Below are 56,839 nucleotides of genomic sequence, written 5' to 3' on the forward strand. Positions count from 1 at the left end.
ATCATCCCAACAAGCGATTTTGATGAGAAAAAATCTTTGGCATTTTTTACTAAAAAAGGTATTGTGAAGCGTACAAATTTAAGTGAATTTAAAAACATTCGCTCAGTGGGTGTGCGTGCCATTACATTGGATGATGATGATGAGTTGGTGACTGCAAAAATAGCAACAGTTCAAGCCCAGTACCTCTTTGTGGTTACTCAAAAAGGGATGTGTGTGCGGTTTAATCTTGAAGATGCTAGAGAGATTGGGCGCGCAGCAAGAGGGGTAACCGCTATTCGTTTTAAAGAAAATGAAGATTGTGTTGTGGGCGCTACTGTGATTTTTAACGACCAAGAAGAACTTTTAACTATTAGTGAAAAGGGCATCGGAAAACGTACAACAGCCGAAGAATACCGCTTGCAAAAGCGCGGTGGAAAAGGCGTGATTGGCATGAAGCTCAATGCAAGAACGGGTGATCTCGTAGGTGTGGTTATTGTGGATGAAAGCAAAGACTTGATGGTGCTTACCTCAAGTGGAAAAATGATTCGTGTGGATATGCAAAGCATCCGAAAAGCAGGTCGAAACACCAGCGGTGTCAAAGTTGTGAATGTAGGCGAGGATGTGGTTGCTGGCATTTCCCGTTGTCCAAAAAAAGAAGACGATGAAACAGAAGTGTTGCCAGATGAGGTAAACTTTGATAAGAATGGTGACCCTGAGGGGATTTCTGACTTGTAGTGGAACACAATTTGCTTTACAGGAGGAAACTCATGCAAAGGTGTAAAATGAATAAGTTGGCCCTATCGCTTGTGGCGAGTCTTTCACTGTTGATGCTTTTCTCTGGCTGTGTGCCTCAGCAGCAACCGCAAGTTGTGACTGAGACAGAAAGACAAGTGGTGATTCAAAAAGTGGACAAAGAGGATATTCGGGAAGTGATGCGTGAAGAGAAATTGCTCTTTATTAACAATGCGCCCGATAAAGTATTTGCTGTGATGGGTGAGGGGATTGCTCCCCAGAACACCATTTCTCCAGCCCAAGCCATGGCGCTAGCCAAACGTGCTGCTTTGGCGGATGCGTACCGGCAAATGGGTGCTAAGCTCTACGGCGTACGCATTTCAGCCAAAGATACCGTGCAAGATGCGGCGCTTAAGGACTCTCGTATTGTGGCGCAAGTAGATGGGCTCATCAAGGACGCGAGTATTACTGATATGGCGTTTCAAGACGGCTTGTATCGGGTAACTATGGAGCTGAAAATGAGCGAAGAGCGTTGGAAAGAAATTTTCTCTTACTAATTTTGTTAAATTGCTCCTTGCTTTATGGTGGGGAGCAGTTTGTTTTTTCTGCCAAAGCAATAAGCCGCAATCACACCCTTTTTTATGATGAAATACGCCTTTCTCCTCTCATGCAAGAGCGAGAAAAAACGTCACATCGGCTTTGTATTCTTCCTCGTTTAGAGCCTTTACATGTAAGCACACAGGCTTTTTTAAAAAGTCAAGAAGAACGCTTGCTCGAGTGCCTTTTAGCCCAAGGGGTGTTGGTGCATGACTGGCAAGAGCACACGACCAATTTGGGGGCTTCGCAAACACAGCTTAGGGTTTTGCCTGTACGATTTACAGTAGAGTTTAAAGATGATTTTGTTACACTCTATCTTCTTGCCCCCTAGGGAGGCAAAGAGAGATTTGCACTGAGGGCTTTATGAAAATCGTCGTAGTCGAAGATGATATTAACATGCGTAAATCCCTAGAGATTGCTCTTGGGGAATTCCAAGAATTTCACGTCAAAACCTATAAAAGCGCCACGGAAGCCTTAAAGAAAATGGACACAGAAGTGGACTTGGTTATTACTGACATTAATATGCCAGGCATGGACGGCATCGAATTTGTAAAAGCCTTGGATGGAAAATACGATGTGATTGTCATTACCGGAAACGCCACCTTAAACCGTGCTATTGAATCGGTGCGTTTGGGGGTGAAGGATTTTCTGACGAAACCCTTTGAGATAGATACGCTAGTAGAAGCCATTGTCCGCAATGCAAAATTACGCCAACGGGTGAGGGCTAATCCTGTAGTATCCGCTAAAAGCCCTGAGGGATTTTTAGCAACTTCGCCAGCCCTAAGTAAAGCACTTTCCCTTGCCCAAAAAGCAGCCAAAACCGATGCGAGTGTGTTGCTTTTGGGTGAAAGTGGCGTGGGAAAGGAGCTATTTGCGAGGCACATTCATGCCCACTCTTTGCGTTGCAATGGTCCTTTTGTTGCGCTCAACATGGCAGCCATCCCTGAAAACTTACTAGAGAGCGAATTGTTTGGCTTTGAAAAAGGGGCATTTACTGATGCTGGCACTGCCAAAAAAGGGCAATTTGAATTAGCTCAAGGTGGAACACTGTTTTTGGATGAGATTGGTGAAATGCCCTCCGCACTTCAAGCCAAACTGTTGCGTGTGATTCAGCAACGGGAGATTATGCGCCTTGGCGGTGGAAAGCCTCAGGCGATTGACGTGCGCATTATCTCAGCAACCAATGCTGATATATTGGAAAAAATCGCTTCGGGCTCTTTTCGTGAGGATGTGTATTATCGCCTTAATACCATTCCTTTGCATATTCCACCACTAAGGGCGCGTCTTGAAGAGATAGTGCCCATTGCGGATGCCACATTGGTGCGGGTGAGCGAAGCATATAATTTGGGTGAAAAATCCCTTTCCGCCCAAGCCCAAGCTGCACTTTTAGAGTATCCATGGCCTGGGAATGTGCGTGAACTTATTTCAGTCATTGAGCGTGCGGCGATTTTGAGCGACACAACACAAATTGGGTGTGATGATCTTTTTTTGGAAAGTAGACAAAGTGGTAAAAACATTGATACGATGGAAAAAGAGCTCATCAAGGAGGTATTGGCAAGTGTACAATACGATAAAATAAAGGCGAGTGAACTCTTGGGGATGGGGCAACATGCCCTCGAAACAAAATGTCAAAAATACAACCTGTAAAGGTAACCTATGAAAACATATAATGTAGCAGTTGTTGGCGCCACAGGCGCTGTTGGTGAAGAGCTTTTTCGCGTGATGGAAGAGATGGATTTTCCTATCAAAAACCTTATTCCACTTGCCAGTGCTAGAAGCGCAGGCGAAGAGGTCGAATTTAAAGGTAAGGCCTATAAAGTCATTGAGCTCACTGAAGAGGTTTTTGAAAAATACGAAGTAGAAATCGCCTTTTTTAGTGCTGGTGGCAATATTTCTGCGCACTTTGCAACCCATGCGGCAGAAGCAGGTGCGGTGGTGATTGACAACACAAGCCATTTTCGTATGGATCCTAGCGTGCCTTTGGTGGTTCCAGAGTGTAATCCAGATGCAATTGGACAGTGGAAAGAAAAAGGCATTATTGCCAATCCTAACTGCTCTACTATTCAAATGGTCCAAGTCTTAAAACCCCTAGATGATGTGTTTAATATCACACGTGTTGACGTGAGCACCTACCAAGCAGTAAGTGGTGCGGGAAAAGCCGGCATGGAAGAGCTTGTGCACCAACTTAAAGATTTCTTTGCGTTTAAGCTTGACGAAACCCAAATTGAAACCTTTGCGCATCAAATTGCTTTTAATGTCATTCCGCACATTGATGTGTTTATGGAGAATGATTACACTAAAGAAGAGATGAAAATGGTCAATGAAACCCAAAAAATATTGGGCAAAACCATGGAAATTAGCGCCACTTGTGTGCGTGTGCCGGTTATTCGTAGCCATTCGGAGTCCATCACTATTCATTTTGCCAATGACGTGAACGTGGAAAAAGCTATTCAGGTACTCAAAGAGGCTAAAAACGTGGTGGTACAAGATGAGCCTGAGAAAAACATTTATCCTATGCCAATTACAGCAAGCGACACGGACTTGACCTATGTGGGCCGTATTCGCAAAGACATCAACCGAAGCAATGTGCTACACCTGTGGTGTGTGGCCGATCAAATCCGTGTGGGTGCTGCAACCAACGCCGTGCGTATTGCACAACGTTGGATTGAGCAAGAAGGCTAGACATGATTTTTATTGATGCGTGTTTTGGAAAAAAAACTCCCTATACTCCCGTGTGGATGATGCGCCAAGCAGGGCGCTATTTGCCTGAATATATGCGTGTACGTGCTGAAGCGGGGGATTTTCTAAGCCTGTGCAAAGACCCCAAGCGCGCTTGCGAAGTGACCTTGCAGCCTGTTGATATTTTAGGTGTTGATGCGGCGATTTTATTCAGTGATATTTTGGTTGTGCCCATGGAGATGGGGATGGCCTTGCGTTTTGAAAAAGGTGAGGGTCCCGTGTTTGATGCACCTTTAGAAACCAAGGCGCAACTAGAGGCTTTACATGTAGAAGAAGCGGCAGAGAGATTAGAGTACGTGTACGAGGCTATTGGGCTCATTCGTGCCCAGCTTGCACCCGAAAAAGCACTCATTGGATTTTGTGGTGCACCGTGGACGCTGGCTACATATATGATTGAGGGAAAAGGAACAAAAACTTACGCATTGTGCAAAAAGTTATTGTATTCTGACCCTGAATTTATGCATGCCATTTTACGCAAAGTCACCGAAGTGCTTAAGCTGTATATGTCGCGCCAGATTGAAGCGGGTGTTGATGCGGTGCAAGTCTTTGACTCTTGGGCCGCAGCTTTAGAGGAGCCTGCTTTTTTTGAATTTAGCTGGAGCTATATGAAAGAGTTGGCTGCTTATTTAAAAGCAAAATACCCGCACATTCCGGTGATTTTATTTCCCAAAGGTATCAGTGGTTACCTTGATAAAATCGACGGAGAATTTGATGTGTTTGGGGTTGATTGGTCAACACCTATTGAGCTTGCAAAAGAAAAATTGGGCCACAAGTATGTCTTGCAAGGCAACATGGAACCCACACGCTTGTACAGCAAAGAGGCTATTGATGGGGGCATTGAGCACATCGCTTCGGTGATGCAAAACGAACGCCATATCTTTAACCTAGGCCATGGAATTTTGCCCGATATTCCTGTAGAGCATGCCAAGTATTTTATTAAGCGTGTACAAGAGCGCACCAAAGGCTAAGGGTGGATAACCTCACCTTTGGCCCTGTTGTCTCTCGCAGGTTTGGTGTCTCTTTGGGGGTTGATTTAAGCCCCCATGCCAAACAATGCAACTTTGATTGCCTGTACTGCGAACTCTCTCCTGCTAAGCCTGTAGACCGTGCGATTGACGTGCCTCAGGCAAATGCGTACCTCGAAGCCATTGTCTGTGCACTAGAAAAGTACCCCCAGGCTGATTATATTACCCTCACTGCCAATGGAGAGCCAACCCTTTACCCCTATTTGGAAGAGTTGGTTGTGGGGATTAAATCCTTACATGTAAAGCAAAAATTACTCATTTTAAGCAACAGTGCAACCCTTTGTAATGCAAATATCGCGCGCATTTTGAGCACCATTGATGTTGTTAAGCTCTCTTTGGACGCAGCAGATGAAAAAACATTTAAACGTCTTGACCGTCCCTTTAAAGGCTTACATGTAAAGGATATTATTGCTAGCATAGAGGCTTTTTCTCGAATGTATTGTGGAACATTGGTGTTGGAAGTTTTAGTGGTTAAGGGCGTTAATGATACCGAAGCGGCGTTTGATTGCCTCAACGCAGCTATTGGGCGCATTCAACCTGCGCGTGTTGATGTAGGGACCATCGCTAGGCCACCAGCTTATCAGGTGGAGGGAGTTGATGTGGTCACACTGCATGCCTTGGCTGCTCGTATTACAGGGGTTCCTGTGAGTGTAGCTCAAAATGCTTCTTATGCGCAAAAGCATGATTTTGACGAAGTAGGGCTTATGGCACTTTTGGACAAACGCCCACAAAGCATGGACGATGTCAAGTACAGCTTTTCCTCTCGAAGCCAAATCCTGCTAAAAGGCTTGGTCTCAAGAGGAAAAGTACGCATGCAAACGGTTGCGGGAATGGATTTTTACCGTGTTTGAGCGAATTTAAAAGAGAAAGTTATAAACACATTTTGACAAAAACCTAAAAGCTAAAGTAAGCCAATTTCTTTGTAGTATTTTTCAGCGCCAGGGTGTAAAGGGGCTACGATTCCTTCTAGTAAACTTTCTTTAGTAATGGTTTTATAGGCAGGATGAAGTTTTTTGAATTCTTCGAAATTTTCAACAACAGCCTTGGTAAGCGTGTAGACTGCTTTTTCGCTTATTTTATCACTTGTAACCAACACTGCTTTTACGCCAATACTTGGAGTGTCATTGGTAATTCCTCTGTAAAATGAGCCAGAAATAAGCCCCTTGGCATAATAAGGATATTTTTCAGTAAGGGCGTCAATAGGAGCACCCTCAATAGGCACAAGAAAAGCGTCCACGGATACTACCGCATCTTTTATGTTAGCCGCGGGATGACCAAAAACACCAAAATAACCGTCTATTTTGCGATCCTTTAGCATATTGGGCCCTTCTGTGGATTTAAGCTCACTCGAAAGTGCCAAATCGCCCGTTGCAATACCCAGTGCTTTCATGACAATTTCAGCAGTAACTCGCGTACCAGAGCCAGGAATATCGATGTTAATGCGTTTGCCTTTCAAGTCAGACACGCTTTTGATGCCAGATTCTTGACTTACCACAAGTGCAAGCAATTCGGCGTAAATGCCCATAACGGAACGTAAGCCTGCGTATGGGTTGCCTACAAATTTGTCTTCGCCATTAATGGCATGGTGAACAACATCGCTTTGCGCCATACCAAAATCAAGTTCGCCTGCACGAATGGTGTTGACATTGTAAACAGACCCACCAGTAGACTCAACAGAACAGCGAATGCCACTCTCTTTTTTTACTTGGTTTACCAAACGACACACCGCACCCCCTGTTGGGTAATAGGTCCCAGTAACCCCACCTGTGCCAATAGTGATAAATTCAGTTGCATTGGCAGAGCTAAAAAGGGCACCACTAAGCACAATAGAAGCAATTTTTTTGTTCACAGAAGCTCCTTGGGCATGATATTGGTGTTGATGATAGCTTGTGGCTTCTGTGCCCTTACTTAAGATAACCATGAATAAAGCGTCGCACCCAAATTCTTATCAAATAGTCTTGACAAATAAGAACTTTTTGCCTATAATTTCGGTCTCTTTTCAAGGTGTTCCGGATTAGCTCAGCGGTAGAGTAGGTGACTGTTAATCACTTGGCCACTGGTTCGAATCCAGTATCCGGAGCCATTTCTTCTTAATTTCCCATTCCAGTTTTTTTTGTGCGTATCCGTTAAAGCATTCCATGCTACACTGAAGCATCCTTACAAAGGAGGTCTTTATGTGCATTCTTCATCATAGTAACCATGCAAATCCCGTACATGTTTGGTCGAGGCGTGAAAAAATTCCCAAAAAGCATATTCCGTTAAACGAAGCACTCATGAAGCCAGATCCTAACTTTGTGGATGAGCGAAAAGCGGAAAAATCTCCCAAAAAGCATTGGCTTGAGCGGTTTTTTGGCGAATAGACTTTCCTTGTAGTGCGAATGAAAACTTTACGCCTGATTTTGACGCTCGCGCCCCTTTATTCTCAGAGCTTCCTAAACAATCTCTAGGTAAGATGTAATTATCATTTTCCAAGGGAAATTTCCATGTCCGTTATTCTTTGCGCTTCAAAATATCATATTTTATCACACTGGACACAAAATATTGATGAGACAGTAACGGTAGCAAAAAGCCAAAAAGAGTTGCTGGAATTAAGCGCAAAAGAGCACGCTCAAGCGCCAGTCATTTTGCTCGAAGACCGACTCTATGGAGCAGAAATGGGGAAGATTGTGAGTGCAATTCGAGAAGCCAACCCTGCTGCTGGAATCATGGTTCTTTCACCAAACCCTACCTTTCACGGAGGTCAAGAAGCTTTGGCTTCGGGAGTAAATGGCTTTGGCAATGTGTACCTTGCTAAAGGATGGTTGCAAGACGCCCTTGAGGCATTAGCGCAAGGAGAAAATTGGATTTTCCCTCTACAAGAAAAGATTCAAGGTCTTGGCAAGGTAGTGGGTGAAGTGGCTACGTTGGAGGGGAAGCTTTTTGGTGATGGTGGTCGCGTGCTTGATGTGGGTGGGCCTGTTTATGCCCAAGAAACCCTTATGCTAACACAAAGTACCACCCGTGCCACTTTTCAATTTACACAAGGTGTCTCGCTCTCACTCAAAGGCGCAGAGTGCCTTTTTGTGGATGAAAGTGTTTTTTCTTTAACCCCTCACTCACCTTTGCGTAGAACCCGTGAAATTCCTCAAATAAAACCCATTTTTTCTACTTTATTTGAGCGTCCTTTTTATGTAAATGTTGGCAAAGAGAGTTTGGTTGATCCGCGCAGTAGTGAGCTGGCAATGTCTGACACACCATCCCAATATGTTGCGATGTATCCTGTTTATGTCGAAGAAGTTGCGCCTTCAGTAGAAGAGAGTGGTCTTACTTTTGGAGCGTGCGACATTAGGGCAAAGGAGGCATCGGTGATCTCTTTGGTGGGCCGCATTGAAGAGTATGAGATACTTTACCCAAAGAGCCTGCAAGAGACTGTTTTTGTCAACGACTTGGTTCCAGACAGAGATGGAGCTAGAGTGGTTTATCGGCCTATTACAGGTCTAGCTTTTGCAAATGCGACCATTGAGTTGTTTCATACTCCTGCTTCTGATGCGGGGTTGAAAACAAAGCAATTTGGCGCATTTTTAGACTGGATAGAGCCTGCCCAAGGAGCACTAAAGGGGGCAAGTATTATGCTTTGGGGTTATGAACAAGGGGTGGATTATTTGCTTTTTGAACGGGCATGCATCCCTTCGGAAGTGCGCTTTAGTTATGAAATGGATGAGGCGCATATAGGTATTCATTTTTTTGGGGATGCTTCTGTGGAAGCGTATCGGGCTTTGCTTGGTAGCGTGCGCCATGAGGCGAGTAGTATTTCGCGCGGCTCTTTACATGTAAAGGTGGAAGCTTATGGTGTGAAAACTTCATGGGTGCTTTTTGAGGGAGCCATTGATACATAAAGTAACAATATTTTTGAAACTCATTTTTAAATAAATCTTAAAAAATATTCGATTACCCTTTTAAAATTATCTAGATTATTGGATTTTATTCCTGTTTATAGGGCTTTGGTGTGCAATATGGAAAATTCTTCTTTAGACACCTTTTTTTATTTGCACCCTTTGAAACCTTTATTGTCTATTTTTTAGCAGAGCTAATGTCAAATATTTAAGTTTCATTAAAGCCGAATGCGAAATAATGCAACAGAAACAAAAGAACTACTTTTTGTACTACTCATGTAAAAGGATAACAGATTGGCAAAAATGAAACAAGGAGATTCGGTCATCAAGCGTGTTATCCAAAAAAATATGACCAAGCGTGAAATCTCTCAGTTAACCATTAAAATTGATGCCAAGCTCGACCAAGCTCTAGCAACTTTGTCCACCGCACTAGGGGTCTCTAAAAACCGCCTAATTGAAGAGATTTTGACAGAAAGCGGGATTATAAAAGAGGTTGAGGAGAACTATCATGTTTGACATGCCATCAAAAGAAGCTGTTGTAAAAGCTGTGCTTGAGGGTATTGGTGCGGCTAAAGAAAACTACCTCTTTTGGACAAATAACCGATTGTTTCTCTCTTACGGCCCGCGAAAAATCATTACACTGCATATCGCTCAGGCTATTGGTAAAATGGAAAATGCACCCGAGGTTTTTATTGATGCAACGGTGGCAGATATTCTACGGTGCTCCTTGCCAGATCGTACAGGGTATGTTGGATACATGCAGGAAAATAATCTTTCACAAGGAGTATTTAGTATCACACTAGATGCACGCTTTCCTCACCAAGGAGACAATGACTCCATTTCGAAAGTCATCATTTCTGTCAAAAATGGTGTACGTAACGTTAAGTACGAATACCTCAAAGAGATTGAGCGTATTTGCAAAATGCTACGTCCTTCTGGAAGTGCTAGGAGTACACTGGAGTATGGAATTTTTGCTTTTTACGCAGATCTCTCCACGGATGCACGCAAAAAACTACCTGTGCGCATTGATAAAATCATAGAAAGCTTTGATGAGGTTGTGGGTCGCTTTGAAGTGTTGCAAGGGACTTTTGTCAGCTCAGGCGTGCAAACTGTCGAGGGGATGGGTGAGTGGTGTGCGGGATGTTATGTGATTGAACCTCGGTGTTAGCAAACGAGGGCGCCATGGCGTCTTGGTTTGGTGACACGAATACTTATTTTAAGGAGAAACCATGAAGACCATTCTTCCTAAACTCGCCGCATCGGTTGCAGTGAGTTGTGCTCTTGTTTCGGCTGTTTCGGCTGCAGATGTGATTAAAATTGGGGTGCAAGCGCCCATCACGGGTCAGTATGCCAACGAGGGCCAAAGTATTGATTATGGGGTAAAGCTCATTGCTGAACAATTTAATGCCAAAGGCGGCGTGTTGGGTAAAAAGATTGAAGTTATCACTTGTGATGATGAAGCAGCGCCCCAAAAAGCAGCCATTTGTGCCAGACGCCTTGTGAATGAAGGTGTAATGGCGGTCATTGGTTCGTACACCTCAGGAGCAACTGAAGCGGCACAGGCGACTTATTACCGCAATGGTGTGTTGCAAACCAGTGATGGCACCAGTGACTCGTTGACAGAGAAAAAATACTGGACATTCTTTAGAAACTCTTTCCAAAATAGCGCCCAAGCAGAATTTACCGCTGAGTATTTTGTCAATCAGAAAAAATACCAACGCATTGCGCTACTTTCAGACTACTCAAGCTACTCTACAGGTCTTGTGGATGCCGTTGAGGCAGAGCTAAAAGCAAAAGGTGGCAACATTGTATTTAAAGACCGCGTGCGTTCAGGGGCGCAAAACTTTACGGCCGTATTGACGCGCATTAAAGCACTAAACCCTGATGTTATTTATTTTGGTGGGTATTACACAGATGGTGGGCTCATTCGTGCACAACAGCAACAACTTCGCATTGAAGCAGATTTTGTAGGGGGTGATTCCAACGACAACCCTGATTACATGAAACTTGCAGGAAGCAGTGCTGCGGGAACCATTCTTATCAACTTCCCCACGCCTGAGTTTTTGCCTTACGATACCGCTAAACAATTTTTGGCAGATTATCGTGCAAAATATAACCAAGACCCCGCTTCTATTTGGGCGCTTATGAATATTGACGGATTGCTTACTATTTTGCATGCGATGGAAGAGCTTAAAACAGAAGATACTAAAAAGATTTCGGACTATTTGCACACATTGCGTGACTTTCCAGGCATCACAGGTCCTGTTTCTTTCCGTGAAGATGGTGAGCGCATTAACACCAAATTCAACGTGTATGAAATTCAATCTGACAACAGCTACAAAATCATTTTTTAAAAAGTAGGGGCAATGGACGTATTTCTTCAACAATTAGTCAACGGGTTGACCATTGGAAGTTTATACGCATTGGTTGCACTAGGTTACACGATGGTCTATGGGGTAATGAAGCTTATCAACTTCGCCCACGGCGACCTCGTGGCCTTTTCGGCCTTTGCGGGACTGACCATTTACACACAACTTTTTGACGATGGGACAACGTCACTGGTGGCCGTGGTAAGCGTATTTGCCTTTACCGCAGCAGTGATAGCAGTGGTGGGTGTTCTTCTTGAGCGCCTTGCGTATAGGCCTTTACGAACGGCACCCCGCCTGAGCGCTGTTGTATCTGCTTTGGGGGCAGGCTTGGTAATCCAAAACGCCATCATGCTGATTTGGGGCCCAAATATGAAAATTTTCCCCTCTGATCTTTTGCCTTCCACGGTGTATGAAGTGGGTGGCGTGGTATTTACGTTTACACAAGTGATGATTTTAGGGTTTTCTTCGGTGTTGATGGTGGCACTATTTATGTTTATCAACCGTACAAAAATGGGTACGGCCATCCGCGCTGTTGCTATTGACCAAGATGCGGCCAGATTGATGGGCATTAACGTCAACCGTGTCATTATGCTGATTTTTATCATTGGTTCGGCCTTGGGCGCGGTAGCGGGTCTTTTTTTGGGTATTTATTACCGAGGCATTAGTTTTGACATGGGCTGGCAATACGGGCTCAATGCTTTTGTGGCCGCGATTATTGGTGGTATTGGTAATATTCCTGGTGCGATGGCCGGGGGATTGTTGCTTGGGCTTTTTAATGCCATGATTAGCGGCTATTTTTCTAGCCAATGGGCAGAAGCCTTTACCTTTATTTTACTTATCGTTATTTTGATTTTCCGACCAACGGGTATCTTTGGCGAAAAAGTGGCGGAGAAAGTCTAATGAAAAATATTACGTTAACGACAAAAATCGCCATTGGCTTTATGTTGGTTATGGGGTTGTATCCGCTTTTTGCCGATTCGGCGTGGCTTGCCATTGGAACAACTTTTTTGGTTTACGCGTGTGTCGCTTTTTCCCAAGATATCATCTTGGGGCGCGCGGGCGCTTTTAATATGGGCCATGCTCTCTTTTTTGGTCTAGGTGCTTACGCGACAGCTATTTTAAATGTGCATTTTGGGTGGCCTATTTTAGCCACGTGGATTCCTGCGGTGTTGCTACCCGTAGCTGTTTCGGTGCTCTTTATTGGCCCTATTATTCATTTGCGTGGAGACTATCTGCTGGTGGCTACTATTGGGCTTAATATTATCTTTTTGCAACTCTTGGAAAATGATATTTTTGGCCTCACAGGCGGCCCAAATGGCATTTTTGGGATTGATGTGATTGAGGTGTTTGGGGTGGCACTGTTTTCTCAGACGTACATGTACTACCTTGCCTTTATCTTGCTTGCCATCACACTCTTTATCATGCGTTCGTTGGATGGTAGCAAGTTTGGCCGTGCGATGTTTTACATCAACAAAGACGAAGTGGCAGCCCAAAGCATGGGCATTAGCATTCGCTTTCATAAGCTGTATGCTTTTGCCTTGGGTGCAGGAATCGCAGGGGCGGCGGGCAGTATGTTTGCCGTGCAATATTCGGCAGTGAGCCCTGAAGCCTTTAGCGTGATTCAGTCTATTATGTTTTTTACCATTGTGCTTGTAGGTGGTTCGGCATCTTTGCCAGGGGTTTTGATTGGAACCTTTGTGATGTTTGTCTTGCCAGAAATCTTCCGTGAGTTTGAAGAGGCACGGTATTTGGTGTTTGGTATCGCGATGATTTTGACCATGATTTTGCGGCCTCGAGGCATTTGGCCTGTGAAGTTTGGCAATATTCCTGAATTTTTGAAAAAGGGGGTCAAGTGAGCGATTACCTTTTAGAAATCAAAGATGTTTCAAAGTTTTTTGCGGGTCTTGTGGCGATTGACAATCTTTCTATGAAAGTTAAAAAAGGGCAGATTTACGGCATCATCGGACCAAATGGTGCTGGAAAAACCACCTTGTTTAACTGCATTACAGGAATTTATACACCCGAAAAAGGGCAGATTTTATGGAAAGGCAAAGAGATTAAAGGCACCCCGCCCCACAAGATTGCCAGTCTTGGTATTTTGCGCACCTTCCAGACAATTCGCTTGTTTAAAGAGATGAGCGTGGCGGAAAACATCATGTCAGGGCGCCACATCAAGTCCAAACAACGTTGGTACAATGGCCTTATTCATACCCCTGCTTATTATAAAGACGAGCGCGCCAACTGGGAAAGGGTGGGGGAGCTGATGGAGTTTTTTAAACTCAGTGAGTACGCCACCTTGCCCGCAGGCGATTTATCTTACGGCGTGCAACGCAAGATTGAGATGGCCAGAGCCTTGGCTGCAGACCCAGAGCTACTCATTTTGGATGAGCCCGCCGCAGGGCTTAACGAAAATGAAACCTTTGAGCTTACCCAAACCATCCGTAAAATTCGCGAAAGTGGGGTGACGGTGATGATGATTGAGCATGACATGGAGATGGTTATGAGCCTCACCGAATACATCACAGTCATTAACTTCGGCGCAAAGATTAGCGAAGGAGAGCCCAAGTACGTGCAAGATGACCCGGTGGTGGTGGAAGCGTATATTGGTAGTATTGATGATGAGGAAGACGCATGAGTGAAAAACTATTAGACGTGACTAACCTCCATGTGAGCTACGGCGCCATCAAGGCCATCAAGGGGATTTCTTTACATGTAAACCGCGGGGAAGTGGTGACAATCCTCGGGGCAAATGGTGCGGGAAAAACGACCACATTACGCACCCTTAGTGGTTTACTAAAGCCTGTTGAGGGAAGTATTGTATTTGATGGAAATGACATCACCAAAACCCCTCCCCATGAAATTGTCTCCTTGGGCATGAGCCACTCTCCCGAGGGAAGGCGTGTCTTTGGTACCCTGAGCGTGGAAGAAAACCTCATGATGGGGGCGTTTAGTCTCAAAAAATACGATCAAGCAACACTGGATTGGATTTACGAAATCCTCCCTAGACTCAAAGAGCGCACCCAACAGTTGGCAGGAACCCTCAGTGGGGGTGAGCAGCAAATGCTTGCCATCGGGCGCGCCATCATGAGTAAGCCAAAGTTGTTGATTTTGGATGAGCCCAGCTTGGGGCTAGCGCCGGTGCTTGTAAAGGTTATTTTTAAGGCGATTCGCGAGATTGCCAAAAGCGGTGTGACAGTGTTGCTCGTAGAGCAAAACGCAAGGGCGGCACTCAAGCTTGCTGATCGGGGCTACGTGCTTGAACTTGGAAAGATTTCCCATGAAGACACGAGTGAAGCCTTGTTGGGTTCTCAAGCGATTCAAGAAGCGTATTTGGGTAAAAAGCACTAATATCTAAAACCAATAGGCTTTACATGTAAACCCGTTTTTGAAAAAGAACGGGTTTTTTTAGACCTAATTTTCATAAATCAAAAAAAGAAGTACTAAAAGTACTACCAAAAAGGAGAATCCATGAACGCAGCTACTTCCTTAACCCAGCGCGCTATTGCCCTAGCCGAACAATGGCAAAACCGCGCCAGTGAACTTGTCAACGCCCACGACAATAAGTTTCATGTGCAAATGAACACCATGTTAGCCCACCCCGCAGACAAAGTGTTGCTCATCGAGCTGATGGACCAGGCCTTTCGTAGCAAAAATACAAAGCGGGTCGCTAACCAAATAGAATTTTTGTTTGACAAGTACGGCATGGCGCAGTTTTTTACCACGAGTGAGCGGTTTTTGATGTTTATGTTTCGCACCATTGGCGTGCATCTGCCGGACATCTCCATCCCTTTGTTTGTCAAAACCATCCGCAGTGACACAAAAACCGTGGTGTTGCAAGGAGAAGATAGGCCGTTAAATGCGCATTTGGAAAAACGCAAAAAAGAAGGCACGCGGGTCAATGTCAACCTCATCGGCGAGGTGGTATTGGGCGAAGAAGAGGCCAAGGAGCGCATGGAAAAATACCTCCTCGCCCTTGAAAATCCCAATATTGATTATATGTCTATTAAGGTTTCGACTATTTTTTCCCAAATTAATCCTCTGGCTTTTGAGGAGAGTGTGGAGGAGTTAGCCAAGCGCTTGCAAGTGATTTATGCCCAAGCCATGAAGCACAGCATTACCACCCGCGAGGGAAAGCGGCAAAACAAGTTTATCAACCTTGATATGGAAGAGTACCGCGACCTTGCCATGACGTGCGAGGCATTCATGAAAGCGTTGGACAGTGAGGAATTTTTAGGGTTTTATGGCGGGATTGTCATGCAAGCGTATTTGCCCGATTCTCACTTGTGGCAACAAAAGCTGACCCAGTGGGCCAAAGCCCGCGTTGCTAAAGGTGGTAGCCCCATTAAGATTCGTCTGGTAAAGGGGGCAAACATGGAAATGGAAGAGACCGAATCTTCCTTGCGTCACTGGGCGGTGGCTCCGTATGCGCGCAAAGTCGATACGGACAGTAACTACAAGCGCATGGCCCGCTACGCGCTCACACCCGAACATGCCCCATGCGTCCACCTTGGGGCGGCTTCACACAACTTGTTTGAGCTTGCCTATGCGTACGAGCTGGCCAAAGAAAATGGCATGGAGCAGTACTTTACTTTTGAGATATTAGAAGGCATGAGCGAATCTGCCCGTCTAGCCATCCAAGAGATGAGCGGCGAAGTGATTTTGTACGGCCCCACGGCCAAAGCGGAGCAATTTACCAATGCTATCGCCTATTTGGTGCGACGCCTGGATGAAAACACGGGGGTAGAAAACTTTATCCGCTACAGCTTTGGCTTGAAAGTGGGAAGCCCTGCGTGGGAAGAGCAAAAGCAGAAGTTTTTAGACGCCATTGAGAACGAGTCCAACGCCCCTCTTGGGCCAAAACGCTTGCAAAATCGTTTAGAAGAGAACTGGGAGAACTACCAAGGAGGCTCTTTTTCCACCAAAGCCTACCATGGTGAACCCGACACCGATTTTATCTTGCCCGCCAACAAAGCATGGGCGAAGCAAATTCGCGACCAGTGGAAGAAAAACGCAGGCGATGTGCCTACGGTTCGCCCTGTAGTAGTGGATGGCAAAGAGCTGATTGGAGAGCGGAAAAAAGTAGAAGTCAAAGACAAATCCCAGCTTCCTCTTGACGTAGTATGCGGCGTTTATGTGCAAGCCACGGCAGAAGATTTGCACCTTGCAGTTGAGGTAGCGCACCAAGACCCCGATGGGTGGCGCGCTCTTACGCCAGACCAGCGTCATGAAACCCTTTCTCGCGTAGCCAACGTGGTGCGTGCGCGTCGTGGAGACCTCATTGGGGTAGCAGCAGCGGAACTAGGAAAGGTGTTCACTGAAACCGATGTGGAAGTAAGCGAAGCCATTGATTTTTTAGAATACTACACCCACGCAGTGCGTTCTTTTGAGCGTCCAACCCTTACGTGTAAAGGAAAAGGCGTAGGGGTGGTTGTGCCACCGTGGAATTTTCCCATTGCTATTCCTCTTGGGGGTATCGCTGCTTCGTTGGCCGCGGGCAACACAGTCATTATCAAACCCGCGTCCATTGCAGTACTAAGTGCTCATGCCTTGTGTCAGTGTTTTTGGGACGCAGGTATTAGTAAAAACGTCTTGCAAATGGTGCCGTGCGCGGGAAGCGTGGCGGGTGAGCATTTGATTAGCAACGAAAAAGTGGATTTTGTCATCTTAACAGGCGGCGAAGAGACGGCGTATGCCATGCTTGAGACGCGGCCAGATTTGTACCTAAGCGCTGAAACAGGCGGAAAAGACGCGACCATCGTAACCGCGCTGGCTGATCGTGATCAGGCTATCAAAAACGTGGTGCATTCGGCGTTTAGCAACAGCGGACAAAAATGCTCTGCCACTTCCTTGTTGGTTTTAGAAGAAGAGGTGTATCAGGATCCTCACTTTAGAAAAGGGTTGATTGACGCGGCCAAGAGTTTGAGCGTGGGGTCTGTGTGGGATTTTAAAAATCGCCTTAGCACTGTCGCAAATCCTGTTGGTGGAGCGTTGAAAAAAGCTATTGAGACCTTAGAAGAGGGCGAAGAGTGGGCGCTTGAGCCTTCGTTTGTGGAAGGTAACCCTTACTTTCTTTCGCCTTGCATTAAATGGGGCGTGCGACCGGGTGCTTTTACGCACATGAATGAACTCTTTGGCCCAGTACTAAGCGTGATGCGTGCCAAGGATTTAAAAGAAGCCATTGAGATTGTCAACATGACAGGATACGGCCTCACTTCCGGAATTGAGTCATTAGATGCCCGCGAAGTGGCCTATTGGCGTGAGCATATTGGAGCAGGAAACTTGTACATTAACCGTGGCACTACAGGAGCTATTGTGCAACGTCAGCCTTTTGGCGGCATGGGAAAATCTGCCGTAGGTGCGGGGCGAAAAGCGGGGATTCACAATTACGTCACGCAGTTTATGGAATTTGACGAGGTTGCTTTCCCTGTGGTGTCTAACCACCATGCGCACCCGTTGGTGGATGTGGTGAAACAATGGAAAAGCGACGCCCAAAAAGGCATTCATGGGCAATTTTTAGACCAGTTTGAAAAACTAGAAGCGGCGATTTGCAGTTATGTTGAGCAGCACGAAGTGGAGTTTTCCAAAGAGCACGATTATGCAAAAGTGCGTGGTGAGGATAACCTTTTCCGTTATCTCCCTCTTTCAAACGTAGCACTTCGGGTAACCAAAGAAGACACCTTATTTGAAATCCTAAGCCGTATTTTGGCGGCCAAAGTAAGCCGCGTGGCCTTACATGTAAGCGTAGAGGCTGAGCTTGAGCGCGACACGGTATCGTTCTTGTTTGAAAATAAGGAACGTTTACTAGAGACGGGAGATGGGATTGCTCGGGAAGATGATGGGCAGTTTATAAAAAGTGCCAAGGGAGCGCAACGCATTATATACGCTAGTGCTAAACGTGTTCCTGCTGCCATTTTTGCCCATGCGGCCAAAACAGCTACCTTCGTGGTGCGTCAAAAACCCCTCATGGACGGACGGTTGGAGCTTTTAAATTACCACCAAGAACAAAGCATCTCCCATAGCTACCACCGCTATGGAAACTTGGGTGCGCGGGGGTTATAATCCTCGCGCTTAGGCTTACATGTAAAGAAATGTAAGCCTATTTGAGTTTTTCTAGAAGGCTTTGACTTAGCTCTAGGGTTTCTTTGTTTTTTTGAACACCGCTGCTATTTTCTTCGATTTTAGATTTATTTTTTTCAATCTTTTCTTTGTTGGCCCTAATGGCTTCTCGGTTAAGCTCAATCAACTCTTGAAGCACGGCAACACGACGTTCGTATTTGGTGACAAGATAATAAATAAGATAGACCAAAACAGCGACAATAACCCATTCAAACATGCGAAAATCCTTTCAGAAACATTTTTAAAAGTATATCGAACTTCCAAGGCTTATTCCATAATAGAAAAGAAATAATTTTTTTGAATGCCTTTGCACTGAATTTCTTCGATTTTTAGCCCCTCAAAGGCAATGGCTTGAAACGCTTCTTCGGTTTGCGGTTGCAAAAGTGCAAGGGTGCGTGCCACCTTACCTCGCCACGCCTTTGCCCAATGGCTGACAACCTTGCCTTCTTTAAGAAAAATTAACCGCACATAAGGCTTATTGGGGAGGTAAAATTTCTCATAAAACCCTGCGCGAAGGTCAACCACGAAGTGGTCTTCCAAGAAAGCATCAAGCACGGGTGTGACATGGGGCTTGTATAAAGTTTCTGTAGCAAGACCCTCAAGGGTTTGGCCTTGTTTGAGTTTATAATAAGGTAAGGTATCACCACCTAGCAAAGGTCCAAAAAGATTGGAAAAGATAATTAAATGGTTTTCCAAAAAATGCAAAGCATCAGCAGGAAGAGAGGCAGGGTCTAGGTAAGTGTATCCAACGCCTGTGTAACGCAAAAGTGCTTTTTGGGTGTGGGCAGATAAAGGATTAGCATCTTTTAGTGCTTGTATTTCATCTGCTTTTTTCACGCCAAAAAGAGCCGAAAGAGAAGCGCTTGATGCATTTTCTAAAAGAGAAAGGTAACGAGAAAGGGCCAAATCCCTTGGCGTTGAAAGTTCGGGAAACGCAAGGGAAAACCTTTTGGCAATGGGCGAATCTGGGTTTTTAGCTTCGCTTGGTGAAAAAAGAATATACATGTAAAACCTCTTATAGAGTGCGTTAGAAAAAGGTATTGTAATCAATTCCTCCTAAAGAAGCCACAAAACTCTTGACTTGAAAAATCTTTTGAGATATAATTTCACCTCACAAAACGGGTGCCGGCGTAGCTCAGTTGGTAGAGCAACTGCCTTGTAAGCAGTAGGTCGGGGGTTCGAGTCCCTTTGCCGGCTCCATTTTTGTAACAGTGTTTGACCAGATTATGTTGTGGCAAGTCCACGGTGAGATACTCAAGTGGCCAACGAGGGCAGACTGTAAATCTGCTGGTTTTTACCTTCGAAGGTTCGAATCCTTCTCTCACCACCATTATTTTTTGCCACATGCGGGAATAGCTCAGTTGGCTAGAGCATCAGCCTTCCAAGCTGAGGGTCGCGGGTTCGAGTCCCGTTTCCCGCTCCACGGTATTTTACTGGGAGCTGTATATAGAATCTTCGTATATTCTACAGACTGCTAACAGGGCCGATTTGGAGCTCAAACGTACTGTGTTACATTTTGATAAATTCTGTTTAGTGCTCATATGGCTCAGAGGTAGAGCACTTCCTTGGTAAGGAAGAGGTCGTGGGTTCAAGTCCCACTATGAGCTCCACCTTTTATCAATTATGTATCACACAAAAGGTCTTTGGTTGCCAAAGACATGGTCAGCAACACATTAACATCTAAAAACCACACGGAGGAAAAGATGGCTAAAGCTAAATTCGAAAGAAACAAGCCCCACGTAAACATTGGTACTATTGGTCACGTTGACCATGGTAAAACAACACTCACAGCAGCAATTTCAGCAGTTCTTGCAACAAAAGGCCTATGTGAATTTAAAGATTATGACGGTATTGACAATGCTCCAGAAGAGCGCGAGCGTGGTATTACCATTGCTGCTTCACACATCGAGTACGAAACAGAAGGTCGCCACTACGCACACGTAGACTGCCCAGGCCACGCCGACTATGTTAAAAACATGATTACTGGTGCTGCGCAAATGGACGGCGCTATCTTGGTTGTTTCTGCAGCAGATGGCCCAATGCCACAAACCCGTGAGCACATTCTTCTTTCTCGCCAAGTAGGTGTTCCTTACATTGTTGTTTTCATGAACAAAGCGGACATGGTTGATGATGAAGAACTTCTTGAGCTTGTAGAGATGGAAATTCGTGAACTTCTTTCTATGTATGACTTCCCAGGTGATGATACACCTATCGTAGCAGGTTCTGCGCTTAAAGCTTTGGAAGAAGCAAAAGCTGGAGCACTTGGCGAGTGGTCAGAAAAAATTCTTGAATTAATGGCGCAAGTTGATGCTTTTATTCCTGAGCCCGCACGCGACACCGATAAAGACTTTTTGATGCCTGTAGAAGACGTATTTTCTATCGCAGGACGCGGTACGGTTGTAACAGGTCGTATTGAAAAAGGCACTATCAAAATCGGTGAGACAGTAGAAATCGTTGGTATTCGTGATACACAAACAACAACCGTAACAGGTGTTGAAATGTTCCGCAAAGAGATGGAGCGTGGCGAAGCTGGCGATAACTGCGGTATTTTGCTTCGTGGTACGAAAAAAGATGATGTTGAGCGCGGTATGGTTCTTTGTAAGCCAAAGTCTATTACACCTCATACAGAATTTGAAGGCGAAGTGTATATTCTTAGCAAAGACGAAGGTGGACGTCATACACCATTTTTCAACAATTACCGACCACAATTTTACGTACGTACAACGGACGTAACAGGTTCTATTACACTTCCCGAGGGAACAGAAATGGTAATGCCAGGCGATAACTTGAAAATCAATGTAAAATTGATTGCTCCAATCGCCCTTGACGAAGGTACGCGCTTTGCGATTCGTGAAGGTGGACGAACCGTTGGTTCAGGTGTTGTTTCTAAAATCATTAAGTAATTTTTAGGCACAGGACATCGTCCTGTGCTGCTCCTTAGAAGGAAATTTTATGCGTATTAAAATCGGACTTAAATGTGTAGAAACAGGTGATATTAACTACACAACAACCAAAAATAGTAAGACAATGACTGAGAAGTATGAAACAAAAAAATACTCTCCGCGACTTAAAAAACATACGACACATAAAGAAGTCAAACTTAAAAGTTAAATTCCTTTTTTGGAATTTAACCTTTTTAGGGCAATAGCTCCAATGGTAGAGCGCCGGATTCCAAATCCGATTGTTGGGGGTTCGAGTCCCTCTTGCCCTGCCACCAAAGGATAGTATTTATGGAAAAGCTGACAAGTTATATCAGACTCTCTCGTGCAGAGCTAAGCAAAGTAATTTTCCCAATTAAAGAGCAGATTCGTAACGCTTTTATCTCTGTTTTTGTTGTGGTGACTGTTATTTCGCTTTTTTTGGCGCTGATTGATGTCATTATGTCTTTTACGCTTTCAGCACTGGTTTAGGAAAAAGCATGGCACATAAATGGTATGCAATTCAGACCTATGCTGGCAGTGAAATGAGTGTCAAGCGTGCACTTGAAACAATGATACGCGATAATGAACTTGGTGAGCAACTTAAAGAAGTGATTGTGCCCACAGAAGACGTGATTGAAGTCAAAAATGGCAAGAAAAAAATCACTGAACGAAGTTTGTATCCAGGCTATGCTTTTGCTTATATTGATTTAGATACTGCGTTGTGGCACAAGATTCAGTCGTTGCCAAAAGTAGGAAGATTTATTGGTGAAGCAAAAAAACCCACGCCTTTAAGTGAAAAAGATATTACATCCATTTTGGAAAAAGCACAGAAAAAAGGTGCTCCGAAACCAAAAATATTTTTTGAAGAGGGTGAAAGTATTCGCATTACAGAAGGCCCTTTTGCAAACTTTACAGGTATTGTGGAAGAATACGACATGGAGCATGGAAAATTACGTCTTAATGTTTCTATTTTTGGACGTAGTACACCAGTAGAAATTATGTATTCACAAGTTGAAAAAATAGTTTAATTTTATAAAAGGAAGAACGGATGGCTAAGAAAGTAATTGGCGAAATTAAACTCCAGATTGCAGCTGGAAAAGCAAATCCATCGCCACCAGTAGGTCCTGCACTTGGACAAAAAGGTGTCAACATCATGGAATTTTGTAAAGCGTTTAACGAAAAAACAAAAGACCTTATGGGATTTAAAGTACCTGTTGTTATTACTGTATATGCAGATAAAAGCTTCACCTTTATCACTAAGCAACCCCCTGTTTCTGAACTAATTCTCAAAACAGCTGGAATTAAAAAAGGTGCAGACAACCCACTTAAAAACAAGGTTGGTAAGCTGACTCAGGCGCAGGTTATGGAAATTGTTGATCGAAAAATTGTTGATATGAACACTACCGATAAAGTTGCAGCGGCAAAAATTGTATCGGGTAGCGCACGAAGTATGGGTGTCGATATTATCGACTAACATTTTCCCTATACCGCCGGGGTAAGGCGGAAGCACATTAATTGCGGAGACTACAATGGCAAAAAAAGCAAAACGCGTTGAAGAACTACTAAAAAAAATTGACTTACAAAAGTTATACAGTGCAACCGAAGGTGTTGCGACTGTTAAGACACTTGCTTCAGCAAAATTTGATGAAACAGTAGAAATTGCACTAAAACTAAACGTAGACCCACGCCATGCAGACCAAATGGTGCGTGGCTCGGTAGTTCTACCTGCTGGAACAGGAAAAAGTGTTCGTGTTGCGGTTATCGCAAAAGACATTAAAGCTGATGAAGCTAGAGCCGCTGGTGCAGAGATTGTTGGCGCCGAAGATTTGATTGAAGATATTCAAGCGGGCAAAATGGATTTTGATGTTTTGATTGCAACACCAAACTTGATGGGTTTGGTGGGGAAAGTGGGTCGCACACTTGGACCGAAGGGATTGATGCCAAATCCAAAAACAGGAACTGTTACTATGGATGTGGCCAAGGCTGTTGAAAATGCCAAAGGCGGACAAGTCAATTTCCGTGTTGATAAACAAGGCAATATTCATGCAGGTATTGGTAAAGTCAGCTTTAATGAAGAGCAACTTATGGATAACTTTTTCACATTTGTCCGTGCTATTAATAAACACAAGCCTTCTGCTGCAAAAGGTAAATATATCAAGTCTGCGGCACTTTCTTTGACAATGAGTCCATCTCTTAAGCTTGATCCACAAGAATTAATTGATTTAAAATAATGCTAAAAATACGTTAATCTTTGATTGGAGACAGTAGAGGCGCAAGCTTAATTTAGGCATTCCCTAGCTCTACTTGAAATCACCAGTCGGAAAGGAGAGAAAGTTGACACGACAAGAAAAAAAAGAAGTTATCAGCGCGCTAACCGAAGCGTTTAAATCTTCCGACGCCGTTGCCGTATGTGAGTATAAAGGACTTAAAGTTTCTGAACTTGAAGTTTTACGTGCTAGTGCAAAAGAAGCAGACGTGAGTGTGCGTGTTGCAAAAAACACGTTGGCTTCAATTGCTTTTAAAGAAGCCGGAATTGATGGTTTTGAACTAAAAGATACCAATATCTTTATTTGGGGCAAAGACCAGTTGGCTGTTGCAAAAGTAGTTGCTAAGTTCGCCGAAAAAAGAGATTTATTTGTTATTAAATCTGCTTATATTGACGGCGAAGTTACAGATGCTGGCAAAGTTGTTGCATTGTCTAAAATGCCATCACGCGATGAGCTTATTGCAATGTTGCTTCAAGTATGGAAAGCGCCGATCGCGAATTTTACTATCGGCTTGGATGCTCTACGAGCAAAAAAAGAAGAATCTGCATAAGCAATTAACCACTAGGAGAAAGATACCATGGCTATTACAAAAGAAGACGTACTTGAGTACATCTCTAATCTTACCGTTCTTGAATTAAGTGCTCTTGTTAAAGAGTTTGAAGAAAAATTTGGCGTTTCTGCTGCCCCTGTTATGATGGCTGGTGGCGCAGGTGTTGCTGCTGAAGCTGTTGAAGAAAAAACAGAATTTGATGTAATTCTTAAAGATGCTGGCGACAAAAAAATCAACGTTATTAAAGTGGTACGTGCACTAACGGGTCTTGGCTTGAAAGAAGCTAAAGACGCAGTTGATGGCACTCCTTCAACTATTAAAGAAGGTGTGAGCAAAGACGTTGCAGAAGATGCAAAAAAACAGCTTGAAGAAGCTGGCGCAAGCGTAGAGCTTAAGTAACTTTATCTATTTTTCTGGGCAGCAGTGAAGCACTGTTGCCCATTCTTGATTCGCCTTTTCAGAAAATTCTTGCCACAGGCAGTTTAACCACATTCCTTTCAAACCATTACTACGGGGTAGACGCACATGCTAAACAGCTTACAATCGGGAAATCGTCTCCGAGTCGATTTTGCAAAGGTTCCTCAGCAAATTGATGTTCCTAACCTCCTTCAGCTTCAGCAAAAAAGCTATGAGCACTTTTTAAATGTTTCCAGAACAGAATCCGAGAGTGGCATAGAAAAAGTATTTAAATCTATTTTTCCAATTCATGATCCGCAAAACCGATTAACACTTGAGTATGTTGGTAGCGAAATTGGCAAACCAAAATATACAGTTCGAGAATGTATGGAGCGGGGGTTGACCTACTCGGTAAACCTAAAAATGAACATTCGATTAATTTTATGGGACAAAGATGAAAAAAGCGGCGAAAAAGCCGGTGTAAAAGATATCAAAGAGCAATCTATTTTTATTCGTGAAATTCCCATGATGACAGACCGCATCTCCTTTATCATTAATGGAGTCGAGCGCGTAGTTGTAAATCAGCTTCATCGAAGCCCAGGGGTTATTTTTAAAGAAGAAGAAAGTGCGACCGTTGCGAATAAGCTGATTTATACAGCACAAATTATTCCAGATCGTGGCTCATGGCTCTATTTTGAATACGACGCTAAAGATACTTTGTTTGTACGCATTAATAAGCGACGAAAAGTGCCCATTACGATTCTTTTTAGAGCGCTTGGATACAGCAAACAAGACATTTTAAAACTCTTTTATCCTGTACTAACAATTCAGATTAAAGAAAATAAGTTTTTAATGGAATTTGATCCTGATAATTTTGTTGGGCGTGTTGAATTTGATCTTAAAGATGATCAAGGCAACCTCATTTTGGGTGCGGGAAAACGCCTAACAAAGAAAAAAGCAGATAAATTAGCCGAAGACGGTGTGAAGTGGATTGAATACCCAACAGAAATTCTCATTAATCGCTTTTTGGCCTCTCCTATCATTGACCAAGAAAGCGGCGAGGTGTTATTTGAAACCTTGACGCAGCTTGATGAAAATAAAATGGCAAAAATCATTGAACAAGGATGCACGAGCGTTGAGATTGCCAATGACTTGGCTTCTGGCGTGGATGATGCCATCATTAACTCGTTTATTGCCGACACAGAAACTTTGAAATTATTGCGTCAAACAGAAGGCATTGAAGATGAAAATGACCTTGCCGCTATTCGTATTTACAAGGTTATGCGTCCTGGCGAGCCTGTTACCAAAGAAGCAGCAAAAACTTTTGTAAATGATCTCTTTTTTAATCCAGAGCGCTACGACTTGACAAAAGTAGGCCGGATGAAGATGAACCATAAGCTCTCCTTGGATGTGCCCGAGTTTGTAACGGTTATGACCAACGAAGACATCATTAGAACCGCTAAATACCTTATTAAAGTCAAAAATGGCCAAGGGCGCATTGATGATCGTGATCACCTTGGGAATCGCCGTATTCGCTCCATTGGTGAATTGCTTGCCAATGAGCTTCACACGGGCCTTGTGAAAATGCAAAAGGCTATTCGCGATAAATTCTCTTCACTCAGTGGTAGCATCGAAGAGCTTATGCCGCACGATTTGGTCAATTCTAAAATGATTACAAGTTCTATTTTGGAATTTTTCACTAGCGGTCAATTATCTCAATTTATGGACCAAACAAACCCCTTGAGCGAAGTGACCCATAAGCGTCGTCTTTCGGCTTTGGGTGAGGGCGGTTTAGTAAAAGAGCGTGCAGGTTTTGAAGTGCGCGACGTGCACCCGACCCACTATGGTCGTATTTGCCCTGTTGAGACGCCTGAGGGGCAAAATATTGGTTTGATTAACACCCTTGCAACGTACGCAAAAGTAAACGATTTGGGTTTTGTTGAAGCCCCTTACCGCAAGGTGGTAGACGGCGTCACAACTAATGAGATTGTTTATATTACGGCTACACAAGAAGAGGGTTTGGTGATTGCACCTGCCTCCACAAAAGTAGATGAAAACAATATGATTCTTGAGGATCTTATTGAAGCAAGAATAGATGGTGAAATCATCCTTGTTGAAAAAAGCCGTGTGAATTTAATTGACCTCAACTCCGCCATGATTACAGGTGTAGCAGCTTCGTTGATTCCATTTTTGGAGCATGATGATGCCAACCGTGCACTGATGGGGTCAAACATGCAACGTCAAGCGGTGCCTTTACTTCAATCTTTTGCTCCAATGGTGGGGACAGGCGTAGAGAAAACTGTATGCCGAGACGCATGGGAAGCTATTAAAGCTAAGCGTGGTGGCTTGATTGAAAAGGTGGACAATCGCAATATCTATATTTTAGGTGAAGATGAAAATGGCGCGTTTATTGACCATTATACGATGGAAAAAAACCTTCGCACCAACCAAAACACAACCTTTTCTCAAAAGCCTATCGTGCGAAAAGGTGAGATTGTCAAGACAGGCCAAGTGCTTGCCGATGGTCCAAACATGGACCAAGGAGAGCTTGCCATCGGTATTAATGCCATGGTGGCCTTCATGCCTTGGAACGGATATAACTTTGAAGACGCGATTGTTATCAGCGAGCGCATGATTCGCAAAGATGCGTTTACGAGCGTGCATACCTATGAAAAAGAGATTGAAGCTAGAGAACTAAAAGATGGCGTAGAGGAAATCACCAAAGACATTCCTAATGTTAAAGAGGAAGATTTGGCGCATTTGGATGATAGCGGGATTGTAAAAATTGGAACCCAAATCAAGCCAGGCATGATTTTGGTCGGCAAGGTATCTCCCAAGGGTGAAGTAAAACCAACACCTGAAGAGCGCCTCTTGCGTGCAATTTTTGGGGAAAAAGCAGGGCATGTTGTTAATAAATCACTGTATGCTACGCCTTCCATGGAAGGTGTGGTGGTAGATGTTAAGATCTTTACCAAAAAAGGCTACGAAAAAGATCCCCGTTCCGTGCGTGCCTATGAAGAGGAAAAAGAAATTCTTGATCGCGAGCACCACGACAAACTTTTGATGCTCGACCGCGAAGAGATGCTTCGTATTAATTCACTCCTTAGTAAAGCTACTTTACAAAGTGATCAGGAAGTCAATAAAAAACCCTATAAAAAAGGGGAGTGCATTGGCAAAGAAGATTTATTACATGTAAACCGATTTGCGCTCAATGTTTTGGTAAAAGCCTTTGCTCCAGAAGTGCAAAGCGATTACGACCACTTGAAGACGTACTTCCAAAATGAAAAGAAAAAGCTCAAAGAAGAACATGATGAGAAGTTAACCATCATCGAAAAAGATGACATTCTTCCAAGTGGAGTGGTGAAGCTAGTAAAAGTTTACATCGCTACAAAACGCAAACTAAAAGTGGGCGATAAAATGGCTGGCCGTCATGGAAATAAAGGTATTGTTTCCAATATTGTCCCTGAGGTGGATATGCCTTATTTGGCTGATGGAGAGTCGGTAGATATTGTTCTTAACCCATTGGGCGTTCCTTCAAGGATGAACATCGGACAGATTCTGGAGGTACACTTAGGACTCATCGGCCGACGTCTTGGTGATCAGATTGCTGAAATATTTGAACATAAGCGCAGTGCGTGGGTAAAAGAGTTGCGTGAAAAAATGATTGAAATTGCTTCAGTTGCAAAATGGATGGATGCACGTAATTTCATTGAGGGGCTCAGCGACGAGAAGTTGATTGAGTATGCAAAAGATTGGAGCAGGGGTGTAAAATTTGCTACTCCTATTTTTGAGGGTGTCAACACGGAAGAATTTGCAAAACTCTTCGAATTGGCCAAAATTAATCTGGATGGCAAGGTTGAATTGTACGATGGCATGACAGGCCACAAGATGCAAGAGCGTGTTAATGTGGGTTACATGTATATGCTTAAACTGCACCACTTGGTTGATGAAAAAGTGCATGCACGTAGCACGGGACCATACTCTTTGGTAACGCAACAGCCAGTAGGCGGTAAAGCCCTCTTTGGTGGACAGCGTTTTGGTGAGATGGAGGTGTGGGCGCTAGAAGCATACGGCGCAGCTCACACGTTGCGTGAAATGTTGACGGTCAAATCCGATGACGTTGAGGGCAGGGTAGCTTCCTATAAAGCATTGACACGCGGTGAAAATGTGCCACAAACTGGCATTCCAGAAACATTCTATGTACTAACCAATGAACTCAAGTCACTAGCACTAGATGTAGAGATTTATGACGAGGTGGAAGACGATGAAACGATTAGAGCCAATTGAAATTAGCGAAGAGAGCAGACCACGAGATTTTAGTGCTTTTAGACTGCGACTAGCTAGTCCGGAGCGCGTGCGTTCGTGGAGCTATGGTGAGGTTAAAAAACCTGAAACGATTAATTATCGCACCTTGAAGCCCGAGCGCGATGGTCTCTTCTGTGCCAAAATATTTGGCCCCATTCGTGACTATGAGTGCTTGTGTGGCAAATACAAAAAAATGCGCTACAAGGGTATTAAATGCGAAAAATGCGGAGTGGAAGTAACTAGCACTAAAGTGCGTCGCTCACGCATGGGGCATATTGAACTCGTGACACCCGTGGCACACATTTGGTATGTGAACTCTTTACCTAGTCGTATTGGAACCCTCTTGGGCGTCAAAATGAAAGATCTAGAGCGCGTATTGTATTATGAAGCGTACATTGTGGAGCAATCGGGCGATGCTTTTTACGACAATGAAAATACCAAAAAAGTAGAAAAGTATGATGTGCTTAACGAAGAGCAATACCAGTCACTTATCCAACGTTTTGATGGCACAGGCTTTCAAGCACGCATGGGTGGTGAAGTTGTGCGCGATTTGTTGGCAGATTTGGACTTGGTTGCCGTCCTTGAGCAGCTCAAAGAAGAGATTCAAAGCACAAATTCTGAGGCCAAGAAAAAGACTATTGTAAAGCGCCTTAAAGTGGTTGAGGCGTTTTTGAACAGTGGCAATCGTCCTGAGTGGATGATGATTACAATGCTACCTGTGCTTCCACCCGATTTGCGCCCTCTGGTTTCGCTTGATGGTGGCAAATTCGCTGTTTCAGATGTTAATGACTTGTACCGACGTGTTATCAACCGTAACTCACGCTTGAAGCGCTTGGTAGAGCTAGACGCGCCTGAGATTATTATCCGTAATGAAATGCGGATGTTGCAAGAATCCGTGGATGCACTTTTTGACAACGGACGTCGTGCCAATGCAGTCAAAGGGGCCAATAAGCGTCCTTTGAAATCTCTTTCGGAGATTATCAAAGGCAAGCAAGGCCGTTTCCGTCAAAACCTTTTGGGAAAACGTGTCGACTTTTCTGGCCGTTCTGTTATCGTTGTGGGCCCTAAGCTAAAAATGGACCAGTGTGGTTTGCCAAAGCAAATGGCGCTTGAGCTTTTTAAGCCCCATCTTTTAGCACGTCTTGAAGAAAAAGGCTATGCCACGACCGTGAAACAAGCCAAGAAAATGATTGAACTTAAAACCAATGAAGTGTGGGAATGTTTGGCAGAAGTGGTAAAAGATCACCCTGTGATGCTTAACCGTGCCCCTACCTTGCACAAACTTTCTATCCAAGCGTTTCACCCCGTCTTGATTGAAGGAAAGGCGATTCAATTGCATCCTTTGGTCTGTTCGGCGTTCAACGCGGACTTTGACGGTGACCAAATGGCTGTGCATGTGCCCCTTTCCCAGGAGGCAATTGCAGAGTGCAAGATTTTGATGCTTAGTTCCATGAATATTTTGCTTCCCGCTTCTGGAAAGGCCATTACGGTTCCATCGCAAGATATGGTTTTGGGGCTTTATTACCTCTCTCTTGAAAAAGTGGACGCAAAGGGTTCTAATAAGATTTTTGCCAATGCAGACGAAGTGGCGATTGCTATTGAAATGGATGCCCTTGAATTGCATGCTAAAATCAAGACCCAAATTGATGACAAGACGGTATTTACAACAGCGGGTCGCTTGATTTTAAAATCTATGTTGCCTGAGTTTGTTCCTGAAAATCTTTGGAATAAAGTTTTGAAAAAGAAAAACATTGGCGCCCTTATTGACCACGTGTATAAAATCGGTGGTTTTGGGATCACGGCAGAGTTTTTGGATAACCTTAAAAACCTTGGCTTTAAGTATGCAACGGAAGCGGGTATCTCCATCTCTATTGATGATATTCGTGTACCAAAGTCTAAGAAAAAATACATCGATGATGCCAAGAAAAAAGTGCGTGAGATTCAACAGCAATACGGCGCGGGTCTTTTAACAGACAGTGAGCGCTACAATAAGATTATTGATATCTGGACAGACACCAACAATTCGGTTGCGGCAGAGATGATGAAGCTAGTACAAACCGATAAAGATGGCTTTAACTCCATCTTTATGATGGCCGATTCTGGGGCACGTGGTAGCGCGGCACAGATTCGCCAGCTCGCGGGAATGCGTGGTTTGATGGCAAAGCCTGATGGCTCCATCATCGAAACGCCGATTATTTCAAACTTCCGCGAAGGGTTGAACGTTTTAGAATACTTTATTTCAACCCACGGTGCCCGTAAAGGCTTGGCAGATACCGCCCTTAAAACCGCCAATGCGGGATATTTGACCCGAAAGCTCATCGACGTTTCTCAAAACGTGAAAGTAACCATGGAAGATTGTGGTACCCACGAGGGCGTTGAGATTACAGAAATCGTTGAGGGTGGCGAGATGATTGAGCCACTTGAAGAACGTTTATGGGGACGTGTTTTAGCGGAAGATGTAATTGATTCTATTACCAATGAAATGCTCTTTACCGAAGGCACGATTATTGACGAAGAAAAAGCCAAAGCCTTGGTTGAATCGGGTGTGAAATCCGTGAGCATCCGCACACCTATTACATGTAAAGCACCTAAAGGTGTATGTGCAAAGTGTTACGGGATTAACTTGGGTGAGGGTAAAATGGTTAAACCTGGTGAAGCGGTGGGGATTATCTCTGCTCAATCTATCGGTGAGCCAGGCACGCAGCTAACGCTTCGAACCTTCCATATCGGGGGTACGGCTTCTACAGAGCAACAAGACCGCCAAGTCATTGCTCAAAAAGAGGGTTTTATCCGTTATTATAACCTTAAGACCTATACGACAAAAGAGGGTAAAGTCATTGTAGCAAACCGAAGAAATGCGGCTGTGCTACTAGTGGAGCCAAAAATCAAAGCACCGTTTTCTGGGGTGCTTACTATCGAAACGGCACACGAAGAAATTGTATTGACCATAAGAAGTGGTGAAGAAACTATTAAATATGTTTTAAGACGTAATGATGTAGCTCGCCCTAACGAGCTAGCAGGCGTAGGCGGTAAGGTAGAGGGTAAATTCTATATTCCTTATGAAAATGGAAACAATGTTGTTGCAAAAGAGAGCATTGTAGAAGTTATTAAAGAAGGGTGGAATGTTCCTAATCGTATCCCGTTTGCCAGTGAGCTTCGCGTTCAAGATGGCGAACCTGTGGTTCAAAAGATTTTTGCGGGCGCTTCTGGGGAGGTAAAATACTACATTCTTAATGGCGATTATCTTGAGCGAAACTATTCTATTAAAAAAGGCCACACAGTAACTGAAAAAGGACTTTTTGCGGTAATTGCCGATAAAGAAGACCGTGAGGCAATTCGTCACTATGTTCCTCGCAATACTGTGATTGAAGTAGGCGATAAAACGGAGGTTGGCCCAAAAACCTTGCTTGCTGCTCCAACGGGAAGTGAGCATGTTATTGTGGCAGAATGGGACCCCTATTCCAATCCTATTATTGCAGAAGAGGGCGGACGTGTAAGCTTTGAAGATATTGAGCCTGGTTATAGCGCTACAGAGCAATACGACGAAATGACAGGACAAAGCCGTCTTGTTATTAATGAGTACTTGCCTTCTGGCACAAAGCCTACGCTTATTATTGCTACGGATTCGGGCAAGATTATCAAGTACCAACTTGAGCCAAAAACAGGTATTTATGTACGCGATGGCGGTCGTGTGGAGTTGGCTGATATTTTAGGTCGTACTCCCAAAGCAGTAGCAAAATCAAAAGATATTACGGGCGGTTTGCCTCGAGTTAGTGAACTCTTTGAAGCCAGACGCCCTAAAAATGCTGCAGTGATTGCAGAAATTGATGGAACGATTCGCTTTGGTAAACCTTTGCGCGCTAAAGAACGTATTGTTATCGAAGCAAATGACGGCACAGTGAGTGAATATTTGGTAGACAAAACCCGTCAAATTCATGTGCGTGCTGGTGAGTTTGTGCATGCGGGCGAGCGCTTGACTGATGGCATTGTTTCAAGTCATGATATTTTGCGCATTTTGGGCGAAAAAGAGTTGCATTATTACTTGATTAGTGAAATTCAACAAGTTTATCGCCGTCAAGGGGTTGCGATTTCTGATAAACATATTGAAGTGATTGTCTCTCAGATGTTGCGCCAAATCAAGATTGTTGAAAGTGGCGATACAAACTTTATTGTGGGCGACCATATTTCACGTCGAAAATTCATTGAGGAAAACCATCGCATTATGGCAATGGGCGGTGAGCCTGCTATTGCTGAACCTGTTCTTTTGGGTGTTACGCGTGCGGCAATTGCGAGTGATAGTATTATTTCAGCCGCATCATTCCAAGAGACAACCAAAGTTTTAACGGAAGCGAGTATCGCAGCCAAGTTTGACCATTTGGAAGATTTGAAAGAAAATGTTATTTTGGGTCGTATGATTCCAGTAGGTACGGGACTATACCAAGACAAGTCTATCCGACTCACTCACCACAAATAATTCCTTCATCCCCGGCGAGATGCTTCTTGCTGGGGCCCCATTTCTCTTATTTCCCCTTAAATTAACCTTTTTTTAAGTCATTTTTAAATAAAATAGCGCGTATTTTTATCGATACAAACTCTATAACGAGAAGGAATAAATGTGCCTACCATTAACCAATTGGTAAGAAATGAGCGCAAAAAGGTGATTAAAAAATCAAAATCTCCTGCGCTTGTTGAGTGTCCTCAGCGACGCGGTGTTTGCACTAGGGTCTATACAACAACCCCTAAAAAACCAAACTCTGCCTTGCGTAAAGTTGCCAAAGTCAGATTGACCAGCGGTTTTGAAGTGATTAGCTATATCGGTGGTGAAGGCCACAACCTTCAAGAGCACTCCATTGTTCTTGTGCGTGGCGGAAGGGTAAAAGACTTACCTGGTGTGAAGTATCACATCGTGCGTGGTGCCCTTGATACAGCGGGTGTCGCGAATCGAAAAGTGGCAAGAAGTAAGTACGGTACCAAGCGACCTAAAAAATAAACAATACACACAGGTGTCACCCTCAGAATGTAGGTGATATTTGAGTAAAATTGTCATTCAATTTGAAGGAAAAATTTTATGAGAAGAAGAAAAGCGCAAATCCGAGAGGTATTGCCTGACCCAATTTACGGCAACAAAATCATCACAAAATTCATTAATGCATTAATGTTGGATGGTAAGAAAAGCACGGCGACAAAAATTATGTATGGCGCAATCAGCCTGATTGAAACAAAAGGCGAGGAAAAAGGGATTGATGTTTTTAATGCTGCTATCGACAATGTAAAACCTGTCATGGAAGTAAAAAGTCGACGTGTGGGTGGAGCAACCTATCAAGTGCCTGTTGAAGTACGCCCTGTGCGACAGCAAGCGTTGGCAATTCGTTGGATGATTACGTTTGCTCGCAAGCGCAGTGAACGCACCATGGTAGAGCGACTTGCAAACGAATTAATGGACGCAGCACACATGCGTGGTGCTACTTTCAAGAAAAAAGAAGATACGTATAAAATGGCAGAAGCAAACAAAGCGTTTGCACACTACCGCTGGTAATATATTAGCTTTTGGCGGCCTCTAAATGGGCCGCTCTCTTCCAATGATAAGACGACAAAAGGAAACCCAAAATGTCACGAAACACTCCTATTGAACGCGTACGAAATATCGGTATTGCTGCCCACATCGATGCGGGAAAAACAACAACTACGGAACGCATCCTTTTTTATACAGGTATTTCTCATAAGATTGGTGAAGTACATGATGGTGCTGCAACCATGGACTGGATGGAACAAGAAAAAGAGCGCGGCATTACCATTACTTCAGCTGCGACAACATGTGCATGGAAAGAGCATCAAATTAACATCATCGACACACCTGGCCACGTTGACTTTACTATTGAAGTTGAGCGTTCCATGCGTGTACTCGATGGCGCCGTTGCTGTTTTTTGTGCCGTTGGTGGTGTGCAGCCCCAATCCGAAACCGTTTGGCGTCAGGCAAACAAATACCGTGTTCCCCGCATGGTTTATGTTAATAAAATGGACCGCGTTGGTGCGGATTTTTACAATGTTGAAAAACAAATTAAAGAACGCCTTAAAGCCAACCCTGTGCCCATTCAAATCCCTATTGGTGCAGAAGAAAACTTCAAGGGAATGGTTGATCTTGTAACTATGAAAGCTTACGTCTGGGAAGATGAAGCCGCCATGGGTTCAAGTTATGATGTGGTTGATATTCCTGCAGAACTCCAAGAGAAAGCCGAAGAGTACCGTGAAAAAATGGTAGAAGCGGTTTCTGAGACCAGTGATGAGCTTATGGAAAAATACCTTGGGGGCGAAGCACTTACCGAGCAAGAAATTGTAGCAGGTATTAAAGCAGGATGTCTTGCCATGACGATGATTCCTATGATTTGTGGCACCTCCTTTAAAAACAAAGGTGTACAACCAATGCTTGACGCAGTTGTTGCTTACATGCCATCTCCTATAGAAGTAGCTGATATCCGTGGAGAATACGAAGATGGCACAGAAACCATTGTCAAATCCACTGATGATGGCGAGTTTGCTGCGCTTGCGTTTAAAATTATGACAGACCCATTTGTGGGACAGTTGGCTTTTATCCGTGTGTACCGAGGAAAACTAGAGAGCGGCACGTACGCATACAATAGCATTAAGGGTAAAAAAGAGCGCGTTGGTCGTTTGCTTAAAATGCATGCCAATAAACGTGAAGAGATTAAAATGCTCTACGCAGGTGAAATTGGCGCGGTTGTTGGTCTTAAAGATACCTTGACAGGTGAAACACTCACGGGCGAAAAAGACAGGGTGATTTTAGAGCGTATGGATTTCCCAGATCCTGTTATTTCTGTAGCAGTTGAACCAAAAACAAAAGCTGATCAAGAAAAAATGGGTATTGCTCTTCAAAAACTTGCCCAAGAAGACCCTTCCTTTCGTGTGAAAACAGATGAAGAGAGCGGCCAGACGATTATTTCAGGGATGGGTGAATTGCACCTTGAGATTATTGTTGACCGTATGCTTCGCGAGTTCAAGGTAGATGCAGAAGTGGGCCAACCTCAAGTTGCCTACCGTGAAACTATTCGCCAGAGTGTTGAGCAAGAGTATAAATACGCTAAGCAATCAGGTGGCCGTGGTCAGTTTGGCCATGTTTATTTGCGTCTTGAGCCAAAAGATGCGGGCACAGGTTATGAGTTTGTGAACGACATTAAAGGTGGTGTTATTCCACGCGAATATATTCCTGCAGTTGACAAAGGCTGCCAAGAAGCAATGCAAGGTGGTGTTTTAGCGGGCTATCCTATGGAGGACGTAAAAGTAACCTTGTATGATGGTTCTTACCATGATGTTGACTCCTCTGAGATGGCCTTTAAATTGGCGGCTTCCATGGGCTTTAAAGAAGGTGCACGCAAAGCAGGTGCAGTTATCCTTGAGCCAATGATGAAAGTAGAAGTGGAAACACCAGAAGACTTTATGGGTGATGTTATCGGCGACCTTAATCGACGCCGTGGACAGATTAATTCTATGGATGACCGCAGTGGCAACAAAATTGTCAATGCGTTCTGCCCGCTTTCTGAAATGTTTGGTTACTCGACAGACCTTCGTAGCCAAACCCAAGGACGCGCAAGCTACTCTATGGAATTTGACCATTACGCAGAAGTTCCTAAGAACGTTGCAGAAGAAATTATCAAAAAACGAAAAGGTTAACCTCCTTTTTTACTGCGCACACCCCTTTACCTTGGGGTGTGCGTTTTTTTATGCCCCTTGTCCTCATAGCTCAGCTGGATAGAGCGCAGGATTCCTAATCCTGAGGCCGCAGGTTCAAATCCTGCTGGGGACACCATTTCCTCCTTACTTTGTTTTAAACCGAAACTGTCCCCCCATCTTTTTCCCTTCAAATTGTTTTTCCAATACTACTTCGCCATGCCAACGCATGTTGCCTGCAATGCAAGTGGGTAGAATGCCCTTGGCGATGTAGAGCCCTTCTCTTTCTTGTGAAAAAGTAAAGCGGTGCACGCCCATATCCATGTTGGTTGCATAAATCTTAAGGGGAAGTGTTGCATTTTTGATGCCGGTGGTGTGCAAAGAGAAAGTTAGTGGCGTCATAAGAGGGATCCCTTGTGGCTCGATACCAAGTGTCATGGTGGCGCCATCTGGCAGAAAAATTTCACAAGGAGAGATGCGAAGGTCGCACTCTTGGGGCTGGTAGGCAAAATGCACTTCTTTTTCAAAGCAGCGCTCTAGGGTTGTGCTGTCTACAAAAATCAATCCCAAAACCACCCCAATGCCAAGCAATTGACCTATTAAAAGGAGGTAAAAACGTCCTGTTTTTTTCACCGCATTCCTTTACATGTAAAGTGTAAAAGTGTATCTTTTGAGGAATAAAAGTCGGTTGAATTACACTTTTCCTAAGGAGAGTGTTTTATATTAAGGATAACAGGCGCCTTGAAGTGCCAAGCTTGTACACTACATGTAAAAAATTCCGAAGGCATGTGCCACATGGTTCAAATCTCCATCAATGGAAAATGGGTCGAAGCAAAAGAAAATACACTCTTGATTGACGTCCTTTTTGGACAAGGGGTTTCTATCCCGCATTTTTGTTACCATCCAGCCCTTGGGAAAGACGGAAACTGTCGCATGTGCATGGTGGAAATTGAAGGCAAAAAACGCCCGCAGATTGCCTGTGATACGTCCGTGAAAGAGGGTTTGATTGTCCGTACAAATACTCCCGCTGTTACGCAAGTCAGACGCTCTATCTTAGAACTTGAACTCATTAATCACCCCGTCGATTGCCCCATTTGTGACCAAGCCGGAGAATGCAAACTCCAAGATTACTACATGGAAACAGGCTTATACGAAAGTCGCCTTGAAACCTCAAAGGTTCAAGGAAAAAAACACGTAGACCTTGGGGCTAATGTGATGCTAGACCAAGAACGCTGTGTGCTGTGTGCCCGCTGTGTACGCTTTACTGCGAACATCACTAAAACCCATGAACTTGGCGTGTTTAGACGAGGAGATGGGGCGGTGGTTGACACATATCCAGGTAAAACACTCACCAACGCTTATGCCATGAATGTGGTGGACTTGTGTCCTGTGGGCGCGCTTACGAGCAAGGCATTTCGCTTTCAAAAGCGGGTGTGGTTTTTGCGTAGCTTTGAGGCCATTTGCCCAGGATGCGCTAGGGGATGTAGCGTCTTTGTAGACCACCACCGCGCAAAATACGAAGACGACTTAATGTACCGCATTCGTCCACGGGTTAATGAAGCCATTAATGGGCATTTTATGTGTGATGCGGGGCGCATGCTCTATGAAAAAGAAAACCAACAACGGCCCGTGGAAGCGTACAGTAAGGGCACACACATTTCCTTTGAAGAAGCGCTTGAGCAAGCCAGAAAAGAGATTATGCATCCGCTTAGTGTGGTGGTGATTTCAGCTTCGGCAAGTTTGGAAGAGTTGTGGGCGGCGCGTTTTTTTGAGAGTGCTTTGGGCCTTAAGGTGTATGTGAGTTACCAACTTGACTCTGCTTTTGAGGATGATTTATTGCGTGTTCGTGATCGCGAGATGAATATTCAGGGTGTGAAAATGCTTGGATTTACATGCATCACTGACCCCGAAGTTGCCCTGAAAGAAGCGCGTTTTGCGGTATTGATTGGGCAAAAAGATGTGCATCGCTGGATGGAAGCCTGTACGGAACATCGTGTTCCTTTTGGCCTCATCCATGCCCACGAAACATCCCAAAAAGCACAGTGGAGTTTGCCTATTGCTTCTCATTTTGAGCGAAGCGGGCGGTTTATGGCACAAGGTGGAGTCTTGCAAACAAGCCACACGGGGTTAGACAAAAGCACCCCACGTCTCTCATTGGTCGCGGTATTGGGGCGCATTTTTGATTATTCGCCTGCGTTTATGGAAGAAGCGATGGAAAAACTAGAAGTGTGGTTGCACCATGGGTGAGCCAAACGTATGGGTTGTGGTGGTAAACATTCTGTTGGCGACCTTGCTTTCCTTGGGTGGTGCGCCCATACTGGTGTGGATGGAGCGTCGCGTCGCGGGCCTCATCCAAGACCGCTTTGGCCCTAACCGTTGCCACATCGGAGGGATTCGCCTTTTTGGACTCGTGCAGTCTGTTGCAGATATGCTTAAACTTGCCTTTAAAGAAGACTTTCATCCTAGCCACATCAAACAAAATCTCATCTACACCCTAGCGCCCGCTTTTGTCTTTGTGTGCGCCTTTTTAACCTTTATGGTGATGCCTTTGGCCGATGTTTTGGTGCTAGATGGCAACCGTTACCTCATGCAAGCTTTGCCCATTGAATTTGGACTTTTATGGTTTTTGGCGTTTGCAGGATTGTCGGTGTATGGGATTTTACTAGGGGGGTGGGCGAGTGACAATAAATATAGCCTTTTAGGTTCCCTTCGCGCAAGCGCACAAGTGGTGAGCTACGAAGCGGCGATGGGCTTGTCCTTGGTGTCCATGCTCATCGTGTACGGATCGGTGCATTTGAGTGAGATTGCTGCGTTTCAGGGAAAACTGCTCTTTGGGGTGATTCCTGCGTGGGGCGTAGTGCTTCAGCCCTTGGCGGCACTTATTTTCATTATCACCGCCTTTGCAGAAACTAACCGTGCGCCCTTTGACATGGCGGAGGGGGAGAGTGAGATTGTAGGTGGGTTTCACACGGAATATGCTGCCATGCGTTTTGGATTGTTTTTTGTGGGCGAATACATTGCTATGTGCGCTTCAAGTGCCATTATCGTCACCCTCTTTTTTGGCGGCTATCAGATTCCGTGGGCTTCAACTGCTTTTTTAAAAGGGCATATTAGTGAAGTTCTTGGGGTTATTATGGTGGTGTTGCCTGTACTATGCGGCTTGTTTATTGGCTGGATGCGACGCCAAAACCGTTGGATTGACCCCCTTGATCCCCGTGCCAAAGAAACTTTTTATTTAACCCGCGTCTTCATCGGTATGACCGTGGTTTTAGAGCTTGGATTAGCATGGATGGTGTTGGGTGGCTTGGGGGAAAATGGCACAAGTATCAGCGTTGCCGCCCTTCAAGTGCTCACCTTTGCCATGAAGGTCTACGCCATGAATTTTGTCTACATTTGGGTGCGATGGACGTTACCACGGTTTCGGTATGACCATTTACAAATGCTCAGCTGGAAAGTGTTGTTGCCTTTAGCTTTGGCCAATGTGGTCATCACGGCCTTGGTGGTTGTGGGAATGGGGTGGTAAATGAAACCGACTAAACAGATTAAGCGCCATGGAGATACTTGGAAAGAAAAACTTTTTTTGCCCGCACTGTTTAAAGGGCTTGGGATCACCTTTGGCCATTTTTGGGACAATATTACCCGTTCAAAACGCATTAAAACGTTGAGCTACCCTGAACAGCAACCCGAAGATATTACTTTGCGCTACCGTGGGGTGCATCGATTAACCCAGCGCGAAGACGGAAGTGCACGGTGCGTGGCGTGTTTTATGTGTGCCACAGCTTGTCCAGCGGAGTGTATTTTTATCGTAGCCAAAGAGCGCGAAGATGGGGTGGACGAAAAAGAGCCCGAGCGCTTTGATATTGACTTGCTTGAGTGCGTGTTTTGTGGAGCCTGTGTGGAAGCGTGTCCGTGCGATGCTATCCGTATGGACAGCGGGATTTTTAGCGTCGTGGCTGAAAACAGGGAAGCGTTTATACGTACCAAAGAAACGTTGCTCGCAACGCCAAAGGGAGTGTGATGGAGTTTGTGTTTGGGGCGCTTTCAGTCATCGCCATTGCAGGGGCCGTGGGGGTGATTACCCTTAAACAACCCGTGCATTCAGGGGTGAGTTTTATTGCAACAGTGGTTGCCTTGGCGGGGTTGTTTGCTTTGTTGAGCGCAACGTTTTTATTCATGGTGCAAATCATCTTATACGCAGGGGCAGTGATTACCTTAATTTTGTTTGTCATCATGGTGCTCAACGTCCAAGCGTCCCATTTGCCCGATGAGAAAGGCCAAGGTAAAGCCCTTGTGCTAGGTGCAGTGTGTTTAGCACCACTGGTCGCTCTTGGTATGCGTGGCTTTAACACCTTGGGTAGTGAAAAGCTCGTCGTTCTTGGGGAGGGCTTTGGGGGCATTCACGGGCTTGGAATGGCACTGTTTAAGGACTGGGTTTTACCTTTTGAGCTCATCTCTCTGCTCTTACTCGCAGCACTTGTGGGCGCGGTGGTATTGCTAAAAAAGGAACGCGTATGATGAGCGTTCAAGGGGTGGCCTTGGTGGCCTTGGTGTTGTTTTGCATCGGGTTTTTGGGCGTGGTGTCGCGTAAAAATATCTTTGTGGTCTATCTAAGTATTGAACTGATGCTAAATGGAGTCAATCTTCTTCTAGTAGGGCTTTCGCGCTACCATGAAGGGAGTGATGGACAAGTGATAGCCTTGCTTATCATCGCTATCGCCGCAGCGGAAGCGGCGGTATTTTTGGCTCTTATTGTGACCCTTGTGAAACACCGACGCACTCTGAACATTGATAGATTTAATACCTTGCGTCCTAAGGGGACACGATGATGTGGATTGTGCTCGTGCCTTTGCTTGGGGCGATTGTGCTAGGAGGCTTGTATCTTTTTTCCTTACATGTAAGGCCTGTTTCACGGAAGATTTTTTTTGCTATTGGTGTAGCAACACCGTGGATGAGTTTTGTGATGAGTCTTTGGGTTTTAAAAACTTTTTTAGAACAACAAGCCCCTGTGGTGTACGAAGCTTATACATGGTTACATGTAGGGGATTTTCACATCCGCATGGGCTTTATGGGCGATACGTTGAGCCTGTTTATGGCGCTGTTTATCACCTTTATTGGCGGGTTAATCCACGTGTATGCGGGCGGGTATATGGCCAAGGATGCGGGTTTTGGAAAGTTTTTTGCTTTTTTCAATCTCTTCCTTGCTTCGATGCTCGTACTCGTACTTGCCAGTTCGCCTGTGGTGATGTTTATCGGTTGGGAAGGCGTGGGAATCTGTTCCTACGCGCTCATTGGGTACTACCATCAAAAACGCGCCAATGTGGAAGCGGGCAATAAGGCATTTTTAGCAAACCGCGTGGGAGACTTTGGGTTTATCGTGGGGTTGTGTACGCTGTTTGTGATGATAGGAAGTGCGGGGTTTGATTATGCGTCGTTAGAGGAAAATATCCACCTTGTGGAAAGCGGCACCTTGCATTTTATCGGCGCGATGCTCTTTATCGGCGCGATGGGAAAATCTGCGCAACTCCCTTTACATGTATGGCTTCCTGATGCGATGGCAGGGCCAACACCTGTTTCCGCGCTTATTCACGCTGCGACCATGGTCACGGCGGGTGTGTACATGGTCGCCCGACTTGGATTTTTGTATGACTTGATTCCTTCTGTGGGGTTGTGGATTGCTTACATTGGTGCAGGCTCCTCGCTCTTTGCGGCCCTTGTGGCAACGCGCCAAAGTGACATCAAAAAAATTCTGGCCTATTCGACCATGTCACAGCTTGGGTATATGTTTGTGGCGGTGGGTATTGGAAGTTATGGGGCGGGATTGTTTCACGTGTTTACCCACGCTTTTTTTAAAGCCTTACTTTTCTTGGGTGCGGGGGCGGTGATCGTAGCCCTTGGGCATCAACAAAATATCTTTAAAATGGGTGGCCTTCGCACGCGTTTACCGTTGGTGTATGGGCTGATGCTTGTGGGAACCTTGGCGTTGTGTGGCATTTTCCCGCTGGCAGGATTTTTTAGCAAAGACGCGATTTTAATAGCCGCTTTTGACCAAGGCCATTACGGCTTGTGGGCGTTGGGCGTAGCGGTGGCAGGCGTAACAGCATTTTACATGTTTCGCCTCTTTTTTCTTGTATTTGAAGGCTCTCCCGCGACAGAGGAACCTTTACATGTAGTGCCTGTGAGCATGCGTTGGCCCATGGTTGTTTTGGCGTTTGGTGCGGTGGGTGCTGGGTGGATTGGTGTGCCTGAAGCTTTGGGCGGAGAGAATTGGATAGGGCGTTGGTTTGGGGGTGAAGTCCACCTTTCGCACGCGGTGGAATACGCTTTAATGGCGGGTAATGCGGTTGCTGTTTTGGGAGGCATTGGGTTGGCATATTGGAAATTTAAGCAAGGATTTTCCAACGCCCCTTCCGTGCGAGGAAACGCTTTTTACCTAGACACGCTGGTCACTTGGGGCATTGTGCGTCCGTTGCAATGGGTGAGCGCGTGGATTGCAAAAGTAGCAGATAATCGCGGGATTGATGGGACTATCATGCGCGTATGTTGGGGTGCGGTACGCCTTGGACAGCGTGCCCAAATACTCCAAAATGGAAACGTGCGCGCCTATGCTTTTGCAATATTAGCGGGTGTTGGGGCAGTGTCCCTTTACATGTTGGGGGTGTTGTAATGCTCAGTGTGCTCATTTTTCTCCCCATTGCCGTAGCCTTTTGTTTGTTGGTTTTGCCCGTAAATGCGACGCAAACACGTAACGGCGCGTTGGTGACGGGTGTGGTGATTTTTCTCTTGTCTTTGAGCCTTTACGGTCAGTTTGAACCCGTGGGCGGGATGCAGTTTGAGGAGTTTTTGCCGTGGATTACAACCTATGGGATTGGCTATTCTGTGGGCCTTGATGGGGTTTCACTCATCATTTTAATGCTCATCGCCACCCTCATGCCTTGTGCGTACATGTTGCTGTGGAAAGGGCGCACGAAGGGCTATTGGGTGAGTATGTTGCTCATCCAAGGGGGCATGCTTGGAGCGTTGATGGCGCAAGATTTGATTTTGTTTTACCTCTTTTGGGAAACCATGCTGTTGCCTGTGTTTATGATTGTAGGGATGTTTGGCACGGGAGATAAGGTTTTTTCAACCCTCAAAGTTACCTTATACACGATGCTTGGTTCCTTGCTCATGTTTATTGCCATCTTGTACCTCGGCGCCTCCCATGCGAGGGAATTTGGGCACTGGAGCTTTGAACTTTCCCATTTGACTCACCTGACCCACCTGAGTTGGAATGAGCGGGCGTGGCTTTTTGGTGCCTTTATGCTAGCCTTTGCCATTAAAATCCCTCTTTTTCCTTTTCATACGTGGCTACTTAAAACCTACTCAAACGCACCCACGGGCGGCGTCTTTCTTCTTTCTGCCATCATGGCAAAACTGGGCGTGTACGGGGTGATTCGATTTGTACTTCCTCTTTTTCCCGAACACAGCGTCTATTTTGCTCCGTGGGTCATGGGCGTGGGGCTGTTTGGCTTGGTCTATTTTGGCATAGCCGCGCTCATGCAAGATGATGTGAAAAAACTCTTGGCCTACTCGTCCGCGTCCCACCTTGGGTTTATTGTGGTGGGCGTGTTTAGTTTAAATGTGTACGGCATGATGGGTGCGTTGTTGCTTATCGTCGCCCATGCCATGGCCACGGGCGGTCTTTTTTTACTGGTGGGGCATTTGGAGTTTCACACCAAAACAAAATCCATTCGTGCGTTGGGTGGGATTGCTACAAGGGCACCGGTGTTTACGGTCTATTTTGCGCTGTTTATGCTGTGCATCGTGGGGCTACCTGGAACCAGCGGTTTTGTGTCGGAATTGCTGATTATCTTGGGCGTGTTTCACGTGGGCATTCCTGCGGGAATGGTAGCGGCACTCAGCGTGCTTGTGGCGGCGAGTTTTATGCTCTGGATGTTCGGGAGAGTGACCCTCCAAGAAGAGCAAGAAAGCGCAACAATGATGGTAGATTTGTCGTGGAAGCAAGGCCTTGGCCTTTTGCCTATCGCGCTGTTAATCGTGGCGATGGGACTAGACCCTGAGTGGTTTTTTGCGAAAATCGAACCCACGGTGTTAGATTACTTGGGTGGAATTTTAGGAGGCGTGCAATGAGTTATGTCGCGATGCTTCACCTCATGCCGCTATTGATTGTCCTAGTTGGCGGTGCTGTGCTGATGCTTTTGGGGGCCAAAGACCTTTTAAATATCCGTCAGTATTCGTACATTGCCCTTGGGTGTTTAGGGTTGGCTTCGGTGTTTCAGTTAGCGTTGTTGGGGCAATTGTACGCAGTGGAATTGTTGCCAAACGTCTTTGGTGGGATGCTCATTGCTGATAGCTACTCGGGGTATTTTAACGCGATTTTGCTCATCGCAGGGGTGTTGATTGTCTTGATTGGGCAGCATTATTTTATCATCCACCGTTACTATAAGGGAGAGTTTTTTGCGCTCTTTTTGTTTTCGGTGTTTGGGATGATGGTGCTTACTCAGGCACGGGAACTCATGGTGGCGTTTATTGCCCTTGAGATTGCTTCTATTAGCGTGTATGTGATGATTGGGTATCACAAGAGCCACGAAAAACGCACGGAAGCGGCCTACAAGTACCTTGTGTTGGGTTCCTTGGCGGGTGCTTTGTTTTTGCTCGGCGTTGCGTGTATTTACGCGGGAGCGCAAACGACACGCCTTGGGGAACTTTTACATGTAATCACTACTCGCCCTTTGGAGGATTTAATGTTGGTGCGCATCGGTGGGACGCTGATTTTAATCACCTTTTTATTTAAAATTGCCGCGTTTCCTTTTCAAGGGTGGGCGATTGATGTGTACGATGGGGCGCCGTTGCCCGTGACGGGATTTATGGCGGCGGCTTTTAAGATTGCGGTGTTTGGGTTTATGTTGCGGTTGATGCTTGTGGAATTTGAGTCCATTAAGGCGATGTGGAACATGTTGCTTGTGGGTGTTATCGTGTGTACTTTGGTGTATGGGTCGTTGATGGCCATCATCCAGCAAAGCATCAAGCGCTTACTGGCGGCTTCTTCCATCGTCCATACAGGGTATTTGCTCATCGCTTTTTTATCCACGGATGCCTTGCCCCAGCACGCGGCTTCTTCTATCATCTTTTACCAAGTGGCCTATTTTCTCTCGGCTGTGGGGGCTTTTGGCTTGCTCTCATACATTCTCTCCGATGATAAATTGCGCATCAGTTATGAGGATTTTAAGGGCTTTGCCTTGTTGCATCCGTACATGGCTGCGGCCATGAGCGTGTTTATGCTCTCCCTTGCGGGGATTCCTTCGACCATCGGGTTTATTGGGAAGTTTTACATTTTCACGGGAGCCATTCAAGCGGGCTATACGCCTTTGGCGGTCTTTGCGATGCTCGCGACTTTTGTGTCGGTATATTATTATTTTAAACTCATCGCCATGATGTATTTTTACCCTTCCGCTACCTTAACCACAGTGCCGGTATTTCGGGGTATTACGCCTAAAATCATTGGAACCTTGGCCTTTGTGATTGTCCTAGGAGGCATCGGCGGGGTCGATGTGATTATGGATTTAGCGACCATTGCCCACAAGTCTTTGTTTTTGCACTGACCTATCTGAGGGTTTTACATGTATCGTACAGGGTACAGAGCTTTTTGGCATCTAGCACTTCAAATGTGGTGCTTGTGTAGGCGATAATCCCCTCTTTTTTGAGCTTTTTGAGGTTGCGCGAAAAGGTTTCAGGGGCCATGTTAAGAATGCTTGCGATTTTGTATTTTTTGATTTTGGTAAAGAGTTCACTGTTTTCGTGAATGAGTTGGGCGATTTTTTGCATGGACGTTTGGGGGACACGGTTGTTCATCAATGCCTTCACTTTTTTAACCAACTGCATAATGAGCTGAATAGCCACGTCAGGGTCGCACAAAAAATGTTTGGCAAACTCTTCGTACTCGACCATGAGAATCGTGGAGTCCGTGTCACACTCGGCGGTGGTTTGGTAGGGCGTGCGCTGTAAGGATGCGGCCTCTCCGATGAGGGCTTGGGTGTAGTAGTAGTCTAAAATGGTGATGGTGTTTTTGGTATCATAACGGTAGAGTTTGACCAAGCCTTCGAGTAAAAAGTACAAATACCCTGGCTCTTCTCCTTCGTAAAACAGAATATTGCCCTCTTTAAACTGCTTGATGGTGCTGATTTGGTGAAGCTTCTTGAGTTGCTCTTTGCTGAGTGAACTAAAGAGGCAAATGTTTTCAAGAGAGTGGTACATGTAAGGTTCCTTAGCTGGGGCAAAGGGCGTAAAACTCCTCGGGAAACGCGTGGATGTAGCTCACCGCCATGTCTGCCACTGCGGGCGCAAAAACACAGATTGTTTTTCCATTCATGGTCATGCTAATCTCCAAAAGCAAGTCAATGTCGCTGCGTTTTCCTCGGCCGTTAAGCACTTTTGCCAAAATGCGATCCATCCAACCTGTGCCCTCGCGACAGGGCGTGCACTGGCCACAGGATTCATGGTGGTAGAATTCTAGCAGATTTTTCATCGCTTTGGGGATGCTCACGGTCTCGTCCATGATAATCATACCCCCTGTACCAAGGGTAGAGTTGCTACATTTTAAGGATTCATAATCTAGCGTCACATTAGGAATGTGTTGGCCTTTTAAAATGGAACACGATGAGCCTCCAGGAACAATGGCTTTGAGGGCTTTTCCCTCTTTCACGCCCCCGCCAATTTCGTCCAAAAACCACTGCATAGAGGTGCCAAAAGCCAGTTCGTAGATGCCAGGGTTTGTGACGTGACCGCTAAGGCCAAAGAGCATGGTGCCTGGACTTTGGGGGGTGCCAAAAGCGCGGTACGCCTCAAAGCCGTGTTCGATGATGTAGGGAACAGAAGCGATGGTTTCGACGTTATTGACGACCGCTGGGTGTCCAAAAAGCCACTCGGGTTCTTTGGTGTGGGGTTTGAGTCTTGGGTGCCCACGCTTGCCTTCTAAAGACTCAAGCAGGGCAGTTTTTTCGCCACAAATGTACGCTCCTGCGCCTCTGTGCAAGGTGATGTCTAGCCTTTTTCCAAGCAAGCCAGCCCCATACGCCTCTTTGAGCGCTGTTTCAAAGCGTGCCGCCCAAAAGTGGTATTCACCCCGAATGTACACATACGCGTGCTTTACATGTAAAGCGTACGCACTCGCGATCATGCCCTCAATCAGCAAGTGGGGGTCGTATTCCAAGATTTGGCGGTCTTTAAAGGTGCCTGGTTCACTCTCATCGGCGTTGACGACGAGGTAGCGTGGTTTGTCATCAAGGGGTGGCATAAGGAGCCACTTTTCACCCGTGGGAGAACCCCCGCCCCCTTTGCCCCGCAGACCGCTTTTAACCACCTCTTCTGTGACCGCTTCAGGGGTCAGGGAAAAGAGTCTGGGCAAAGAACCGTAGCGTCCATTGGCTTTTGCTATGTCTAGGGTGTGTGCACCGGGGATGGAAAACAAGCGGCTAATAAGTGAACATCTCATGAACGAAGCTCCTCTAGTAAAGCGCTCAGGGTGGCTTCACTGACGCTTTCGTAGTAGGTGGTGTCGATGCACACGCAAGGTGCCCCACCACACGCCCCTAAACACTCTACCTGGGTGAGGGTGAAGCGTCCATCGGGTGTGGTTTGACCGCAGGTGATGCCCAGTGTTTTTTCAAGGTAGGCAAGGATGCTCTCACTCCCTCCAAGCATGCAGGAAAGCGTTTTGCACACTTGAATATGGTGCGTGCCAATGGGCTTAAAATGAAACATGGTGTAAAAAGAAGCCACACTGTACACTTCCGTGGGGGTGATGGAGAGTTTTTGGGCGAGGTATTCCATGGCTTCGGAGGAAACCCACCCTTCTTGTTCTTGCACCATCCACAAAACAGGTAGCATTAACGCCCGAAGGGAAGGGTAGCGGGTGCGCAGGTGTTCAAATTTGGTCTCATTTTCTGGGGTAAGGGAAAAACTCATCGGTCTAATTCTCCTGCGACAATATTTAGACTCCCCAATGCCAACACCGCATCGGCGATCATCCCGCCTTCGATGAGGTGGGGCAAGGCCGCCATGGCGGGAAAACAAGGCGGGCGTACTTTGACTTTTCGAGGGGTGCCACTTCCATCGCTGTGGATAAAAAATCCCAACTCTCCGTTGGCTCCTTCGATAGCGCGGTAGTACTCTTTGGGCGGTACATGTACGCCCTCATACACGAGCTTGAAATGGTTCATGACCCCTTCGATGGTGGTGTACACCTCTTGTTTTGAAGGCAAGGTCACGGAGCGCACATCCGCACACACGGGCCCACCAGGAAGCTGTTTAAGGGCTTGGCGGATGATAGAGGCACTTTGGGCAATTTCTTCAAAACGCACCATGGTGCGGTCATACACATCCCCTACGCTCCCTACTGGAATCTCAAAATCAAAACGCTCATATACCGAATAGGGTGCCACGGAACGCAGGTCGTACGCCACGCCACATGCGCGCAAATTCGGCCCTGTGAGGCCGTAATTTAACGCATCTTTGGCAGAGATAACCCCTATGTTTTGGGTGCGGTCGTGAAAGATGCGGTTGTGGGTGATAAGTCCTAGGGTGTCAGAAACACCTGCTTCGATTTCTCTCAAACACGCTTCCACATCCGCTTCAAACCCCTCGTACGTATCATGGGCCATGCCGCCGATGCGCATGAACGAGTTGGTGAGTCTGGCACCTGTAAGTTTGGAAAAGAGGGTGTAGACTTTTTCGCGCGGGTTGTATAGGTACCAGTAATTCGTCAGCGCGCCCATGTCCACAAGACCCGCGGCGAGGCAAACGAGGTGGTCGATGATACGGCTAAGTTCCCCTAAGATGACCCGCAAATACTCTCCCCGTTCGGGCAAGGTGAGCCCCAGCATGCCTTCTACCGTGTGCGCAAAAGCGATGTTATTTAAGATGGCGGAACAGTAATTAAGGCGGTCGGTGTAGGGGATGATTTGATTATAGGTGTGGTTTTCACAGGATTTTTCAAACCCACGGTGCAAATAGCCAATCTCACACACCGCCGCGCGGATAGTTTCGCCGTGCAAAGCCACAAGGGTGCGGATGGTTCCGTGGGTGGCAGGGTGCGCGGGCCCGAGGTTTAAAAAGTTAAACTCTTTAAATGAAGGGAGTTTATGGTGCGCTAAACGCAGGTGCATTTGGTCCATCAAATCATCGGTCGTTTCACACCACTGCCCTTGGGTGATGGGATAATCCTTGCGCAAAGGATGGCCCTTAAATTGGTGGTGGTTGAGGATGCGTCTGAGGTTGGGGTGGCCTTCAAAGGCAACGCCGTACTGGTCCCACACTTCCCGTTCTGCCCAATTGGCGCTGTGGTAAAGGTGGCACAAGCTTGGTACGCGCTCTTGCACCCACAGTTTTAGGGTGATGGGTTCAGGGGTGGTGAGGTTGCGAAAAAGATAAATGAGGGCGAAGCGTTTGGGAGTGTCGGGAAGTCCTAGGTAGTCTATGGCGGTGATGTCCAGCAAGAGTTCGTAACCTAAGGTTTCTTTTAAGTGCGTTGCAATCTCCACAAGGGAAGCGTGTTCAACTTCATAGGCCCCGTTGGTGTCTTTGGGTAAAGAGGCGAGTTCAACCATCAAGGCGTCCTTTAAAGGTGCGATTTACGCGGTCTTTGAGGATGGATTCTTGGGATTTTTGCAGGGCTTGGATACGCATGAGGCCGTCTAAAAAGGCTTCAGGACGGGGCGGACACCCTGCGACGTAGACGTCCACAGGAATCACTGCGTCGATGCCTTGAAGGGTAGTGTAGTTGTCGTAAAACCCGCCACTGCACGCGCACGCGCCCATACTGATGACCCATTTTGGCTCAGGCATTTGGTCGTAGATGCGCTTTAAGATGGGGGCTTGTTTGTAAGTGATGGTGCCCGCGACGACCATCAAATCCGCTTGGCGTGGGGAAAAGCGGACAACTTCGGCTCCAAAACGGGAGAGGTCATACTGGCTTGACGCTGCGCTCATAAACTCGATAGCGCAACAGGCGGTCCCAAAAACATAAGGCCACATGGAAGACTCTCTTGCCCAGTTAATGGCCGTGTCTAGGCGCGTGGTGATGACGCTGTCTCCAAAGATGGCTTCTGCCCCTACTGCCACGATAGAGCCTTTTTCCAGTACACGTACACCAAGCCCACCAATAGCATCCCGATAAAGGCAAACATTTCAAAAAGTCCAGAGGTGCCAAGGGTGCGCAAATTCACGGCCCATGGGAACATAAACGTCACCTCAATGGCGAAAATAACATACAAAATAGCCACGAGGTAAAACCGCACGCCAACAGGCGCATTGGGCTTGCCACAGGGTGCCGTAACACCGCTTTCGTAGGTGAGGTTTTTAGCTTGGTTACCCGTGGAGCGCGGGCCGAGCTTTTGGGTGGCAAGAAAGAGGGCAGGAAACAACAGGACAAGGAAGAAAAGGGAAAGAGAAGCAAGAAGCAGTTCTGGGGACATGCAAATTCTTTTTTGTGTGATTTTGTGAAATCATGGTATCACAGGGTACTTAAAGGGGATGTAAAACAGAAAGATTGATTATCGGGTTTTAGAAAATGTCATTATGCTTTTCAAAGGGTTACATGTAAAGGTCAAAAAGACCTATTTTCCCCTACAAAAACCAACTATAAGTGAATTTTTTCTATAATATCACCTTTTATGCCAAAGGCTCTTGTGTGACACGTTTTGCAGGAGCTGTTAAATCCCAAAACCATAAGGAATGTCGGTGTTTAGAGTATTGTTGATTAGTAGTATTGTGTGGGCACATCTTTGGGCGATTCCTTTAGTGGAAACCTATCGTACGCAAGGGGTTGCTGCCCTTGAAAAGCAAGCAGAAGAAGTGTTGCAAAGCCGTGCGTATTGGGATGCTTTTATTGGCGAAAAAGATGTTTCGCTAGGGTATTATGAGCGTGAGCCTATGTTGGTGTTGGTGGATAAAACGGCCGACACACTCAAGGTTTTTGAGTTTGAAAAAGGCAATCCTGTGTTGCAAATGCAGCATCCTGTTATCACCGGCATCGGGGGAGACAAGCAGCGCGAGGGTGACTTGAAAACCCCCGTAGGCGTGTATGAAGTGGTGCGCCGTTTTGTGCCAAGCGACCCTTTTTACGGGCAGATTGCTTTTGCCCTTTCTTATCCTAACATCATGGATAAGCGCATGGGAAAAGACGGTTATGGGATTTGGATTCACGGTCATCCCCTCAACAGTGCCCAGCGGTACGACCAAAACACGCGCGGCTGTGTGGTTATGACTAATGATTTGTTGGATATTTTTGACGCCAAAGTGCAAGAGAAAAAAACCCTCACATTGATTTCAGAAGCGGGCGAGCCTAAAGTTGAGAAAGAAACCATCGTAGCATTGTTGACGCAGGTGTTTGAGTGGCGCAATGCCTGGAAATACAGCGATGTAAACCGCTATATGACTTTTTACCATGAAGATTTTAGGCGGTTTGACGGGATGCGCTTGGAAGAGTTTACCCGCATGAAACGCACGATTTTTTCACGCAACGAAGACAAAATGATTTTGTTTAATGATTTGGCTGTTGTCCCTTATCCTAACGAAGAAGGACGCCCATTGTTTCGTGTTTCTTACCATCAAACTTACGAAACAAAAAACTACCAACATCGGGGCAACAAAGAAATTTACGTGGATTTTTCAAACAATCAAATGAAAATACTAGTCGAACGCTAAGGAGAAACTGTGGAAGATAAAGAAAGTGTAAGAGAAGAGCTAAAAAAATTCGCACAGGTACGTACAGCCTTTTTGGACCATTTGGACGCTACCTTGCCTAAAGACCCCAGCGGCCTAGGATTTGATTTCTCACAAGCGCCGACTTTGGATGCCAAGGCGGTTTACGAACACTTTTACAAGCTAGATTATCAAGCGCGAAAATGTGCCGCTATACTGATTCGGACGTATGACTTAAGCCCGAGCTAATGGCGCGCATTACCCTCAATTTTCACCATTACCGCCACAATTTAGAGCTTTTGGCTAGTAAATGTGGTGACATGAAAAAGCTCATGGTGGTGTTAAAAAACAATGCCTACGGGCACGGTATTAGTCAGATGGCGCCTCTTGCGGCAGCGGTAGGTGTGCGGTATGCGGCAGTAAAAGATTGCGCGGAGGGATTGAAGATCGAAGGATTGTTTGAGCGCGTATTGGTGCTTTCTGATCTCCCAAATTCCTCCGCATGCGGCGCATTGGCCTTTGCGATTCACTCCATGGAAAGCCTCGAAGCGGTTCCTTCTGGCACGGTGGTGCACCTAAACATTGATACAGGCATGCATCGCAATGGGATTTTTCCCTCTGAGCTTACGCGTGCCTTTGAGGTTATTGTACGGCACAATTTGGTGCTTGAGGGTGTGTTTACCCATTTTCACAGTGCTGATGTGTTGGGAAGTGATTACTTTGTGCAACGTGCACGCTTTGATGCCCTTAAAGACAACGTGCGTACTCTCGCAACACGACTTGGGTTGCCACTCCCGCTGTTTCATGCATGCAATTCGGCGGGATTATTGCGCCATAATGGCGCTTTTGATGACGATGTGGCGCGGGTGGGCATTTCAAGCTACGGCTACACGGACATGCCAAAATTGTTGGGTGCGTTTGATTTAAAGCCCGTGTTAGCACTGTGGGCAAAACGCATGAGTACGCGCACCTTGCACAAAGGCCAAAAAGTAGGGTACGCGGGCATGTTTGAAGTGCCGCACACTATGGTTACTTCGACTTATGATGTGGGGTATGGGGACGGACTGTTTCGCTTTGATGGCACTAAAGAGGTGTTGCTTCAAGAGGGTCAGCCTCTGCTTGGTCGGGTCTCCATGGACAGCTTTAGTAGTGAGGGAGAAGCGGATGAAGTGTGTGTGTTTTCCGATGCCTTATCCATGGCGCAGGCGGCCAACACCATTACTTATGAGGTGCTTACGCGTCTTTCTCCGTGGCTATCGCGTGTCGTGATTGGTCGAGACGAGTAGCTTTATTTCGGTTTTATCTCCCCCTTCTTTGTGCGCTTTTTCAAGAGCACTCTCTGCGCGTCTTCGGAAGCTTTCAATGGTGTCTTCTGGAGACATAAATGTCGTAATGCCAAAACTGCATGTAATTTTTCCCACCCCTTCAAAACGTTTTTTAGAGATAAGAAGGGCGAGTTTTTGCGAGAGAGCATTGGCGGATTGAAAGGGAATATCAGGTAAAACAATCGCAAAAATATTTTCATCCCACACGCCAAAAACATCCGTGTTGCGCAAACTTGCTTTAATGAGAGCTACCAACTCTTTTTGAATTTCCAACGCTTTTTTCTGGGAAAGCATGCCTTGAAGGTTGGCGAAGTGGTCGATTCCAAATAGCAAGAGGGAGAGGTCAGTTTTGTGACGCTGGTTGCGTTTCATTTCATAAAGAATAATTTGACGCAATTTAAAGTTGGTAAAAATATTAAAACGCGGGTCTTCGTCAAGTTGTTGGTCAACTTGTTGCTCACTGGCTCTTAAAATCGCCTCTTTTTTCTGAGCAACACTGAGGGCAAAGGCAATATTTTGAGCCAAAAACTTCAATGCCTCACTCTCCTTAAGAGAAGGGGTTGTGCCTTTTTGAAACACAGCACTTAGTATTCCTGAGGGTTTAAGTAAGTGTTCGGCTTTGAGTAAAGCAAAGTGTACGGCGTGGCCACTAGGATGTAGCAGTAGAGTGTGCGACACTTCTTTTTTTTCATGAAAATTGAGCACCTCTTTTTCCAAGGGAGAATGGGGCGCTTGGTCTAAGAGCATGAGGGTTTGCGCTATGGGGTGTGTCTCGTTGAGTTGATAGAGTCGCTTGAGTGATTCAGACTGATACTGCATGATGACTAATTGTTCTAGTTTTAGGGCTTTGGCGACCATTTGCAAGCTTTTTTCAAGCCTTACATGTAAAGGTGCAGGGGAAAAAATAATCCCAACGATAGCCTCATGCAAACTAGCCTCTTTTTGAGGAGTAATTACTTCTTCTTGGTCTTTAGAAAGAAGGAAAAAAGCAATGCCCCCCAAAAAAACCAAAAGGCCAACCACCACCGCTCTTGCTCCAAGGTTTTCTCCAAGGGCAACAGAAAAAGGCATATTGGCATGAAAGAGGCTAATATCTACGACCAAATAAAGAACAATTGCTGCCAAAGTGGCAAAAATAACCGTACTTTTTGGATGCATTAATGTCATCTTTGGTGTTTGAGCTGTTCAAGGCGTGCGATGCGCTCTTGGGTGGAGGGATGGGTGGCAAACAAAGCGCCGAAGTCGATTTTTTTGCCCGCAAAGGGATTGATGATAAACATATGGGCACTTTGGGGTGTGGCCTCTTTGAGGGTGGTGCGACGGTTGTAGTTTTCCAGTTTGCTTAGTGCGCTTTGGAGCCATTCAGGATGGCCTGTTAGGCGTGCGGCTCCTGCGTCGGCAAGGTATTCGCGGTTGCGACTGATGGCCATTTGAATGACACTTGCGGCAATGGGCAACAAGATAGCCATCAAAAACATGAGCGCGGGGTGCACATTGCGGTTGCCACTGCGCCCAAACATGGCACTAAATTGCATCATGTTGGCCAAGATGGCAATGGCACCCGCCACGGTGGCTGCAACGGTGCCAATGAGGATGTCGTAATGGCGTACGTGGCTAAGTTCGTGCGCAAGCACGGCTTCGATTTCATTCTCATCGAGCAAATTTAGTAGCCCCTCGGTGACCGCCACTGCCGCATTGCTTGGATTGCGTCCTGTGGCAAAAGCGTTAGGGGTGGCGTCTTTGATGATGTAGACTTTTGGCATGGGCGTGTTGGAGCGTTCGCACAAGCGGCGTACAATGCGAAAAAGCCCGCTGGCTTGATGTTCGGTTACTTCAACGGCTTTAAAGTGGCGCAAGACGAGCTTGTCGGAGTAAAAGTAGCTAAAAAAATTCATCACCGTGGCAAAAATGAGTGCAAGCAACATGCCTTGTTGGCCACCAAAAAGACCGCCAATGACCACAAGAAGCAGGGTAAGCCCTATCATTAGTAGGGCGGTTTTTACGATTTCCATGTCACGATTCCTTCGGGCAAAATAGCCGCATCAACCCGCTTAAGGGCCGCAAGGGCAATGCCCTCTTCGCTGTCAATCATGAGGGCAATTTTGGCATCAAACAAATAGTGTTCGGCTAGCTCTTGAAGCTCTGGCACTAGATGGGAGGAGGCGATGAGTAAATGCGCCCCCGCGCCATTGCCAATAATAGCTTCAGTTGCAGCGCTTACATGTAAAGCAAAAGAGATGCGATTTTCCTGGCAATGCCAAATCAAATCGGGTGAATATTCAAACAAAACCGTGCTTCCTGCAGGAGTTAGCACAATTTCATCAGCAGTCTCAATGGGGTACAAGGGCTCAAAAGGAACCAAACGGTGACCGATTAAAAGCATGGAGTCTCCTTAAACGTTAGCACATTCGCGAGAGCAAAAAAACTGCCCTTCTTTAATGATGGCATCTTTGTCACTCACAAAGGTAGAGCACTTGGCGCATTCTAACATGGTTTCCCCTTGAAGCTTTTTAGGTTTTTTGGGTTTACGCAAAGGGGCTTCGCCGTTGGTGCGGGCCATTTTAAAAAAGAAAAAATAGATGAGAAACAAGACGGCAACAAGGCCTAAAATTTTTAAAATCACAACAAATCCTTTACAAGAACATAGCGCCGTTGGTTGCGCTCAAAAAGTGTGTAATTTGAAAAGCCTTCAAGCTCTTCGTTAGCCCGCGAACCTTTATACAAAAGGGCACAGGTGGTGGGGATGATAAATGCCTTAGCAAGAGTGAGCAAAGCCTTGGTGTTGGTCACTGCACGTGAGCAAATGAGTTCACAAGGAAAGGGCTGGGTTGCTTCGATGCGTTCGGTTTTTACTACTACATTCGCAAGCCCAAGCTCACTTTTAACCAAGTGCAAAAAGGCACTTTTTTTGGCGATAGGTTCAAATAAATGCATCTCCATTGCAGGTAAAGCAAGGGCTAAAGGGATGCCTGGAAACCCCGCTCCGCTGCCAATGTCGATGCAGCGCTTGGGCCATGTTTCCATAAACAACAACGGATAGAGGCTATCAAGGATATTTTCCCTCACAGCGTGGGTGGTTTTGGCGCCTGAGATATTGTGTGTTTTGTTGTATGTCAAAAGTAAGGCACTGTACGCTTCTACTTTTGAGACAAAATCCGCAGGCAACGGATACGCGTTTAACGGGTCTAACCACTCCATTCACCACTCCCTTGTTACAAAATCGCACCATTATAACAAAAGGAGGTTTAGGCTTTTCTGCGAGGCAAG

The 56,839-nt window shown here is 45.7% G+C and carries 56 protein-coding genes and 7 tRNA genes (1 of these 63 cut by a window edge); 48 read left to right on the forward strand and 15 right to left on the reverse strand.

Annotated elements, in window-relative coordinates; genetic code table 11:
- The 7 genes in view from gyrA to JWV37_RS01700 are tightly spaced (at most 47 nt apart) and all read left to right on the forward strand, a layout consistent with a single transcriptional unit that may run on beyond the window.
- A protein-coding gene (gene gyrA, locus JWV37_RS01670) for a DNA gyrase subunit A (protein WP_205457917.1) crosses the window boundary here: on the forward strand, positions 1 to 714 show its end. It extends 1,800 nt beyond the left edge of the window; the window shows 714 of its 2,514 coding nt (coding positions 1,801-2,514); its start codon lies off the left edge, out of view; the stop codon is at positions 712 to 714.
- Between the two features lie 47 nt (positions 715 to 761).
- Positions 762 to 1,268, forward strand: a complete 507-nt coding sequence (locus JWV37_RS01675) for an LPP20 family lipoprotein (RefSeq protein ID WP_205457918.1) — start codon at positions 762 to 764, stop codon at positions 1,266 to 1,268.
- Between the two features lie 17 nt (positions 1,269 to 1,285).
- Positions 1,286 to 1,639 (forward strand): hypothetical protein, encoded by a 354-nt coding sequence (locus tag JWV37_RS01680; protein WP_205457919.1) that lies wholly within the window; start codon positions 1,286 to 1,288, stop codon positions 1,637 to 1,639.
- Between the two features lie 32 nt (positions 1,640 to 1,671).
- Positions 1,672 to 2,955 carry a sigma-54-dependent transcriptional regulator gene (locus tag JWV37_RS01685; RefSeq protein WP_205457920.1) on the forward strand — a complete coding sequence of 428 codons (1,284 nt, stop codon included), beginning with the start codon at positions 1,672 to 1,674 and terminating at the stop codon, positions 2,953 to 2,955.
- A gap of 9 nt (positions 2,956 to 2,964) precedes the next feature.
- Positions 2,965 to 3,990, forward strand: coding sequence for an aspartate-semialdehyde dehydrogenase (locus tag JWV37_RS01690; protein ID WP_205457921.1), 1,026 nt, complete (start codon positions 2,965 to 2,967; stop codon positions 3,988 to 3,990).
- A 2-nt stretch (positions 3,991 to 3,992) separates the two neighbouring features.
- The gene (hemE, locus tag JWV37_RS01695) at positions 3,993 to 5,015 is read left to right on the forward strand and encodes a uroporphyrinogen decarboxylase (RefSeq protein ID WP_205457922.1); all 1,023 of its coding nucleotides are present in this window, start codon (positions 3,993 to 3,995) and stop codon (positions 5,013 to 5,015) included.
- 2 nt (positions 5,016 to 5,017) lie between these two features.
- Complete coding sequence (locus JWV37_RS01700) at positions 5,018 to 5,923, forward strand: radical SAM protein (protein ID WP_205457923.1); 906 nt, start codon at positions 5,018 to 5,020, stop codon at positions 5,921 to 5,923.
- 50 nt (positions 5,924 to 5,973) lie between these two features.
- Here the strand turns inward: JWV37_RS01700 and JWV37_RS01705 are convergent, their stop codons facing one another.
- Positions 5,974 to 6,921: a TAXI family TRAP transporter solute-binding subunit gene (locus JWV37_RS01705; protein ID WP_369407634.1), complete on the reverse strand. Its 948-nt coding sequence runs from the start codon at positions 6,919 to 6,921 to the stop codon at positions 5,974 to 5,976.
- A 159-nt stretch (positions 6,922 to 7,080) separates the two neighbouring features.
- On the opposite strand from JWV37_RS01705, the gene JWV37_RS01710 reads away from it, so the two are divergent.
- The 11 genes from JWV37_RS01710 to JWV37_RS01760 all read left to right on the forward strand — a co-directional run bounded on the left by JWV37_RS01710 (position 7,081) and on the right by JWV37_RS01760 (position 18,372).
- Positions 7,081 to 7,155, forward strand: a tRNA-Asn gene (locus tag JWV37_RS01710).
- 91 nt (positions 7,156 to 7,246) lie between these two features.
- On the forward strand, positions 7,247 to 7,432 hold the full coding sequence (locus JWV37_RS01715) for a hypothetical protein (protein ID WP_205457925.1): 186 nt from the start codon (positions 7,247 to 7,249) through the stop codon (positions 7,430 to 7,432).
- 123 nt (positions 7,433 to 7,555) lie between these two features.
- Positions 7,556 to 8,947, forward strand: a complete 1,392-nt coding sequence (locus tag JWV37_RS01720; protein WP_205457926.1) for a hypothetical protein — start codon at positions 7,556 to 7,558, stop codon at positions 8,945 to 8,947.
- A 300-nt stretch (positions 8,948 to 9,247) separates the two neighbouring features.
- Positions 9,248 to 9,460, forward strand: a complete 213-nt coding sequence (locus JWV37_RS01725) for a hypothetical protein (RefSeq protein WP_240331959.1) — start codon at positions 9,248 to 9,250, stop codon at positions 9,458 to 9,460.
- The gene (locus tag JWV37_RS01730; RefSeq protein WP_205457928.1) at positions 9,453 to 10,112 is read left to right on the forward strand and encodes a hypothetical protein; all 660 of its coding nucleotides are present in this window, start codon (positions 9,453 to 9,455) and stop codon (positions 10,110 to 10,112) included. The genes JWV37_RS01725 and JWV37_RS01730 overlap by 8 nt, the downstream gene beginning before the upstream one ends.
- 61 nt (positions 10,113 to 10,173) lie before the next feature.
- The gene (locus tag JWV37_RS01735; RefSeq protein ID WP_205457929.1) at positions 10,174 to 11,298 is read left to right on the forward strand and encodes a branched-chain amino acid ABC transporter substrate-binding protein; all 1,125 of its coding nucleotides are present in this window, start codon (positions 10,174 to 10,176) and stop codon (positions 11,296 to 11,298) included.
- Positions 11,299 to 11,310: 12 nt separating this feature from the next.
- Complete coding sequence (locus tag JWV37_RS01740) at positions 11,311 to 12,213, forward strand: branched-chain amino acid ABC transporter permease (RefSeq protein ID WP_205457930.1); 903 nt, start codon at positions 11,311 to 11,313, stop codon at positions 12,211 to 12,213.
- The gene (locus JWV37_RS01745; protein WP_205457931.1) at positions 12,213 to 13,169 is read left to right on the forward strand and encodes a branched-chain amino acid ABC transporter permease; all 957 of its coding nucleotides are present in this window, start codon (positions 12,213 to 12,215) and stop codon (positions 13,167 to 13,169) included. The genes JWV37_RS01740 and JWV37_RS01745 overlap by 1 nt, the downstream gene beginning before the upstream one ends.
- Positions 13,166 to 13,948, forward strand: a complete 783-nt coding sequence (locus JWV37_RS01750) for an ABC transporter ATP-binding protein (RefSeq protein ID WP_205457932.1) — start codon at positions 13,166 to 13,168, stop codon at positions 13,946 to 13,948. Before JWV37_RS01745 ends, JWV37_RS01750 begins: the two co-directional genes overlap by 4 nt.
- Entirely contained in the window at positions 13,945 to 14,661 is a 717-nt protein-coding gene (locus JWV37_RS01755) for an ABC transporter ATP-binding protein (RefSeq protein ID WP_205457933.1), read from the forward strand. Before JWV37_RS01750 ends, JWV37_RS01755 begins: the two co-directional genes overlap by 4 nt.
- 120 nt (positions 14,662 to 14,781) lie before the next feature.
- Entirely contained in the window at positions 14,782 to 18,372 is a 3,591-nt protein-coding gene (locus JWV37_RS01760; protein ID WP_205457934.1) for a bifunctional proline dehydrogenase/L-glutamate gamma-semialdehyde dehydrogenase, read from the forward strand.
- A gap of 37 nt (positions 18,373 to 18,409) precedes the next feature.
- On the opposite strand, the gene JWV37_RS01765 is transcribed toward JWV37_RS01760, so the two are convergent.
- Positions 18,410 to 18,646 (reverse strand): hypothetical protein, encoded by a 237-nt coding sequence (locus JWV37_RS01765; protein WP_205457935.1) that lies wholly within the window; start codon positions 18,644 to 18,646, stop codon positions 18,410 to 18,412.
- Between the two features lie 50 nt (positions 18,647 to 18,696).
- A complete protein-coding gene (locus tag JWV37_RS01770) occupies positions 18,697 to 19,434 on the reverse strand; it encodes a YaaA family protein (RefSeq protein ID WP_205457936.1) in 738 nt (245 codons plus the stop codon).
- A 119-nt stretch (positions 19,435 to 19,553) separates the two neighbouring features.
- Between JWV37_RS01770 and JWV37_RS01775 the strand changes: the two genes are divergently transcribed.
- From JWV37_RS01775 to JWV37_RS01865, 19 genes are all read left to right on the forward strand, one after another.
- Positions 19,554 to 19,629 (forward strand) — tRNA-Thr (locus JWV37_RS01775).
- 44 nt (positions 19,630 to 19,673) lie between these two features.
- A tRNA-Tyr gene (locus JWV37_RS01780) sits at positions 19,674 to 19,759 on the forward strand.
- A 16-nt stretch (positions 19,760 to 19,775) separates the two neighbouring features.
- Positions 19,776 to 19,852, forward strand: a tRNA-Gly gene (locus tag JWV37_RS01785).
- 112 nt (positions 19,853 to 19,964) lie between these two features.
- Positions 19,965 to 20,039 (forward strand) — tRNA-Thr (locus JWV37_RS01790).
- 93 nt (positions 20,040 to 20,132) lie between these two features.
- The gene (gene tuf, locus JWV37_RS01795; protein WP_205457937.1) at positions 20,133 to 21,332 is read left to right on the forward strand and encodes an elongation factor Tu; all 1,200 of its coding nucleotides are present in this window, start codon (positions 20,133 to 20,135) and stop codon (positions 21,330 to 21,332) included.
- A 49-nt stretch (positions 21,333 to 21,381) separates the two neighbouring features.
- Positions 21,382 to 21,540 carry a 50S ribosomal protein L33 gene (rpmG, locus tag JWV37_RS01800; RefSeq protein WP_205457938.1) on the forward strand — a complete coding sequence of 53 codons (159 nt, stop codon included), beginning with the start codon at positions 21,382 to 21,384 and terminating at the stop codon, positions 21,538 to 21,540.
- Positions 21,541 to 21,567: 27 nt separating this feature from the next.
- A tRNA-Trp gene (locus tag JWV37_RS01805) sits at positions 21,568 to 21,643 on the forward strand.
- A 16-nt stretch (positions 21,644 to 21,659) separates the two neighbouring features.
- A complete protein-coding gene (secE, locus tag JWV37_RS01810; RefSeq protein WP_205457939.1) occupies positions 21,660 to 21,839 on the forward strand; it encodes a preprotein translocase subunit SecE in 180 nt (59 codons plus the stop codon).
- 8 nt (positions 21,840 to 21,847) lie between these two features.
- Complete coding sequence (gene nusG, locus JWV37_RS01815; protein WP_205457940.1) at positions 21,848 to 22,378, forward strand: transcription termination/antitermination protein NusG; 531 nt, start codon at positions 21,848 to 21,850, stop codon at positions 22,376 to 22,378.
- 20 nt (positions 22,379 to 22,398) lie between these two features.
- Entirely contained in the window at positions 22,399 to 22,824 is a 426-nt protein-coding gene (gene rplK, locus JWV37_RS01820) for a 50S ribosomal protein L11 (protein ID WP_205457941.1), read from the forward strand.
- 55 nt (positions 22,825 to 22,879) lie between these two features.
- Positions 22,880 to 23,581 (forward strand): 50S ribosomal protein L1, encoded by a 702-nt coding sequence (rplA, locus tag JWV37_RS01825; protein ID WP_205457942.1) that lies wholly within the window; start codon positions 22,880 to 22,882, stop codon positions 23,579 to 23,581.
- 103 nt (positions 23,582 to 23,684) lie between these two features.
- The gene (gene rplJ, locus JWV37_RS01830) at positions 23,685 to 24,167 is read left to right on the forward strand and encodes a 50S ribosomal protein L10 (protein WP_205457943.1); all 483 of its coding nucleotides are present in this window, start codon (positions 23,685 to 23,687) and stop codon (positions 24,165 to 24,167) included.
- 27 nt (positions 24,168 to 24,194) lie between these two features.
- Positions 24,195 to 24,566, forward strand: a complete 372-nt coding sequence (gene rplL / locus JWV37_RS01835; RefSeq protein WP_205457944.1) for a 50S ribosomal protein L7/L12 — start codon at positions 24,195 to 24,197, stop codon at positions 24,564 to 24,566.
- A gap of 126 nt (positions 24,567 to 24,692) precedes the next feature.
- The gene (rpoB, locus tag JWV37_RS01840; protein WP_205457945.1) at positions 24,693 to 28,850 is read left to right on the forward strand and encodes a DNA-directed RNA polymerase subunit beta; all 4,158 of its coding nucleotides are present in this window, start codon (positions 24,693 to 24,695) and stop codon (positions 28,848 to 28,850) included.
- Complete coding sequence (rpoC, locus tag JWV37_RS01845; protein ID WP_205457946.1) at positions 28,828 to 33,342, forward strand: DNA-directed RNA polymerase subunit beta'; 4,515 nt, start codon at positions 28,828 to 28,830, stop codon at positions 33,340 to 33,342. The genes rpoB and rpoC overlap by 23 nt, the downstream gene beginning before the upstream one ends.
- 141 nt (positions 33,343 to 33,483) lie before the next feature.
- A complete protein-coding gene (gene rpsL, locus JWV37_RS01850; RefSeq protein WP_205457947.1) occupies positions 33,484 to 33,858 on the forward strand; it encodes a 30S ribosomal protein S12 in 375 nt (124 codons plus the stop codon).
- Between the two features lie 78 nt (positions 33,859 to 33,936).
- Entirely contained in the window at positions 33,937 to 34,404 is a 468-nt protein-coding gene (gene rpsG / locus JWV37_RS01855; protein ID WP_205457948.1) for a 30S ribosomal protein S7, read from the forward strand.
- 71 nt (positions 34,405 to 34,475) lie between these two features.
- Complete coding sequence (gene fusA / locus JWV37_RS01860) at positions 34,476 to 36,554, forward strand: elongation factor G (RefSeq protein WP_205457949.1); 2,079 nt, start codon at positions 34,476 to 34,478, stop codon at positions 36,552 to 36,554.
- A gap of 59 nt (positions 36,555 to 36,613) precedes the next feature.
- Positions 36,614 to 36,690: transfer RNA gene (locus JWV37_RS01865), tRNA-Arg, on the forward strand.
- A gap of 8 nt (positions 36,691 to 36,698) precedes the next feature.
- Here JWV37_RS01865 and JWV37_RS01870 read toward each other — a convergent pair.
- Entirely contained in the window at positions 36,699 to 37,184 is a 486-nt protein-coding gene (locus JWV37_RS01870; protein ID WP_205457950.1) for a hypothetical protein, read from the reverse strand.
- Positions 37,185 to 37,346: 162 nt separating this feature from the next.
- Between JWV37_RS01870 and JWV37_RS01875 the strand changes: the two genes are divergently transcribed.
- From JWV37_RS01875 to JWV37_RS01910, 8 genes are read left to right on the forward strand one after another with little or no spacing between them, the layout of a single operon-like run.
- Positions 37,347 to 38,798: an NADH-quinone oxidoreductase subunit G gene (locus JWV37_RS01875; RefSeq protein WP_205457951.1), complete on the forward strand. Its 1,452-nt coding sequence runs from the start codon at positions 37,347 to 37,349 to the stop codon at positions 38,796 to 38,798.
- Entirely contained in the window at positions 38,791 to 40,074 is a 1,284-nt protein-coding gene (locus JWV37_RS01880) for a complex I subunit 1/NuoH family protein (protein WP_205457952.1), read from the forward strand. The genes JWV37_RS01875 and JWV37_RS01880 overlap by 8 nt, the downstream gene beginning before the upstream one ends.
- A complete protein-coding gene (locus tag JWV37_RS01885) occupies positions 40,075 to 40,569 on the forward strand; it encodes a NuoI/complex I 23 kDa subunit family protein (RefSeq protein WP_205457953.1) in 495 nt (164 codons plus the stop codon).
- Positions 40,569 to 41,066 carry an NADH-quinone oxidoreductase subunit J family protein gene (locus tag JWV37_RS01890; protein WP_240331947.1) on the forward strand — a complete coding sequence of 166 codons (498 nt, stop codon included), beginning with the start codon at positions 40,569 to 40,571 and terminating at the stop codon, positions 41,064 to 41,066. Before JWV37_RS01885 ends, JWV37_RS01890 begins: the two co-directional genes overlap by 1 nt.
- Positions 41,063 to 41,377: an NADH-quinone oxidoreductase subunit NuoK gene (gene nuoK, locus JWV37_RS01895; protein WP_205457955.1), complete on the forward strand. Its 315-nt coding sequence runs from the start codon at positions 41,063 to 41,065 to the stop codon at positions 41,375 to 41,377. Before JWV37_RS01890 ends, nuoK begins: the two co-directional genes overlap by 4 nt.
- The gene (gene nuoL / locus JWV37_RS01900; RefSeq protein WP_205457956.1) at positions 41,374 to 43,215 is read left to right on the forward strand and encodes an NADH-quinone oxidoreductase subunit L; all 1,842 of its coding nucleotides are present in this window, start codon (positions 41,374 to 41,376) and stop codon (positions 43,213 to 43,215) included. The genes nuoK and nuoL overlap by 4 nt, the downstream gene beginning before the upstream one ends.
- Complete coding sequence (locus tag JWV37_RS01905) at positions 43,215 to 44,678, forward strand: complex I subunit 4 family protein (protein ID WP_205457957.1); 1,464 nt, start codon at positions 43,215 to 43,217, stop codon at positions 44,676 to 44,678. Before nuoL ends, JWV37_RS01905 begins: the two co-directional genes overlap by 1 nt.
- Positions 44,675 to 46,150: an NADH-quinone oxidoreductase subunit N gene (locus JWV37_RS01910; protein WP_205457958.1), complete on the forward strand. Its 1,476-nt coding sequence runs from the start codon at positions 44,675 to 44,677 to the stop codon at positions 46,148 to 46,150. Before JWV37_RS01905 ends, JWV37_RS01910 begins: the two co-directional genes overlap by 4 nt.
- Before the next feature lies 1 nt (position 46,151).
- Here the strand turns inward: JWV37_RS01910 and JWV37_RS01915 are convergent, their stop codons facing one another.
- From JWV37_RS01915 to JWV37_RS01940, 6 genes are read right to left on the reverse strand one after another with little or no spacing between them, the layout of a single operon-like run.
- Positions 46,152 to 46,802 (reverse strand): Crp/Fnr family transcriptional regulator, encoded by a 651-nt coding sequence (locus tag JWV37_RS01915; RefSeq protein ID WP_205457959.1) that lies wholly within the window; start codon positions 46,800 to 46,802, stop codon positions 46,152 to 46,154.
- A 10-nt stretch (positions 46,803 to 46,812) separates the two neighbouring features.
- Entirely contained in the window at positions 46,813 to 48,039 is a 1,227-nt protein-coding gene (gene nuoF, locus JWV37_RS01920) for an NADH-quinone oxidoreductase subunit NuoF (RefSeq protein ID WP_205457960.1), read from the reverse strand.
- Positions 48,036 to 48,512, reverse strand: coding sequence for an NADH-quinone oxidoreductase subunit NuoE (gene nuoE / locus JWV37_RS01925; RefSeq protein ID WP_205457961.1), 477 nt, complete (start codon positions 48,510 to 48,512; stop codon positions 48,036 to 48,038). Before nuoE ends, nuoF begins: the two co-directional genes overlap by 4 nt.
- Positions 48,509 to 50,152, reverse strand: a complete 1,644-nt coding sequence (locus JWV37_RS01930) for an NADH-quinone oxidoreductase subunit D (RefSeq protein WP_205457962.1) — start codon at positions 50,150 to 50,152, stop codon at positions 48,509 to 48,511. The genes nuoE and JWV37_RS01930 overlap by 4 nt, the downstream gene beginning before the upstream one ends.
- A complete protein-coding gene (locus JWV37_RS01935) occupies positions 50,145 to 50,666 on the reverse strand; it encodes an NADH-quinone oxidoreductase subunit B (protein WP_205457963.1) in 522 nt (173 codons plus the stop codon). The genes JWV37_RS01930 and JWV37_RS01935 overlap by 8 nt, the downstream gene beginning before the upstream one ends.
- The gene (locus JWV37_RS01940) at positions 50,657 to 51,019 is read right to left on the reverse strand and encodes an NADH-quinone oxidoreductase subunit A (protein ID WP_205457964.1); all 363 of its coding nucleotides are present in this window, start codon (positions 51,017 to 51,019) and stop codon (positions 50,657 to 50,659) included. Before JWV37_RS01940 ends, JWV37_RS01935 begins: the two co-directional genes overlap by 10 nt.
- Before the next feature lie 265 nt (positions 51,020 to 51,284).
- On the opposite strand from JWV37_RS01940, the gene JWV37_RS01945 reads away from it, so the two are divergent.
- Genes JWV37_RS01945 through JWV37_RS01955 form a run of 3 tightly spaced genes read left to right on the forward strand, consistent with a single transcriptional unit; the run spans position 51,285 to position 53,533 of the window.
- A complete protein-coding gene (locus JWV37_RS01945) occupies positions 51,285 to 52,250 on the forward strand; it encodes a L,D-transpeptidase family protein (protein ID WP_205457965.1) in 966 nt (321 codons plus the stop codon).
- A 9-nt stretch (positions 52,251 to 52,259) separates the two neighbouring features.
- Positions 52,260 to 52,496: a hypothetical protein gene (locus JWV37_RS01950; protein ID WP_205457966.1), complete on the forward strand. Its 237-nt coding sequence runs from the start codon at positions 52,260 to 52,262 to the stop codon at positions 52,494 to 52,496.
- A complete protein-coding gene (locus tag JWV37_RS01955) occupies positions 52,496 to 53,533 on the forward strand; it encodes an alanine racemase (RefSeq protein WP_205457967.1) in 1,038 nt (345 codons plus the stop codon). The genes JWV37_RS01950 and JWV37_RS01955 overlap by 1 nt, the downstream gene beginning before the upstream one ends.
- Here the strand turns inward: JWV37_RS01955 and JWV37_RS01960 are convergent.
- The 5 genes from JWV37_RS01960 to rsmG are packed head-to-tail and all read right to left on the reverse strand — an operon-like array spanning position 53,501 to position 56,770.
- A complete protein-coding gene (locus tag JWV37_RS01960) occupies positions 53,501 to 54,730 on the reverse strand; it encodes a GGDEF domain-containing protein (RefSeq protein ID WP_205457968.1) in 1,230 nt (409 codons plus the stop codon). The two genes, JWV37_RS01955 and JWV37_RS01960, sit on opposite strands and share 33 nt — an antisense overlap.
- A gap of 5 nt (positions 54,731 to 54,735) precedes the next feature.
- Positions 54,736 to 55,584, reverse strand: coding sequence for a zinc metalloprotease HtpX (htpX, locus tag JWV37_RS01965; RefSeq protein WP_205457969.1), 849 nt, complete (start codon positions 55,582 to 55,584; stop codon positions 54,736 to 54,738).
- The gene (locus JWV37_RS01970) at positions 55,572 to 55,955 is read right to left on the reverse strand and encodes a hypothetical protein (protein ID WP_205457970.1); all 384 of its coding nucleotides are present in this window, start codon (positions 55,953 to 55,955) and stop codon (positions 55,572 to 55,574) included. Before JWV37_RS01970 ends, htpX begins: the two co-directional genes overlap by 13 nt.
- Positions 55,956 to 55,964: 9 nt before the next feature.
- Positions 55,965 to 56,195 (reverse strand): PP0621 family protein, encoded by a 231-nt coding sequence (locus JWV37_RS01975; protein ID WP_205457971.1) that lies wholly within the window; start codon positions 56,193 to 56,195, stop codon positions 55,965 to 55,967.
- Positions 56,192 to 56,770 (reverse strand): 16S rRNA (guanine(527)-N(7))-methyltransferase RsmG, encoded by a 579-nt coding sequence (gene rsmG, locus JWV37_RS01980; RefSeq protein WP_205457972.1) that lies wholly within the window; start codon positions 56,768 to 56,770, stop codon positions 56,192 to 56,194. The genes JWV37_RS01975 and rsmG overlap by 4 nt, the downstream gene beginning before the upstream one ends.
- Positions 56,771 to 56,839 lie beyond the last annotated feature (69 nt).

This window comes from Sulfurospirillum tamanense, assembly GCF_016937535.1.
In the GTDB taxonomy this organism is placed as follows: Bacteria; Campylobacterota; Campylobacteria; order Campylobacterales; family Campylobacteraceae; genus Sulfurospirillum_B; species Sulfurospirillum_B tamanense.

What these genes read in the sequence shown, in the direction of transcription:
- JWV37_RS01675 (WP_205457918.1), top strand. Translation starts at nt 762, where the DNA reads ATGAATAAGTTGGCCCTATCGCTTGTGGCGAGTCTTTCACTGTTGATG.
- JWV37_RS01685 (WP_205457920.1), top strand. Translation starts at nt 1,672, where the DNA reads ATGAAAATCGTCGTAGTCGAAGATGATATTAACATGCGTAAATCCCTA.
- JWV37_RS01690 (WP_205457921.1), top strand. Translation starts at nt 2,965, where the DNA reads ATGAAAACATATAATGTAGCAGTTGTTGGCGCCACAGGCGCTGTTGGT.
- hemE (WP_205457922.1), top strand. Translation starts at nt 3,993, where the DNA reads ATGATTTTTATTGATGCGTGTTTTGGAAAAAAAACTCCCTATACTCCC.
- JWV37_RS01715 (WP_205457925.1), top strand. Translation starts at nt 7,247, where the DNA reads ATGTGCATTCTTCATCATAGTAACCATGCAAATCCCGTACATGTTTGG.
- JWV37_RS01720 (WP_205457926.1), top strand. Translation starts at nt 7,556, where the DNA reads ATGTCCGTTATTCTTTGCGCTTCAAAATATCATATTTTATCACACTGG.
- JWV37_RS01725 (WP_240331959.1), top strand. Translation starts at nt 9,248, where the DNA reads ATGAAACAAGGAGATTCGGTCATCAAGCGTGTTATCCAAAAAAATATG.
- JWV37_RS01730 (WP_205457928.1), top strand. Translation starts at nt 9,453, where the DNA reads ATGTTTGACATGCCATCAAAAGAAGCTGTTGTAAAAGCTGTGCTTGAG.
- JWV37_RS01735 (WP_205457929.1), top strand. Translation starts at nt 10,174, where the DNA reads ATGAAGACCATTCTTCCTAAACTCGCCGCATCGGTTGCAGTGAGTTGT.
- JWV37_RS01740 (WP_205457930.1), top strand. Translation starts at nt 11,311, where the DNA reads ATGGACGTATTTCTTCAACAATTAGTCAACGGGTTGACCATTGGAAGT.
- JWV37_RS01745 (WP_205457931.1), top strand. Translation starts at nt 12,213, where the DNA reads ATGAAAAATATTACGTTAACGACAAAAATCGCCATTGGCTTTATGTTG.
- JWV37_RS01755 (WP_205457933.1), top strand. Translation starts at nt 13,945, where the DNA reads ATGAGTGAAAAACTATTAGACGTGACTAACCTCCATGTGAGCTACGGC.
- JWV37_RS01760 (WP_205457934.1), top strand. Translation starts at nt 14,782, where the DNA reads ATGAACGCAGCTACTTCCTTAACCCAGCGCGCTATTGCCCTAGCCGAA.
- JWV37_RS01765 (WP_205457935.1), bottom strand. Translation starts at nt 18,646, where the DNA reads ATGTTTGAATGGGTTATTGTCGCTGTTTTGGTCTATCTTATTTATTAT.
- JWV37_RS01770 (WP_205457936.1), bottom strand. Translation starts at nt 19,434, where the DNA reads ATGTATATTCTTTTTTCACCAAGCGAAGCTAAAAACCCAGATTCGCCC.
- tuf (WP_205457937.1), top strand. Translation starts at nt 20,133, where the DNA reads ATGGCTAAAGCTAAATTCGAAAGAAACAAGCCCCACGTAAACATTGGT.
- rpmG (WP_205457938.1), top strand. Translation starts at nt 21,382, where the DNA reads ATGCGTATTAAAATCGGACTTAAATGTGTAGAAACAGGTGATATTAAC.
- secE (WP_205457939.1), top strand. Translation starts at nt 21,660, where the DNA reads ATGGAAAAGCTGACAAGTTATATCAGACTCTCTCGTGCAGAGCTAAGC.
- nusG (WP_205457940.1), top strand. Translation starts at nt 21,848, where the DNA reads ATGGCACATAAATGGTATGCAATTCAGACCTATGCTGGCAGTGAAATG.
- rplK (WP_205457941.1), top strand. Translation starts at nt 22,399, where the DNA reads ATGGCTAAGAAAGTAATTGGCGAAATTAAACTCCAGATTGCAGCTGGA.
- rplA (WP_205457942.1), top strand. Translation starts at nt 22,880, where the DNA reads ATGGCAAAAAAAGCAAAACGCGTTGAAGAACTACTAAAAAAAATTGAC.
- rplL (WP_205457944.1), top strand. Translation starts at nt 24,195, where the DNA reads ATGGCTATTACAAAAGAAGACGTACTTGAGTACATCTCTAATCTTACC.
- rpoB (WP_205457945.1), top strand. Translation starts at nt 24,693, where the DNA reads ATGCTAAACAGCTTACAATCGGGAAATCGTCTCCGAGTCGATTTTGCA.
- rpoC (WP_205457946.1), top strand. Translation starts at nt 28,828, where the DNA reads ATGAAACGATTAGAGCCAATTGAAATTAGCGAAGAGAGCAGACCACGA.
- rpsG (WP_205457948.1), top strand. Translation starts at nt 33,937, where the DNA reads ATGAGAAGAAGAAAAGCGCAAATCCGAGAGGTATTGCCTGACCCAATT.
- fusA (WP_205457949.1), top strand. Translation starts at nt 34,476, where the DNA reads ATGTCACGAAACACTCCTATTGAACGCGTACGAAATATCGGTATTGCT.
- JWV37_RS01875 (WP_205457951.1), top strand. Translation starts at nt 37,347, where the DNA reads ATGGTTCAAATCTCCATCAATGGAAAATGGGTCGAAGCAAAAGAAAAT.
- JWV37_RS01880 (WP_205457952.1), top strand. Translation starts at nt 38,791, where the DNA reads ATGGGTGAGCCAAACGTATGGGTTGTGGTGGTAAACATTCTGTTGGCG.
- JWV37_RS01885 (WP_205457953.1), top strand. Translation starts at nt 40,075, where the DNA reads ATGAAACCGACTAAACAGATTAAGCGCCATGGAGATACTTGGAAAGAA.
- JWV37_RS01890 (WP_240331947.1), top strand. Translation starts at nt 40,569, where the DNA reads ATGGAGTTTGTGTTTGGGGCGCTTTCAGTCATCGCCATTGCAGGGGCC.
- nuoK (WP_205457955.1), top strand. Translation starts at nt 41,063, where the DNA reads ATGATGAGCGTTCAAGGGGTGGCCTTGGTGGCCTTGGTGTTGTTTTGC.
- nuoL (WP_205457956.1), top strand. Translation starts at nt 41,374, where the DNA reads ATGATGTGGATTGTGCTCGTGCCTTTGCTTGGGGCGATTGTGCTAGGA.
- JWV37_RS01905 (WP_205457957.1), top strand. Translation starts at nt 43,215, where the DNA reads ATGCTCAGTGTGCTCATTTTTCTCCCCATTGCCGTAGCCTTTTGTTTG.
- JWV37_RS01910 (WP_205457958.1), top strand. Translation starts at nt 44,675, where the DNA reads ATGAGTTATGTCGCGATGCTTCACCTCATGCCGCTATTGATTGTCCTA.
- JWV37_RS01915 (WP_205457959.1), bottom strand. Translation starts at nt 46,802, where the DNA reads ATGTACCACTCTCTTGAAAACATTTGCCTCTTTAGTTCACTCAGCAAA.
- nuoF (WP_205457960.1), bottom strand. Translation starts at nt 48,039, where the DNA reads ATGAGATGTTCACTTATTAGCCGCTTGTTTTCCATCCCCGGTGCACAC.
- nuoE (WP_205457961.1), bottom strand. Translation starts at nt 48,512, where the DNA reads ATGAGTTTTTCCCTTACCCCAGAAAATGAGACCAAATTTGAACACCTG.
- JWV37_RS01930 (WP_205457962.1), bottom strand. Translation starts at nt 50,152, where the DNA reads ATGGTTGAACTCGCCTCTTTACCCAAAGACACCAACGGGGCCTATGAA.
- JWV37_RS01940 (WP_205457964.1), bottom strand. Translation starts at nt 51,019, where the DNA reads ATGTCCCCAGAACTGCTTCTTGCTTCTCTTTCCCTTTTCTTCCTTGTC.
- JWV37_RS01955 (WP_205457967.1), top strand. Translation starts at nt 52,496, where the DNA reads ATGGCGCGCATTACCCTCAATTTTCACCATTACCGCCACAATTTAGAG.
- JWV37_RS01960 (WP_205457968.1), bottom strand. Translation starts at nt 54,730, where the DNA reads ATGCATCCAAAAAGTACGGTTATTTTTGCCACTTTGGCAGCAATTGTT.
- htpX (WP_205457969.1), bottom strand. Translation starts at nt 55,584, where the DNA reads ATGGAAATCGTAAAAACCGCCCTACTAATGATAGGGCTTACCCTGCTT.
- JWV37_RS01970 (WP_205457970.1), bottom strand. Translation starts at nt 55,955, where the DNA reads ATGCTTTTAATCGGTCACCGTTTGGTTCCTTTTGAGCCCTTGTACCCC.
- rsmG (WP_205457972.1), bottom strand. Translation starts at nt 56,770, where the DNA reads ATGGAGTGGTTAGACCCGTTAAACGCGTATCCGTTGCCTGCGGATTTT.